Source organism: Sporosarcina sp. P37, from assembly GCF_002109365.1.
GTDB lineage: Bacteria > Bacillota > Bacilli > Bacillales_A > Planococcaceae > Sporosarcina.
This window is the reverse complement of the sequence record NZ_CP015349.1, coordinates 805,597-861,850: the sequence shown is the minus strand read 5'-3', so window position 1 is coordinate 861,850 and position 56,254 is coordinate 805,597. Positions and strand designations below refer to the sequence as shown.

At 46.3% G+C, this 56,254-nt stretch carries 53 protein-coding genes, 22 tRNA genes, 3 rRNA genes and 1 riboswitch (1 of these 79 cut by a window edge); of the genes, 61 read left to right on the top strand and 17 right to left on the bottom strand.

Annotated features, from left to right (window positions below; all coding sequences use genetic code 11):
• The 19 genes from sufD to SporoP37_RS04510 all read left to right on the top strand — a co-directional run.
• Positions 1-201 carry the final stretch of a Fe-S cluster assembly protein SufD gene (gene sufD, locus SporoP37_RS04595; protein WP_085430353.1) on the top strand. 1,107 nt of this gene lie to the left of the window's left edge, so the window shows 201 of its 1,308 coding nt (coding positions 1,108-1,308); its start codon lies off the left edge, out of view; the stop codon is at positions 199-201.
• The gene (locus tag SporoP37_RS04590) at positions 201-1,430 is read left to right on the top strand and encodes a cysteine desulfurase (protein ID WP_081242522.1); all 1,230 of its coding nucleotides are present in this window, start codon (positions 201-203) and stop codon (positions 1,428-1,430) included. Before sufD ends, SporoP37_RS04590 begins: the two co-directional genes overlap by 1 nt.
• Complete coding sequence (sufU, locus tag SporoP37_RS04585; RefSeq protein ID WP_081242521.1) at positions 1,420-1,857, top strand: Fe-S cluster assembly sulfur transfer protein SufU; 438 nt, start codon at positions 1,420-1,422, stop codon at positions 1,855-1,857. The genes SporoP37_RS04590 and sufU overlap by 11 nt, the downstream gene beginning before the upstream one ends.
• A gap of 42 nt (positions 1,858-1,899) precedes the next feature.
• Positions 1,900-3,297 (top strand): Fe-S cluster assembly protein SufB, encoded by a 1,398-nt coding sequence (gene sufB / locus SporoP37_RS04580; protein WP_081242520.1) that lies wholly within the window; start codon positions 1,900-1,902, stop codon positions 3,295-3,297.
• 186 nt (positions 3,298-3,483) lie between these two features.
• Positions 3,484-3,948: a MarR family winged helix-turn-helix transcriptional regulator gene (locus tag SporoP37_RS04575; RefSeq protein WP_081242519.1), complete on the top strand. Its 465-nt coding sequence runs from the start codon at positions 3,484-3,486 to the stop codon at positions 3,946-3,948.
• Positions 3,949-4,187: 239 nt separating this feature from the next.
• On the top strand, positions 4,188-5,165 hold the full coding sequence (locus SporoP37_RS04570) for an NAD(P)H-dependent flavin oxidoreductase (RefSeq protein ID WP_081242518.1): 978 nt from the start codon (positions 4,188-4,190) through the stop codon (positions 5,163-5,165).
• Positions 5,166-5,371: 206 nt separating this feature from the next.
• Entirely contained in the window at positions 5,372-5,608 is a 237-nt protein-coding gene (locus SporoP37_RS04565; protein WP_081242517.1) for a glutaredoxin family protein, read from the top strand.
• A 164-nt stretch (positions 5,609-5,772) separates the two neighbouring features.
• Entirely contained in the window at positions 5,773-6,126 is a 354-nt protein-coding gene (locus tag SporoP37_RS04560; RefSeq protein WP_081242516.1) for a rhodanese-like domain-containing protein, read from the top strand.
• 307 nt (positions 6,127-6,433) lie between these two features.
• A complete protein-coding gene (locus tag SporoP37_RS04555) occupies positions 6,434-7,294 on the top strand; it encodes a DUF72 domain-containing protein (RefSeq protein ID WP_081242515.1) in 861 nt (286 codons plus the stop codon).
• A complete protein-coding gene (locus tag SporoP37_RS04550) occupies positions 7,294-8,118 on the top strand; it encodes a sulfite exporter TauE/SafE family protein (RefSeq protein WP_081242514.1) in 825 nt (274 codons plus the stop codon). The genes SporoP37_RS04555 and SporoP37_RS04550 overlap by 1 nt, the downstream gene beginning before the upstream one ends.
• Positions 8,119-8,123: 5 nt before the next feature.
• Positions 8,124-9,503: a bifunctional metallophosphatase/5'-nucleotidase gene (locus SporoP37_RS04545; protein ID WP_232329837.1), complete on the top strand. Its 1,380-nt coding sequence runs from the start codon at positions 8,124-8,126 to the stop codon at positions 9,501-9,503.
• Positions 9,504-9,549: 46 nt separating this feature from the next.
• Positions 9,550-10,317: a sporulation protein YunB gene (gene yunB, locus SporoP37_RS04540; protein WP_081242512.1), complete on the top strand. Its 768-nt coding sequence runs from the start codon at positions 9,550-9,552 to the stop codon at positions 10,315-10,317.
• A 54-nt stretch (positions 10,318-10,371) separates the two neighbouring features.
• A riboswitch (Lysine riboswitch) is annotated at positions 10,372-10,547 on the top strand.
• A 200-nt stretch (positions 10,548-10,747) separates the two neighbouring features.
• A complete protein-coding gene (locus SporoP37_RS04535; RefSeq protein WP_081242511.1) occupies positions 10,748-12,316 on the top strand; it encodes a Na+/H+ antiporter NhaC family protein in 1,569 nt (522 codons plus the stop codon).
• Positions 12,317-12,481: 165 nt separating this feature from the next.
• Complete coding sequence (locus tag SporoP37_RS04530) at positions 12,482-13,999, top strand: sodium-dependent transporter (protein ID WP_081242510.1); 1,518 nt, start codon at positions 12,482-12,484, stop codon at positions 13,997-13,999.
• Positions 14,000-14,134: a MetS family NSS transporter small subunit gene (locus SporoP37_RS16865; protein WP_232329805.1), complete on the top strand. Its 135-nt coding sequence runs from the start codon at positions 14,000-14,002 to the stop codon at positions 14,132-14,134.
• A 181-nt stretch (positions 14,135-14,315) separates the two neighbouring features.
• Positions 14,316-15,281, top strand: coding sequence for a lipoyl synthase (gene lipA / locus SporoP37_RS04525; RefSeq protein WP_081242509.1), 966 nt, complete (start codon positions 14,316-14,318; stop codon positions 15,279-15,281).
• On the top strand, positions 15,282-15,653 hold the full coding sequence (locus SporoP37_RS04520; RefSeq protein ID WP_232329804.1) for a YutD family protein: 372 nt from the start codon (positions 15,282-15,284) through the stop codon (positions 15,651-15,653).
• Between the two features lie 103 nt (positions 15,654-15,756).
• Positions 15,757-16,203: a DUF86 domain-containing protein gene (locus SporoP37_RS04515; RefSeq protein WP_081242507.1), complete on the top strand. Its 447-nt coding sequence runs from the start codon at positions 15,757-15,759 to the stop codon at positions 16,201-16,203.
• A complete protein-coding gene (locus SporoP37_RS04510) occupies positions 16,203-16,967 on the top strand; it encodes a TIGR01457 family HAD-type hydrolase (protein ID WP_335697793.1) in 765 nt (254 codons plus the stop codon). The genes SporoP37_RS04515 and SporoP37_RS04510 overlap by 1 nt, the downstream gene beginning before the upstream one ends.
• 185 nt (positions 16,968-17,152) lie before the next feature.
• Here SporoP37_RS04510 and SporoP37_RS04505 read toward each other — a convergent pair whose 3' ends face one another.
• The gene (locus SporoP37_RS04505; protein WP_085430350.1) at positions 17,153-17,389 is read right to left on the bottom strand and encodes a YuzB family protein; all 237 of its coding nucleotides are present in this window, start codon (positions 17,387-17,389) and stop codon (positions 17,153-17,155) included.
• Between the two features lie 139 nt (positions 17,390-17,528).
• On the opposite strand from SporoP37_RS04505, the gene SporoP37_RS04500 reads away from it, so the two are divergent.
• Positions 17,529-18,596, top strand: a complete 1,068-nt coding sequence (locus SporoP37_RS04500; RefSeq protein ID WP_081242504.1) for an NAD(P)/FAD-dependent oxidoreductase — start codon at positions 17,529-17,531, stop codon at positions 18,594-18,596.
• Positions 18,597-18,847: 251 nt separating this feature from the next.
• Here the strand turns inward: SporoP37_RS04500 and SporoP37_RS04495 are convergent, their stop codons facing one another.
• A complete protein-coding gene (locus SporoP37_RS04495; RefSeq protein ID WP_081242503.1) occupies positions 18,848-19,174 on the bottom strand; it encodes a YuzD family protein in 327 nt (108 codons plus the stop codon).
• An 84-nt stretch (positions 19,175-19,258) separates the two neighbouring features.
• Between SporoP37_RS04495 and SporoP37_RS04490 the strand changes: the two genes are divergently transcribed.
• Positions 19,259-19,498 carry a NifU family protein gene (locus tag SporoP37_RS04490; RefSeq protein WP_029054424.1) on the top strand — a complete coding sequence of 80 codons (240 nt, stop codon included), beginning with the start codon at positions 19,259-19,261 and terminating at the stop codon, positions 19,496-19,498.
• Positions 19,499-19,555: 57 nt separating this feature from the next.
• On the opposite strand, the gene SporoP37_RS04485 is transcribed toward SporoP37_RS04490, so the two are convergent.
• On the bottom strand, positions 19,556-20,260 hold the full coding sequence (locus SporoP37_RS04485; protein ID WP_232329836.1) for a DUF2225 domain-containing protein: 705 nt from the start codon (positions 20,258-20,260) through the stop codon (positions 19,556-19,558).
• 125 nt (positions 20,261-20,385) lie between these two features.
• Here SporoP37_RS04485 and SporoP37_RS04480 point away from each other — a divergent pair, with 125 nt between their 5' ends.
• From SporoP37_RS04480 to SporoP37_RS04470, 3 genes are all read left to right on the top strand, one after another.
• Complete coding sequence (locus tag SporoP37_RS04480) at positions 20,386-20,748, top strand: HesB/IscA family protein (RefSeq protein ID WP_081242501.1); 363 nt, start codon at positions 20,386-20,388, stop codon at positions 20,746-20,748.
• 251 nt (positions 20,749-20,999) lie between these two features.
• Positions 21,000-22,214, top strand: coding sequence for an NAD(P)/FAD-dependent oxidoreductase (locus tag SporoP37_RS04475; RefSeq protein WP_081242500.1), 1,215 nt, complete (start codon positions 21,000-21,002; stop codon positions 22,212-22,214).
• A 221-nt stretch (positions 22,215-22,435) separates the two neighbouring features.
• The gene (locus tag SporoP37_RS04470) at positions 22,436-22,762 is read left to right on the top strand and encodes a YuiB family protein (protein ID WP_081242499.1); all 327 of its coding nucleotides are present in this window, start codon (positions 22,436-22,438) and stop codon (positions 22,760-22,762) included.
• A 465-nt stretch (positions 22,763-23,227) separates the two neighbouring features.
• Here the strand turns inward: SporoP37_RS04470 and SporoP37_RS16855 are convergent, their stop codons facing one another.
• Positions 23,228-23,488 (bottom strand): hypothetical protein, encoded by a 261-nt coding sequence (locus tag SporoP37_RS16855; RefSeq protein ID WP_232329803.1) that lies wholly within the window; start codon positions 23,486-23,488, stop codon positions 23,228-23,230.
• A gap of 1,235 nt (positions 23,489-24,723) precedes the next feature.
• Complete coding sequence (locus tag SporoP37_RS04465) at positions 24,724-25,200, bottom strand: divergent PAP2 family protein (RefSeq protein WP_081242498.1); 477 nt, start codon at positions 25,198-25,200, stop codon at positions 24,724-24,726.
• Positions 25,201-25,356: 156 nt separating this feature from the next.
• On the opposite strand from SporoP37_RS04465, the gene SporoP37_RS04460 reads away from it, so the two are divergent.
• Positions 25,357-26,871: a leucyl aminopeptidase gene (locus SporoP37_RS04460; RefSeq protein WP_085430348.1), complete on the top strand. Its 1,515-nt coding sequence runs from the start codon at positions 25,357-25,359 to the stop codon at positions 26,869-26,871.
• A 70-nt stretch (positions 26,872-26,941) separates the two neighbouring features.
• Positions 26,942-27,184, top strand: a complete 243-nt coding sequence (locus SporoP37_RS04455) for a hypothetical protein (RefSeq protein ID WP_081242496.1) — start codon at positions 26,942-26,944, stop codon at positions 27,182-27,184.
• A 19-nt stretch (positions 27,185-27,203) separates the two neighbouring features.
• Here the strand turns inward: SporoP37_RS04455 and mnhG are convergent, their stop codons facing one another.
• Genes mnhG through SporoP37_RS04420 form a run of 7 tightly spaced genes read right to left on the bottom strand, consistent with a single transcriptional unit; the run spans position 27,204 to position 32,970 of the window.
• Positions 27,204-27,584, bottom strand: a complete 381-nt coding sequence (gene mnhG, locus SporoP37_RS04450) for a monovalent cation/H(+) antiporter subunit G (RefSeq protein ID WP_085430347.1) — start codon at positions 27,582-27,584, stop codon at positions 27,204-27,206.
• Positions 27,568-27,849, bottom strand: coding sequence for a Na(+)/H(+) antiporter subunit F1 (locus SporoP37_RS04445; RefSeq protein ID WP_085430346.1), 282 nt, complete (start codon positions 27,847-27,849; stop codon positions 27,568-27,570). The genes mnhG and SporoP37_RS04445 overlap by 17 nt, the downstream gene beginning before the upstream one ends.
• Positions 27,846-28,328, bottom strand: coding sequence for a Na+/H+ antiporter subunit E (locus SporoP37_RS04440; protein WP_081242493.1), 483 nt, complete (start codon positions 28,326-28,328; stop codon positions 27,846-27,848). Before SporoP37_RS04440 ends, SporoP37_RS04445 begins: the two co-directional genes overlap by 4 nt.
• A 6-nt stretch (positions 28,329-28,334) precedes the next feature.
• Positions 28,335-29,819, bottom strand: coding sequence for a Na+/H+ antiporter subunit D (locus tag SporoP37_RS04435; RefSeq protein ID WP_085430345.1), 1,485 nt, complete (start codon positions 29,817-29,819; stop codon positions 28,335-28,337).
• On the bottom strand, positions 29,812-30,153 hold the full coding sequence (locus tag SporoP37_RS04430; protein WP_081242491.1) for a Na(+)/H(+) antiporter subunit C: 342 nt from the start codon (positions 30,151-30,153) through the stop codon (positions 29,812-29,814). The genes SporoP37_RS04435 and SporoP37_RS04430 overlap by 8 nt, the downstream gene beginning before the upstream one ends.
• Entirely contained in the window at positions 30,153-30,575 is a 423-nt protein-coding gene (locus SporoP37_RS04425; RefSeq protein ID WP_085430344.1) for a Na(+)/H(+) antiporter subunit B, read from the bottom strand. The genes SporoP37_RS04430 and SporoP37_RS04425 overlap by 1 nt, the downstream gene beginning before the upstream one ends.
• On the bottom strand, positions 30,562-32,970 hold the full coding sequence (locus SporoP37_RS04420) for a Na+/H+ antiporter subunit A (RefSeq protein ID WP_081242489.1): 2,409 nt from the start codon (positions 32,968-32,970) through the stop codon (positions 30,562-30,564). Before SporoP37_RS04420 ends, SporoP37_RS04425 begins: the two co-directional genes overlap by 14 nt.
• A 187-nt stretch (positions 32,971-33,157) precedes the next feature.
• Between SporoP37_RS04420 and SporoP37_RS04415 the strand changes: the two genes are divergently transcribed.
• Positions 33,158-33,730, top strand: coding sequence for a YufK family protein (locus SporoP37_RS04415; protein ID WP_085430343.1), 573 nt, complete (start codon positions 33,158-33,160; stop codon positions 33,728-33,730).
• A gap of 43 nt (positions 33,731-33,773) precedes the next feature.
• Here SporoP37_RS04415 and SporoP37_RS04410 read toward each other — a convergent pair whose 3' ends face one another.
• On the bottom strand, positions 33,774-35,627 hold the full coding sequence (locus tag SporoP37_RS04410) for a transglycosylase domain-containing protein (RefSeq protein WP_081242487.1): 1,854 nt from the start codon (positions 35,625-35,627) through the stop codon (positions 33,774-33,776).
• Between the two features lie 121 nt (positions 35,628-35,748).
• Positions 35,749-36,990, bottom strand: coding sequence for an MFS transporter (locus tag SporoP37_RS04405; RefSeq protein ID WP_081242486.1), 1,242 nt, complete (start codon positions 36,988-36,990; stop codon positions 35,749-35,751).
• A gap of 556 nt (positions 36,991-37,546) precedes the next feature.
• Here SporoP37_RS04405 and SporoP37_RS04400 point away from each other — a divergent pair.
• The 4 genes from SporoP37_RS04400 to yugI all read left to right on the top strand — a co-directional run bounded on the left by SporoP37_RS04400 (position 37,547) and on the right by yugI (position 39,261).
• Entirely contained in the window at positions 37,547-38,137 is a 591-nt protein-coding gene (locus SporoP37_RS04400) for a peptidylprolyl isomerase (RefSeq protein WP_081242485.1), read from the top strand.
• Positions 38,138-38,166: 29 nt separating this feature from the next.
• Positions 38,167-38,388 carry a hypothetical protein gene (locus SporoP37_RS04395; RefSeq protein ID WP_196796844.1) on the top strand — a complete coding sequence of 74 codons (222 nt, stop codon included), beginning with the start codon at positions 38,167-38,169 and terminating at the stop codon, positions 38,386-38,388.
• Between the two features lie 114 nt (positions 38,389-38,502).
• Positions 38,503-38,763 (top strand): DUF1871 family protein, encoded by a 261-nt coding sequence (locus SporoP37_RS04390; RefSeq protein WP_196796843.1) that lies wholly within the window; start codon positions 38,503-38,505, stop codon positions 38,761-38,763.
• 123 nt (positions 38,764-38,886) lie between these two features.
• Positions 38,887-39,261, top strand: coding sequence for a S1 domain-containing post-transcriptional regulator GSP13 (gene yugI, locus SporoP37_RS04385; protein WP_085430342.1), 375 nt, complete (start codon positions 38,887-38,889; stop codon positions 39,259-39,261).
• Between the two features lie 36 nt (positions 39,262-39,297).
• Here yugI and SporoP37_RS04380 read toward each other — a convergent pair whose 3' ends face one another.
• Entirely contained in the window at positions 39,298-40,599 is a 1,302-nt protein-coding gene (locus tag SporoP37_RS04380) for an AAA-type ATPase lid domain-containing protein (protein ID WP_085430341.1), read from the bottom strand.
• 177 nt (positions 40,600-40,776) lie between these two features.
• Between SporoP37_RS04380 and pruA the strand changes: the two genes are divergently transcribed.
• From pruA to SporoP37_RS04365, 3 genes are all read left to right on the top strand, one after another.
• Positions 40,777-42,321 carry an L-glutamate gamma-semialdehyde dehydrogenase gene (gene pruA, locus SporoP37_RS04375; protein ID WP_085430340.1) on the top strand — a complete coding sequence of 515 codons (1,545 nt, stop codon included), beginning with the start codon at positions 40,777-40,779 and terminating at the stop codon, positions 42,319-42,321.
• A gap of 33 nt (positions 42,322-42,354) precedes the next feature.
• Positions 42,355-43,548: an ornithine--oxo-acid transaminase gene (locus SporoP37_RS04370; protein WP_081242480.1), complete on the top strand. Its 1,194-nt coding sequence runs from the start codon at positions 42,355-42,357 to the stop codon at positions 43,546-43,548.
• 139 nt (positions 43,549-43,687) lie between these two features.
• Positions 43,688-44,932, top strand: coding sequence for a Glu/Leu/Phe/Val family dehydrogenase (locus SporoP37_RS04365; RefSeq protein ID WP_081242479.1), 1,245 nt, complete (start codon positions 43,688-43,690; stop codon positions 44,930-44,932).
• Positions 44,933-45,171: 239 nt separating this feature from the next.
• Here the strand turns inward: SporoP37_RS04365 and SporoP37_RS04360 are convergent, their stop codons facing one another.
• Positions 45,172-45,423, bottom strand: coding sequence for a DUF378 domain-containing protein (locus tag SporoP37_RS04360; RefSeq protein WP_081242478.1), 252 nt, complete (start codon positions 45,421-45,423; stop codon positions 45,172-45,174).
• A gap of 104 nt (positions 45,424-45,527) precedes the next feature.
• On the opposite strand from SporoP37_RS04360, the gene SporoP37_RS04355 reads away from it, so the two are divergent.
• Positions 45,528-46,691, top strand: coding sequence for an iron-containing alcohol dehydrogenase (locus SporoP37_RS04355; protein WP_085430339.1), 1,164 nt, complete (start codon positions 45,528-45,530; stop codon positions 46,689-46,691).
• An 86-nt stretch (positions 46,692-46,777) separates the two neighbouring features.
• On the opposite strand, the gene SporoP37_RS04350 is transcribed toward SporoP37_RS04355, so the two are convergent.
• The gene (locus SporoP37_RS04350; RefSeq protein WP_081242476.1) at positions 46,778-47,500 is read right to left on the bottom strand and encodes an MgtC/SapB family protein; all 723 of its coding nucleotides are present in this window, start codon (positions 47,498-47,500) and stop codon (positions 46,778-46,780) included.
• 124 nt (positions 47,501-47,624) lie between these two features.
• Here SporoP37_RS04350 and SporoP37_RS04345 point away from each other — a divergent pair, with 124 nt between their 5' ends.
• The 26 genes from SporoP37_RS04345 (at position 47,625) to SporoP37_RS04220 (ending at position 56,126) form a co-directional block, all read left to right on the top strand.
• Positions 47,625-48,527, top strand: coding sequence for a DMT family transporter (locus SporoP37_RS04345; protein WP_085430338.1), 903 nt, complete (start codon positions 47,625-47,627; stop codon positions 48,525-48,527).
• 395 nt (positions 48,528-48,922) lie between these two features.
• Positions 48,923-50,475 (top strand): 16S ribosomal RNA (locus tag SporoP37_RS04340).
• 124 nt (positions 50,476-50,599) lie between these two features.
• A tRNA-Ile gene (locus SporoP37_RS04335) sits at positions 50,600-50,676 on the top strand.
• A gap of 24 nt (positions 50,677-50,700) precedes the next feature.
• Positions 50,701-50,776 (top strand) — tRNA-Ala (locus SporoP37_RS04330).
• A gap of 139 nt (positions 50,777-50,915) precedes the next feature.
• Positions 50,916-53,844: ribosomal RNA gene (locus tag SporoP37_RS04325) — 23S ribosomal RNA — on the top strand.
• 142 nt (positions 53,845-53,986) lie between these two features.
• Positions 53,987-54,102: ribosomal RNA gene (gene rrf / locus SporoP37_RS04320) — 5S ribosomal RNA — on the top strand.
• The 16S, 23S and 5S rRNA genes sit together here with 22 tRNA genes alongside, the layout of an rRNA operon.
• A 137-nt stretch (positions 54,103-54,239) precedes the next feature.
• Positions 54,240-54,315: transfer RNA gene (locus SporoP37_RS04315), tRNA-Val, on the top strand.
• A 16-nt stretch (positions 54,316-54,331) separates the two neighbouring features.
• A tRNA-Thr gene (locus tag SporoP37_RS04310) sits at positions 54,332-54,407 on the top strand.
• 9 nt (positions 54,408-54,416) lie between these two features.
• Positions 54,417-54,492 (top strand) — tRNA-Lys (locus SporoP37_RS04305).
• A 21-nt stretch (positions 54,493-54,513) separates the two neighbouring features.
• Positions 54,514-54,595, top strand: a tRNA-Leu gene (locus SporoP37_RS04300).
• An 8-nt stretch (positions 54,596-54,603) separates the two neighbouring features.
• Positions 54,604-54,675 (top strand) — tRNA-Gly (locus SporoP37_RS04295).
• Positions 54,676-54,692: 17 nt separating this feature from the next.
• Positions 54,693-54,781, top strand: a tRNA-Leu gene (locus SporoP37_RS04290).
• Between the two features lie 9 nt (positions 54,782-54,790).
• Positions 54,791-54,867: transfer RNA gene (locus SporoP37_RS04285), tRNA-Arg, on the top strand.
• A 29-nt stretch (positions 54,868-54,896) separates the two neighbouring features.
• A tRNA-Pro gene (locus tag SporoP37_RS04280) sits at positions 54,897-54,973 on the top strand.
• 6 nt (positions 54,974-54,979) lie between these two features.
• A tRNA-Ala gene (locus tag SporoP37_RS04275) sits at positions 54,980-55,055 on the top strand.
• 26 nt (positions 55,056-55,081) lie between these two features.
• Positions 55,082-55,155 (top strand) — tRNA-Met (locus tag SporoP37_RS04270).
• Positions 55,156-55,160: 5 nt separating this feature from the next.
• A tRNA-Ile gene (locus tag SporoP37_RS04265) sits at positions 55,161-55,237 on the top strand.
• Between the two features lie 15 nt (positions 55,238-55,252).
• Positions 55,253-55,345: transfer RNA gene (locus SporoP37_RS04260), tRNA-Ser, on the top strand.
• An 86-nt stretch (positions 55,346-55,431) separates the two neighbouring features.
• Positions 55,432-55,506, top strand: a tRNA-Met gene (locus SporoP37_RS04255).
• A 1-nt stretch (position 55,507) separates the two neighbouring features.
• Positions 55,508-55,583: transfer RNA gene (locus SporoP37_RS04250), tRNA-Asp, on the top strand.
• Between the two features lie 47 nt (positions 55,584-55,630).
• Positions 55,631-55,706: transfer RNA gene (locus tag SporoP37_RS04245), tRNA-Phe, on the top strand.
• A 5-nt stretch (positions 55,707-55,711) separates the two neighbouring features.
• Positions 55,712-55,785: transfer RNA gene (locus SporoP37_RS04240), tRNA-Gly, on the top strand.
• Between the two features lie 4 nt (positions 55,786-55,789).
• Positions 55,790-55,866 (top strand) — tRNA-Ile (locus SporoP37_RS04235).
• A gap of 1 nt (position 55,867) precedes the next feature.
• Positions 55,868-55,942: transfer RNA gene (locus SporoP37_RS04230), tRNA-Asn, on the top strand.
• Between the two features lie 12 nt (positions 55,943-55,954).
• Positions 55,955-56,045: transfer RNA gene (locus SporoP37_RS04225), tRNA-Ser, on the top strand.
• A gap of 9 nt (positions 56,046-56,054) precedes the next feature.
• Positions 56,055-56,126: transfer RNA gene (locus tag SporoP37_RS04220), tRNA-Glu, on the top strand.
• The last annotated feature ends 128 nt before the right edge of the window (positions 56,127-56,254 follow it).

Genomic DNA, 56,254 nt, shown 5'->3' with positions numbered 1-56,254 from the left:
GATGATGTAACAGCAGGCCACGCAGCTTCAGTTGGACGTGTAGATCCAATGCAGATGTTCTATCTTATGAGCCGCGGGATTTCAAAAGAAGAAGCAGAACGCCTCATTATTCATGGATTTTTGGCTCCGGTAGTCAGCAAATTGCCGATTGAAGGAGTTAGAAAGCAATTGACGGAGGTTATTGAAAGGAAAGTGCGCTAATGCTCAGTAAAGACATCCGCAATCATTTCCCTATATTAGATCAGGAAGTTAACGGGCATCCGCTTGTATATTTGGACAGTGCGGCAACATCTCAAAAGCCTGTTCAAGTAATCGAAGCTCTCGACCGCTATTACCGTCAGGACAACTCCAACGTTCACCGCGGGGTGCACACACTTGGAAACCGGGCGACAGACGGCTATGAAGGAGCTCGTGAGAAAGTCCGTAAATTTATTAATGCCAAATCCACGCAAGAAGTAATTTTTATGCGCGGTACTACTACAGCAATCAACACAGTAGCAGACAGTTATGGCCGGGCGAACGTCTCGGAAGGCGATGAAATCGTCATTACGCATATGGAGCACCACTCCAATATCATTCCGTGGCAGCAGCTCGCTAAAGAAACCGGCGCTGTGCTGAAATATATCGATTTAGAAGAGGACGGCACATTATCGCTGGATAAAGTGCGCGAAACAATTACAGATAAAACGAAAATCGTTTCTATTATGTACGTTTCCAACGTTCTCGGCACGATGAACCCGATTAAAGAAATTACAGAAATTGCCCATCAGCATGGAGCAGTAATGTGTGTGGATGCAGCCCAGGCTGCACCGCACTTGAAAATAGATGTACAGAATCTGAATTGCGACTTCCTTGCATTTTCCGGACACAAAATGTGCGGACCTACCGGCATCGGTGTCCTCTATGGTAAGAAGGATTTGCTAAATAATATGGAGCCTGTGGAATTCGGCGGCGAAATGATTGACTTCGTCGGATTATACGAATCTACCTGGAAAGAACTGCCTTGGAAATTTGAAGGCGGCACACCTATTATTGCAGGAGCTATCGGACTTGGTGCAGCGATTGATTTTCTGGAAGAGATCGGTTTGGATGCCATCGAAAAACATGAGCATGAACTTGCTGGTTATGCGATGGATAAAATGTCTGAAATTGACGGCTTGACCATTTATGGTCCAAGAGATCCAGAAAAGCGCGCAGGATTGGTCACATTCAATTTGGATGATGTCCATCCTCACGATGTCGCAACTGTACTCGATATGAACGGTATAGCTGTTCGTGCAGGACACCATTGCGCACAGCCATTGATGAAATGGCTTCAATGTTCTTCTACTGCACGTGCCAGCTTCTACCTGTACAACACCACGGATGACGTAGACCGCCTCGTGGAAGGACTTCGCACAACAAAGGAGTATTTTAACGATGTCTACTAACAAACTCGATCAACTATATCGTTCCGTAATTATGGAGCATTATAAACATCCGAAAAACAAAGGCATTTTGGATGATGGGAATGTCACGATTGACATGAACAATCCAACTTGCGGTGACGTCATCCATTTAACGATGAATGTGGAAAATGATATCGTCAAAGACGCGAAGTTTGAAGGCGAAGGGTGTTCTATTTCAATGGCATCCGCTTCCATGATGACGCAAATGATCAAGAACAAGACAACAGAAGAAGCAGTAAAATTAGCTCATACCTTTTCAGATATGATGTTAGGCAAAGATTTGGACGAGTCGGTTGATCTCGATGACCTTGAAGCACTTTCGGGTGTCGCGCAATTCCCTGCCCGAATTAAATGTGCAACATTGAGCTGGAAGGCGATGGAAAAGGGAGTCTCTGGCGAGTCGCAGTGACCTTGGCCATAGTACGAGCAATTATGGGACGGAGGAATAATAATGGCGAAACAAATGCCCGAAATCGGTGATTATAAGTATGGTTTCCACGATAAAGACGTTTCTGTGTTCCGTTCAGAACGCGGTCTGACACGTGAAATAGTAGAAGAAATTTCTGCTATGAAAGAAGAGCCGCAATGGATGTTGGATTACCGTTTAAAATCTCTTGAGATTTTTTACAGCAAGCCAATGCCGCAGTGGGGCGGAGACTTGAATTCATTGAATTTCGATGAAATCACGTATTACGTTAAACCATCTGAAGCAACAGAAACTTCTTGGGATGAAGTACCTGAGGAAATCAAGCGTACGTTTGATAAATTGGGTATTCCGGAAGCAGAACAAAAATACTTGGCAGGTGTATCTGCACAGTATGAATCTGAAGTGGTTTACCACAACATGAAAGAAGAACTTACAGATCTCGGAATTGTCTTTAAAGACACAGATTCTGCACTTCTTGAAAACGAAGAACTATTCAAGAAGTACTGGGGTACAGTTATTCCGAATTCTGACAATAAATTCTCAGCGCTGAACTCTGCTGTCTGGTCAGGTGGTTCATTCATCTATGTACCGCCAGGCGTGAAAGTTGAGACTCCGCTGCAGGCATATTTCCGTATTAACTCGGAAAATATGGGACAGTTCGAGCGTACGCTGATCATCGTGGACGAAGGCGCAAGCGTTCACTACGTAGAAGGCTGTACAGCACCTGTCTACACAACGAACTCACTGCATAGTGCGGTTGTTGAGATTATCATCAAGAAAGACGCATATTGCCGTTACACGACAATCCAAAACTGGGCGAACAACGTCTATAACTTGGTAACAAAGCGTGCAGTATGTGAAGAAAATGCAACGATGGAATGGATTGACGGGAACATCGGTTCTAAATTGACGATGAAATACCCGGCAGTCATCTTAAAAGGTGAAGGCTCACGCGGTCTGACATTATCCATCGCACTTGCAGGTAAAGGACAGCATCAGGATGCCGGCGCGAAAATGATGCACTTGGCACCTAACACGTCTTCTACTATTGTTTCAAAATCTATCTCTCAACACGGCGGAAAAGTAACGTACCGCGGAATCGTCCACTTCGGACGTAAAGCGGATGGAGCTCGTGCCAACATTGAGTGTGATACATTGATTATGGACAAACTGTCCACTTCTGATACGATTCCGTACAATGAAATCTTGAATGACAACATTTCATTGGAACACGAAGCAAAAGTATCAAAAGTTTCCGAAGAGCAGCTCTTCTACTTGATGAGCCGCGGTATTCCTGAATTGGAAGCAACGGAAATGATCGTAATGGGCTTTATCGAGCCATTTACAAAAGAACTGCCGATGGAATATGCGGTAGAAATGAACCGACTGATCAAGTTTGAAATGGAAGGTTCAATCGGATAAATCAACAAATTTCTGGCTCATCTAAAGGATGAGCCAGTTTTTTTATTTGGTGAAAGAGTTATAAGCCGCACAGTAAAACGTTCATTTTCATTTGCCTATGTATATACATGGATAAATGAAAATGCTACGATATCAATAATGAATTAGCCGGAACTTTTTTAAAATGTAAAGCAGGGAGTGACAGGCATGGAGAAAAAACTGGATCAAGAACAGGCGAATTACGTGATTGAAGTGTGCGCTTGTGCGAATCTGCGGACGGTGTCAGGATCTCTGACGCAGCTTTACAATAAACTCCTGAAACCGACAGGGCTAAAAATCACACAGTATTATATGCTTGGGAATATTTACACGTTGCCGGACATTTCTATAAGTAAGCTGAGTGAAATCATGCTGCTTGACCAAACAACCGTGACCCGTAACCTGAACATTTTAAAGGACTCTGGGCTGGTAACTATTGAGCGTGCTGCGCAGGATTCTCGGACAAAAGTGGTTTCTGTGACGGCTGCCGGATATGAGAAATTGAACAATGCGACACCTATCTGGACAAAAGTACAGGAACAAATTGAAGGAGCTATGGGCAAAGAAGAGTATATGGACTTATTAAATAAACTGCATGATCTACAAAATGTCATCGATGATTTGGAAATCTGAAGCCAGAGGAATAAACTAGATTCCGCTGATTTATAATGGTTCACGCCAGAAGAAGTGAAAATAAGAAAGTCATATTACTAAATTGATTGACAAGTCAAAAAAAAGCGGTACAATACATGTATATACATGCATCGTATGCTTGCTTACATTTAATTTAATTGAAGAATGTACGGGATTTTTTACATTATTCTTTTAATCACTGAATTGAAAGCGCTTACGAATAAAGGGGAGTGTACAAGATGAATATAGCAGAATTGAAAAAGAGTATGAGTATTCCAGTGATTGCTTCGCCTATGTTTATTATCAGTAACCCAAAGACCGTGATCGAGCAGTGTAAAGCGGGGATTATCGGTTCCATGCCTTCTTTAAATGCAAGACCGATCGCTCAATTTGAAGAATGGCTCATTGAAATTACAGAAGAACTGGCAGATTATAATGCGAAGAATCCGCATAAGCCTGCTGCGCCGTTTGCGATTAACCAAATTGTTCACCGGTCAAATGAAAGACTGCAGGAAGATATGGAGCTTTGCGTGAAGTATAAAGTTCCCATCATAATTACATCACTCGGTGCAAGAGAAGATGTCTACGAGGCTGCACACAGCTATGGCGGAATCGTCTTGCACGATGTAATTAATAATACGTTTGCAAAGAAAGCCATTGAAAAAGGCGCAGACGGTTTAATTGCGGTAGCGGCAGGGGCTGGAGGGCATGCAGGGCCAAAGAGTCCATTTGCGCTCATTCAGGAAATCCGCGAATGGTTTGATGGGCCGCTGGTACTTGGCGGTTCTATCGCAACCGGGGGAAGCGTCTTAGCGGCAGAAGCGATGGGGGCAGATTTTGCTTACATTGGTTCACCATTTATTGCGACAGAAGAAGCAAGAGCCGTTAATGAATATAAGCAAGCGATCCTAGACGCAACTTCTGATGATATCGTCTACAGCAACTATTTCACTGGCGTACACGGAAATTATTTAGCTCCATCAATTCGTGCTTCCGGTTTGGATCCGGACAACTTGCCGGAAAGTGATCCTTCCCAAATGAATTTTGGCGGAGAGGGCAGCAAAAAAGCGTGGAAAGATATTTGGGGCTGCGGTCAGGGAATCGGCGTAATCAATAAAGTACAGCCGATCAAAGACTATGTCGGACAATTAACAGACCAATATAACCAAGCGAAAAATAAATTAATTGGTGATACAGTCAACACGGCAGGCAGATAATTCTTCAGTATCAACTGCCGGACCCGCGTTTCGTTTATACTACAATAAAAATCGGCGTGTGAATTTCAGACACTCCGATTTTTTTGTATGGATCAATAAAGTAGTTAGCCGAAGAGAAAAAGTCTCATAAGTGAAATCAATTCGTTGATTTTATACCTGTGGGGGTATATAATGAAGATACTAACTAGATAAAAGGAGTTTTTCAAATGACAGCAAAAGCAACAGTTTATGTTTCATCTACTTGTCCATACTGCACGATGATGACGAATTATCTTGAGGAAATTCATGTGCCTTATGAAACGATTAATATCACTACAGACTCGGCGGCAGGGCAGCGCCTGGTTGAAACGACTGGACAGATGGGTGTGCCTCAAACACTGTTAAACGGCAAATGGATACTCGGCTTTGATCCGGCAAGTGTTCAGGCCGCATTGGACGCATGAATAAAGTCAAACAGCTCTTATTCTGCAGATCGTGTACAGTTCAAACGGCGGAGGAAATGGAAAAGAAATTATTTCCCCGCTTCTGTATAGGCCATGCAGCGTTTGTGGTGATGGGAATCATCCTAGTCATCATGGAATGGACACACTAAAGGGAGGCCGCAACAATGGGTTGGATTTTCATTGCGCTGATCGTCATAGCAGTAGTCTGGCGAATGAAGCCGGCAAAAGGCGTGAACATCATCACAACAGAAGAATTAAAAGGAAGAATGAAAGACCGTAACGTTCAGTTTATAGATGTCCGTACGCCTGCAGAATATAAAGAGCGTCATATTCCGTTATTCAAAAACATCCCGCTGAATCTGTTGAAAAATCAGATGGCGTCATTACCGAAAGAGCAGGAAATCATTTTGATTTGTCAAAGCGGCATGCGCAGCATGAATGCCGCAGGGCAGTTGAAAAAAGCCGGGTATACGAATGTAACGAATGTGCGCGGCGGCATGAGCGCGTGGCGGGAGTAAGGATAGAAAAAGCGTCTTGGGTGCAATAACCCGGGACGCTTTTTCGCGTGTGTTTGATTTGGAAGAAATGTAATGCTTGGTCGCGGCGAGATATAATGCTATTGCGCGAAGAGAATGCGCGGTCCCGTCGCCAAATAGCGCAGCGGCACACCAAACACCCCCGCCCCACCCAGAAAATAAGCGCAAATAGCAGAAGTCTATGCAATGAAACTCCAAAAAGGAAAAAGTGAGCTGCAGCGTATGACTTTTCCGAAAACACATGAGATATGATACACTGAATGAAAGCTAAAAGGAGGGGGAACTTTCCGTGATACATGTTGGCCTGACAGGGTGGGGAGACCATCCAAGCCTGTATAATGAAAAAACAATAGCGAATAAAAAGCTCATTGATTACAGCAAACACTTTCCAATTGTCGAACTTGATTCGACGTTTTATGCTATACAATCCAAAAAAGTGATGGATAAATGGACGGAGGAAACTCCTGCTGATTTTCGGTTCATTGTGAAAGCCTATCAAGGTATTACCGGCCATCAGCGGGGGAAGCTGCCGTATGATTCTGAAGAGGAGATGTTCTCACAATTCAAGCTGTCATTGACGTCGTTTGTGGAAGCAGGGAAACTGGCGATGATCCTTGTGCAATTTCCGCCGTGGTTTGATTGCCGGAAAGAAAACGTCGACCGTATCCGCTATGTGCATGATCAGTTACAGCCGCTGCCGGTTGCGGTAGAGTTTCGCCACCAATCTTGGTACTCACCTGCCTACCGGGAGAAGACATTGGATTTCCTGAAGAGTTTAAACATCATCCATGTTGTCTGTGATGAGCCGCAGGTTGGGGACGGCAGTGTGCCGCTCGTGCCGGCTGCGACCGATCCGAAGGTGCTGCTGCGTCTTCATGGACGCAATGACAAAGGATGGGTCAATACAATGGGAGACAGTAAAGCGTGGCGTAAAGTGCGCTACCTTTATGATTATAATGAAAAAGAATTAGAGAGTATGCGCGATGTCGTCAAACACCTTGAAAAACAAACACAGGAAGTATTCGTTATATTTAATAACAACTCCGGTCAGCATGCTGCGAAGAACGCTAAGCAATTCGCGGATCTGGTCAACATAGAGTATGGTCAGCCACTCACCGAGCAGCTGGATTTATTTGAGGGGGATCAGTAATGGAATTTGCAGTGCTGGCCTTAATCGGTCTGGCTTCGGGTGTAATCGGCTCGATTGCCGGGCTCGGCGGCGGAACAATTCTGGTGCCCGTCACATTATTTGTCGGGCTGAATCTTGGCCTAATTCCTGATATCACGCCACAAAGTGTAGTCGGTTTATCGGTCATTATGATGATCGCGAACGGACTTGGCTCGACCATATCATACATGAAAGTCAGGACAATCGATTACCGCAGTGCCCTGCTGTTTTTTACAGCGAGTATACCCGGGATCATTATTGGCGCGTTCATCAATAAAAATGTTAGTTTGCAATCATTTAATCTATTTTTCGGCATATTATTAATTGTCTTGTCTACACTGTTATTAACGAGAAAATATTTGAAGCCGATTCGCTGGTTTGTGGAAAACGGAAGGAAAGTGACATTCACAGATCCGCAGGGTAAGGCGCATATCTACGGCTATCCGATCTGGTTTGCCATCCTCCTGTCATTATTTATTGGACTGACATCGGGGTTATTTGGAATCGGCGGCGGCACCATGATCGTTCCTGCGATGATTTTGCTGTTCCTTTTCCCTCCGCACGTAGCAGTGGCCACATCGATGCTGATGGTATTCCTGTCATCCATCGTAAATTCAATTTCGCATATTTCTCTCGGGCATGTGCCGTGGCTCTATACGATTCCGGTCGTGCCAGGCGCATATTTCGGCGGAATGCTCGGTGCGTATTTGAATGGCAAAATGAAATCAGATACGCTGGTTTTGGTCATTCGCATCATTTTACTCGTCTTTGGACTGCGTTCCATCTATGAGGGGATTTGGGGTTGACGTATATGGAAGAAACAGTAGCGACAATTCATATTTATCATACGAATGATGTGCATAGTCATTTTGAAAACTGGCCGCAGATTTCCCGCTTTCTGAAACAGCGCAAGCAGCAGGCGGAAGCAAAGGGAGAAGCGGTTTTCTTATTTGATATCGGTGATCATATCGACAGATCCCACCCATTTACTGAAGGCACGGAAGGCAAAGGAAATATTGAACTGCTCAATGAAGCAGAGTACGATACCGTGACAATCGGCAATAATGAAGGCATCACGATGTCGAAAGAATCATTGAATGCGTTGTATGAAGATGCTCAGTTTGACGTGGTACTTTGTAATTTAACAGACTTGGACGGTGCGTTACCTTACTGGGCGAAGACATCAAAGATTCTGGAGACGGCAGACGGCGTGCGGATCGGCATCACAGGTGCCACTGCGCCGTATTATGCGTTCTATGAGCAGCTGGGCTGGCGCGTTACGGAGCCGCATGCAGCGCTCAAAGAAGTGGCTAATAGTCTGCGGCCGCAATGCGATGTGCTGATTTGCCTGTCGCATTTAGGCATCAATGAAGATCGTCTGCTTGCGGCGGAACGTCCAGAATTCGATGTCATTTTAGGCGGCCATACTCACCATTTACTCCAGAATGGGGAATGGCACAACGACACGTTGATTGCAGCAGCCGAAAAGTTCGGTCATTATGTCGGCCACATCCAGGTGGACGTCGACCGCATGACGAATCAAGTACTTCATATGACTGCAGAAGTGTTCCCGACACAGTTAATGAAGCGGACAGAAGAAGATGTCGCAGAAGTGAACGGCTATCTGAATGAAGGAGAAGAAGCTTTGGAAGTGCCTGTTTTTTATAATCCGTCCGCCCTGCCGCAGCGGCTGACAGGAAACAGTCCCTTGTCTTCGCTGTTTGGCCGTGCATTGCTGACTTATTTGGATGCAGATTGTGCGCTGTTTAACGCCGGCATTTTTCTCGGCAGTCTGGATGAAGGCTGGGTGACGAAAGGTGACCTCCACTCGCTGCTGCCGCATCCGATCAATCCATGCCTAGTTCGTTTAGACGGAGAGGACTTGCTGACAATCTACGAGCAGTCACTGGATCCCAAATGGACAGAACTGCCGATCAGAGGTCTGGGTTTCCGCGGCACATTGATGGGCAGCATGATTCATGAGCATTTATTCCTTAACAGCGACGGACAATTATTCGCAGGAAACCGATTGGTGGAACCCGGCAGCACCTATACTCTTGCAACACTCGATATGTTTACGTTCGGCTATTTTTTTCCGCTGCTGAAAGAAGCTCCGAAAGAATATATCATGCCGGAAATGCTTCGTGATGTGCTCGGCTGGTACGGAAGAAAATATTTTAATGAAGGCTAGTATGTACGCCTCCTGCTTCGCATAATGTGTAGCAGGAGGCGTATTTATGCGGTTTTATACGAATCAAAAACGGCCGAAGAGACATCACTACGGCAAAAATATCCTGCGCTTTGTCATTCCGTCTATTTTCGTGGCAGTCGCTATGTTTTTCTACACTGTCAATAAACAATTGACCCCGATCTATACACAATATGCCGAAGTCCAAACTCAAAAAATAGCGAGTCACGTCATAAGCCAGGCTATCCAAAACCGTACCACCAGTGTCTATGATGTCAATGAAATCATTGAGAATGTGCCGGATGACACGAAAGATACGGTGACAACGAAATTTAACGCGGAAATCATCAGCCAGGTGATGTCCGAAATCCATCAGCTCGTAGAAGATCATCTGGAACGTGCAGAAGGCGGAGATCTGGATATGCTGCCGCCGCTTGGTGATCTTGAATACAATCCCGATCGCATGGAGAAAGAGCAAGGGATCGTCTTCTTCGTACCGCTCGGTCAGGCGACCAATATCCCGCTGATCGGTAACCTCGGTCCGAAAATCCCCATCCGTTTTCATGTTGTTGGGGATGTCCATGCCACTGTTGATACGAATATACGGGAATTTGGAATCAATAATGCGTATGTGGAAGTGAATCTCAAATTGCAGGTCAATGTACAAATTATTGTGCCATTAGCGACCAGCAAAAGTGTTGTAGAGCAGGAAATTCCCATTGCCATGGGCTTAATCAGAGGGAAAGTTCCGCAAATTTATTCAAAGGGTGAACAGACACCCGCACAGATAGAAGTGCCTCTGGAAGATACGGAGTAAAAGGTATTGTGAACAATGTCGATTATTGCTACACTGATACAAGAAGAATATCGAGACTTACGTAGAGGCTGCATTGCTTATAAGTACCTGGTGAGAGAGTGACGTCGAAGACCGCCAGCAAAAGGAGGCAGTGCCGAAGTTTGAGAAGAGTCCGCTTCTCAAGTTGGGGTCATTTCAAAGAGGAATGACACTGTCATACAGCGACAAATGTATGGAGAGCTACAGTAGCCAGATGACCTGCACTTGATGTACATGACTCAATGACCAGCAGAGATATTGTCCGGCCGACTCCCACACGTTCGTAACGACCTGTTGGAGTCGGCTTTTTGCTGGCAATATCAGCAATCCGTTGTTGGTGCTGTCTTTCCGCCCTTCAGAAGACCTTCTGCATTTCGATATCATCTATCAACCAGAAAGAGGAGGAATTACAATGATCGGAACGTGGGTCTCTATTTTGCCTCCTATTATCGCCATCGTGATGGTGTTGGTGACGAGGAGAGTATTATTATCATTAGGAGCAGGCATTCTTACAGCTGCTTTACTTATTGCGGAATTTGCTCCGCTGGAGACGCTGAAAGGTATTTGGACAGCTGTGACTATTTCATTTTGGGACGGCGGTTTGAATACATATAATATATTCATTATGTTATTTTTATTATTGCTTGGTGTCATTACCGCATTTGTCAGCCTGTCAGGAGGCAGTGCGGCGTTTGCACGCTGGGCGGTAACACGCATCCGTACGAAACGCGGTGCAAAGCTGCTGACTATGATTCTAGGAATTGCTATTTTCGTTGATGATTATTTCAACGCATTGGCAGTTGGACAGATTGCCAGACCGATTACCGATCAGCACAGGATTTCACGTGCGAAACTGGCATATTTCATTGACTCTACGTCTGCCCCTATTTGTGTTGTCTCACCGATTTCCAGCTGGGGTGCATTCCTGATTGGACAGCTTGCACTGATTTTGGGCACGACGGCAGCGGTCAGTTATTCACCGCTGACAGCATTCATCATGATGGCGCCCATGAATTTCTACGTCATTGCTACGTTATCCATGGTCTTTTTCTTTGCCTGGACAAACAATGATTTCTTTGAAATGAAAAAGCACGAAGATCGCGCGAACAATGAAGGTTTATTGTATGATCCAAAAAAAGAAATTCCCGGCGAACTGAAAGAGGAATTTCCTGAGCATACACACGGTAAAGTCCGTGATCTCGTCGCGCCGATTGTGACGCTGATTGCTGTAACTCTCGGCATGATGATTTACACAGGTTATAAAGAGGCGGGGATCTTCGATATTTGGGCAATTTTCGAGAATACAGATGTACCGTTTTCTCTGGTAACCGGGGGCATTACTGCCACATTGCTTGCGATGCTGCTGTATGCACTGCAAATGAAAGAGAATGAAACGGCAAGCGTTTCCTGGATGGGGCGTGCGTTCATTAGTGGAATCAGAGCAATGATGCCGGCTATTTTAATCTTAATCCTTGCATGGGGATTAACAGAATTGATAGCAACACTTGATACAGGCCTCTTCTTATCTACTATGGTAGAGAAGCTGAATATCCCGGTTGCCTTCCTGCCTGTTTTGATTTTCATATTAGCAGGACTGATGGCATTCTCGACAGGTACGTCATGGGGGTCGTTCGGTATTCTCATGCCGATTGCAGGAACAATTATGGTCAATGCGGCACCGGAATTATTGCTCCCGGCATTGTCTGCTGTACTGGCAGGCGCGGTATTTGGGGACCATTGTTCACCGATCTCAGATACAACGATCCTTTCATCTACGGGAGCGGGCTGTAATCATATCGATCACGTGGCGACACAGTTGCCTTATGCGCTTGTGGCAGCCAGTGTGGCGGTCGCCGGATACTTCACTCTTGGTGTGACTGGTTCCGTATGGATTGGACTTGCGGCGGTTATTATTATTCTGATAGCTTTATTTGTGTACTGGAACGCAAAAGGGAAACAGCGGGCAGCGCAAACTGCATAAAGATTATGATTTAGACTAAGAGTGATAAAACCTTCATTCTTAGTCTAAATTTGTTTTGACATCTTGAATTGTCCTGTTTATACTAAATATACAGAACTAGAGTTGTCAGAATACATTGAATGGTAATAAGTTTTGTAAAATAACAAAAAGAGAGGTGATCGTTGTATGGAGAATCGTTCACAGTGGGGAACGAGAGCCGGTTTTATATTGGCTGCGGTCGGTTCGGCAATCGGACTCGGAAACATTTGGCGCTTTCCTTACGTCGCGTATGAAAATGGCGGAGGCGCATTTTTTATCCCGTATTTATTTGCACTTTTAACAGCCGGTATTCCGATTTTGATTATGGAATTCACAATTGGTCATAAGTATCGGGGATCAGCACCGCTTTCATTTTTCCGGCTGAATGGTAAGAAGACAGAATTTCTTGGCTGGTGGGGAATTTTCGTATCCTTTGTAATTTCCACTTACTATGCGGTCATTATTGCATGGGCCATGAAATACACGGTCTATTCATTCGGTTTATCATGGGGGAAAGATCCTGAAGCATTCTTCTTTGGAGATGTTCTGAAACTAGCAGATAATCCTGGAGAAGTCGGCGGATTAGTCGGTGGCGTAGTATTGCCGCTCTTGCTGGTATGGGTTATTTGTTACATTATCTTGCTTGGCGGTGTCAAAAAAGGAATCGAGCTGGCGAATCGGATATTTATTCCTGTTCTCTTCTTACTGTTCTTATTCGTCGTCATTCGTGCGATTACACTTGACGGTGCTATGGTAGGATTAGATGCATTCTTTAAACCGGATGTCGACAAACTATTGAATCCGCGTGTGTGGGTTGCCGCTTACGGCCATATTTTCTTCAGTTTGTCCATCGCATTTGCGATCATGATTACGTATTCAAGTTATTTGCCGAAGAAATCGGATATTACAAATAACGCATTCATTACAGGTTTCGCAAACTCCTCCGTGGAATTACTTGCGGGTATCGGGGTTTTCGCAGTGCTTGGATTCATGGCAACAAATCAAGGCGTGGCTGTAGCAGATGTAGCCACGGCCGGTGTAGGGCTCGCCTTCGTTGTGTTCCCGGAAATCATCAATCAGATGCCGGGATTAAACGGCCTGTTCGGCGCATTCTTCTTCCTGTCCTTAACCCTTGCAGGTATCACTTCACTCATTTCGATTTGTGAAACGTATATTGCAGGTATGTCTGATAAATTCAATATGTCAAGACGGCGTTCAGTAACAATCGGTGTCGGACTTTCTACAGCGATCTCGATGCTGTACGCAACGAAAGGCGGACTCTACTTCCTGGATGTCGCAGATTACTTCATCAACCAATTCGGTATTGCTGTCATCGGTCTGGTCGAAGTGATCTTACTGGCTTGGGTATTCAGAAAGCTTGGCGTGTTTGAGAAACATGCCAATGCAGTTTCAGATATTCAGCTCGGCTGGTGGTGGAAGCTTTCATTAATCTTCATCACACCGTTAGTATTGGGAACTATGCTGTTCTTCCTGATCCAAGACAATATGGCAGAAAACTATGAAGGGTATCCGACGTCGTTCTTATGGACGATCGGCTGGCCGGTAGCGATTGGCGCATTTGTAATGTCAATTGTGTTCACTTCACTGAAATGGAAAAACAACACTAGAATCACTACCGATTATGATGAAAAAGGGGGGCTGTAAATGGATACAGGAATGAGCGGTTCTGCAATCCTCATGATGCTGGTCGGCGTGATGATCATCTGGGGCGGTCTATTTATCAGCATCTTTTATGCTACAATACTGGGTAAATTCAAAAAGAAATTCAACATTGAATAATGATATGTACACCTGCAGCCGGGCTTTAGCTGCAGGTGTTTTTATATGAAAAGCGGGAAAGTTTCGGCAGTAGATCTTCCGTACCCGATATATTCACACCGTCGTCTGAAGCCGGCACTATCTGTAATTGAACGTTTTCTGAATTTATGTTACATTGACATGAGAAGAATTTATTAACAGAATGGAGTCGGTACCATTGTCATGCAAACCTGAGACTGGAAGAAAAACAGAGCATATAAAGAAGCCGGATTGGCTTAAGATTAAGCTGAACACCAACGAGAACTATACAGGTCTAAAAAAGTTAATGCGTGAGAAAAACTTAAATACGGTTTGTGAAGAAGCGCGCTGCCCGAACATTCACGAGTGCTGGGGAGAGCGGCGTACTGCTACCTTTATGATCTTGGGTGCTGTATGTACAAGAGCTTGCCGTTTCTGCGCAGTAAAGACAGGTCTGCCGAATGAACTCGATACAGCTGAACCGGAACGCGTAGCGGAATCTGTCGAATTAATGAATTTAAAGCATGCCGTCGTAACTGCCGTAGCGCGTGACGATCTAAAAGACGGAGGATCTGCTATTTTTGCAGAAACAATCCGTGCCATCCGCCGGAAAAATCCATTCACAAGTATTGAAGTACTGCCGTCTGATATGGGCGGCGACCGGGAGAACCTGCAGCGTCTGATGGACGCAAAACCGGATATCCTGAACCATAATATTGAAACTGTACGCCGTTTGACACCTAGAATTCGTGCGCGTGCAACGTATGACCGTTCACTTGAACTGCTGGCACGTGCCAAAGAAATGTATCCAGAGATCCCGACGAAGTCTTCTCTGATGGTCGGACTTGGGGAAACAGTGGAAGAAATCATTGAAACCATGGACGATCTTCGCGCGCATAATGTCGATATCATGACGATCGGCCAGTACTTGCAGCCGACAAAAAAGCACGCAAAAGTGGTAAAATATTATTCGCCTGATGAGTTTGGAGAATTGCGTAAAATTGCAATGTCTAAAGGGTTCTCTCATTGTGAGGCAGGGCCGCTTGTACGCTCAAGCTACCACGCAGACGAGCAAGTTAATGCTTCGGCGAAAGAGAAACAGCGCCAAGGTGAAGAGCTGCTGAAACTTGAAGAGCAAGCGAGCAGGTAAATGGAAGTGAAGCAGAAGATGGTTATTTTAGAGAATACGCAGTACGAGATCGCGAAAGAGTTTCGTGAAGGTTTCGATGAAGAAGCTTTGAATGAACGGTTTAGCGAAGTGCTGCTGAAGTATGATTATATTTTAGGCGACTGGGGATACGGGCAGTTACGATTAAAAGGTTTTTTTGAAGATCGTAATTCCAAATCTACTTATGAAACGAAAATCAGCACAGTTCAGGATTATATTTATGAATATTGCAATTTCGGCTGTGCGTATTTCATTCTGAAGAAGATCGGAAAAGTAAAACCTGTATCCGCTGAAACGGAAACAGCAGAAGAAGTACAATCTGAATCCGCGACTGCTTCTATTACAAATCAATAAAAATAAAAGCACCGGGCAGACTAAAATTAGCCCTGTGCTTTTATTTGTTTCGTTGAAAATATGGTAAGATAGAGACAGGAAGTAAACGAGGAGGAAGAACATTATGTATTTTGTGGACCAAAATAAAATCAGTAAGACTTTAGCGTATATGGAGCAATTGATAAGCATCTTTGAAAAGGAATCAAGCTGGCAGCAAAACGAAGTAAACAAACTGGCTGTGGAGCGAATTGCACATGGCTTGATTGAAGGCATTATTGATGTAGGAAACTCGATGATTGACGGGTTTATTATGCGTGATCCGGGGAGTTATGATGATATTATCGATATACTCGAAGATGAAAAAGTCATTCAATCTGAACAGTCAGTACCGCTGAAAGCGTTTATTTCATTGCGCCCGATGATTGTTCGCCAATTTATGGAAGTCGATACAGAGGCTGTTGAAACATCTATTCGTGAAACTCTGAATGAGCTCAAGCTATTCCCGGGCCAAGTCCGTGATTATTTGACGAATGAATTAGGACCGGTTTCAGCGTTTCTGCCAACTGAATGATGAGACAGTATCAAGCGTATTGTTTTGATTTGGACGGCACAATGTATCGCGGAAGTGAACCGATTCAGGAAGCAGTGGATTTTGTGACAGATCTTCAGGCGAAAGGTGCTGATACATATTTCATTACGAACAACGCCGCGCTGACACGGGGAGCCCAGCAAAAGAAATTAGCGAGGTTCGGTGTCCGGACGGAAGTGGATCGTATTATGAATTCAGCGACAGCACTTGCCCGTTATTGTAAGCAGCATTATGCAGGCGCCCGCGTCATGATGATTGGAGAAGCGGGACTGAAAGAAGCGTTGGAAGAAGAACAGATTGAACTCACGGACGCCAATCCGGATATCGTGCTGATGGGGCTTGACCGCCAGATTACTTACGGAAAAATTGCTGAAGCCTGCCTTGCGATACGCAATGGAGCGCATTTTTTAGGCACCAATCAAGACATTAAATTTCCGACTGAAAAAGGACTGGTTCCCGGCAACGGATCTTTTCTGAAGCTGATGGAAGCGGCAACTGAAACATCGCCGCTCGTCGTAGGTAAACCTGAGCCGTATATGCTTGAATTCATTCAGCAGCAGGGGAACTATGAAAAAGAAGAGATGATATTAATCGGAGATAATTATGATACAGATATTATGGCGGGCATACGCTATGGCATCGATACGGCGTACGTTGCCACCGGCGTCACACCAATGGAAGAAGTGCTGCAAAAAGCAAAGCGTCCGACATATATTTTATCCGGTCTTGCCGATTGGCCGAAATAAACAAAAGCTGCACAAGAAGCGCAACAACTTCCTGTGCAGCTTTTTCGCTAAATGACTGTCAGAAAAGGGAGCAGGAAAGCTAATTCCGCACATTGCTCAATCACTGCGAACACGTAAAACCGCATAAAAAAGGATGTACCTTGAAGTTTGGCAACTTCCGGGACATCCGTTGTTTTTTTATGCTATTAAAAAAGTGGATTCTCTTCAATGAACTGATAAATTCGTGCTGTCAATTCATCCGCGGTCTCCGCTTCGACTAATTCACCGTTCACAATTGCATATAACGTATCACTGCATTTTGTACAATAACTTAAACAGCCGTATTCCAGCACATCGATGTTTGGATCCCGCTCCAATGTCTCGAATACGGGGTAAGAACCATTCGCCAAATTGCTGATACAAAACTCCACGATGGGATTCATCTTTCTCACCTCGCCTATTAGAAATGGTACTCTTTTTTTACGTAAGCGTCAACGAACTAGGTATATTGTGAAAGTCATCACAAACTGTTATAATAACAAATGAGATGCAACATGAAAATAGACATAGAAGGAGAACTATATGAGAAAATTACTTTTACTGGGTGCCGGCTATGGTAATATGCGAATTCTGCTGCGTTTGCTGAATAAAGAATTGCCGAGCGATATAGAAATTACTCTTGTAGACCGTACCCTGTTTCATAGTTTGAAAACGGAATTTTATGCACTGGCGGCAGGAACAGTTCCTGATTCTGATGTCCGGGTAGCCATTCCAGTTCATGACCAGCTGAAAGTGATAGAAGGTGAGATTCAGGAAATCAAGCCGGAGGAAAATGAAGTATTGCTGGCAGATGGCCGTGCCATTCCGTATGATGAGCTCGTAATTGGCCTGGGGAGCGAAGATAACTTCCATAACGTGCCGGGTGCTGCAGAACACACACTGAGCATTCAGACGATTGGGAAGTCCCGCAAAACCTATCAGACATTACTTGGGCTTGGCGACGGTGCGACGGTAGGTATTGTCGGTGCAGGACTGAGCGGAATCGAGTTGGCAAGTGAATTACGTGAGAGCCGGCCTGATTTGAAAATTAAACTATTTGACAGAAGTCCGCGTATTTTGCGTGACTTCCCTGAACGATTAAGTAACTTCGTAAAGGGTTGGTTTGATCAGAACGACGTGGAAGTGGTCGCAAACTCAAATATCACCAAAGTGGGCGAATCAGTTCTATATAATCATGAAGAAACGATCGACATCGACGCTGTCGTTTGGACAGCTGGTATTAAGCCCGGCAAAGTCATTGAAGACCTCACTGTTCAAAAAGACCGTTCGGGCCGTATCGTGCTCAACCAGTACCATCAGGTTCCAAGCTACACGAACATCTACGTAGTGGGAGATGTCGCTGCGCTTCCGCATGCGCCGAGTGCCCAGCTGGCAGAAGTTCAGGGAGAGCAGATTGTACAAGTGCTGCGTCTGGTCTGGAAGGACGAGCCGTTAATGCCGGAAATGCCAGAGCTGAAGTTAAAAGGCTTCATGGGTTCACTTGGAAAGAAACAAGGATTTGCGTACTTGGCGGATCGTACCGTTACAGGAAGAATCGCACGTCTGATGAAATCCGGATTGCTGTGGATGTACAAATGGCATAACGGTTAAAATGCAACATACAGAATGGGTTTTCAGGAAAGTCGCCGCCATGCGAATTTCTTTGAAAGCTCTTTTTGTTTTGCTGCCGGGTGCGACAGTAGTTTTAAATTGAGAATTTATAGAGGGCAAAATCGTCAGCCCGGCTTGTGGGAAGATACATAAAAAGAAGCGGCCGTTCATCACAGAACGGCACGCTTCTCGTGCAAAGCAGACGGAAGAACCAACATGCTTGTTCTCAATTAATTCGTCTGATTATCAATTTATTGGGATTGATATCCATGTGTTTCCAGTGCAGTGAAAACCGGTTTTAGCTGAATGTGGCCTTCACCGATCATTTCGCCGCCAATCATAACTAGAGGATAAAAGTACTCGTCATCGCGAATTTTCTCCGCAATTTCCTGCTGTCTGGGTTCAGTAATGTCTGAGTTGATATCAATATACGTAATCGTAAATGGCTGTTCAGGGTACTTTCTTGATATTGCCGCCTCGAGCCACTCATACGTATCTTTGGAAGAAGGAGCATTTACGCAGCTTGCACAGATCACTTCTGCTCCGTAAACTTCAATGGTTACTGGTGATTGGGTCATAAAAAGTCAAACCTCCGATTCATTATTGGATTTTTTCTGCTGGGCAGTTTATAATAAGTATAAGGAAAGGAGAGAGTGATTACAATGACAACAGATACTAAATTATATGAGCCGGTAAAAGAAGTGCTAGATAAATTGCGCCCATTCCTCTTGCGAGACGGAGGGGACTGCGAACTGGTGGATATCGACGAAGGAATTGTGAAGTTGCGTCTCTTAGGCGCATGCGGAACGTGCCCAAGCTCAACGATTACATTAAAAGCCGGTATTGAACGTGCATTGCTTGAAGAAGTGCCAGGCGTTGTAGAAGTCGAACAGGTCTTTTAATTTTTATTTAACAAGAAAGCCGTGTAAGGAAGTTTCATCTTCTTTGCACGGCTTTGATTATTTAACTGCCTTTATGGCGGTTTCTTCATCCCGGATTTCTTGCCAGCGATCTTTGGCCATTTGAATAACTGTGGGCTCAGTGGATCTTTTTTGTGTTTCGATGACTCTGGAAAAGTTCCGGATTGCTTCCGCACGGTCATTGATGCGCCACGACAACTCGGCAATTATATATTGAACGCGGGTTTCGGACATCTGAGTGCCGACATAATCACCTTCAGAAAAAGCTTGAATGTACAAATTTCGTGAAATTTCCAGATACCGCATCTCTTTTGCACGGTTTTCATCTTCCCGGTAAATCCATGCGATACGGAGCATCATACCTGCCATCGTCAAGTGTTTTTCTTTCTTGAAATTGGCGCTTAAATACGCGAGCTTATAGGCTTCAATTGCCTGTTCTTTCGTGCGGATCCCTCCAAATGAACGGCTGCGCCACTTGGCAGTAATATTTTGGGCGATCATTTCTTTCGTGCCTGGTGCGAAATAAGGTGCAAAATCATCAGTGAAGGCAAAACCGCAATTCGGACATACGGCAACATTATAAAAAATAGGGTTAATTTCCTTGTTTATATAAATGGGTCTAAAATCGCTGTCGTGATCAATAACTCTTACTTGACGTGAACGGATTTTGGTAGTAGAAAAATGCTCTTTACAAAGTAAACAAAGCATTTTCTTATCGTAAAATGGGCTGATTTCCACAGTCATCATTCCTTTCTGTTCTGAGTCTTATTATACAGCAAAAAAGACCTATTAGGGGGACTATTTGTTTGCAATACGGTGAAAAAGATTGATATGATAAAACAAATCGTGGAAAGTGAGTGTGAATATAGATGAATCCAGTAGAAATTACAGAAGCAGCGGCATTTCACGTAAAAAAAATGATGACTCATAATGAAGAAGAAGGTTCATTTCTGCGCGTATCCGTCAATGGCGGAGGATGCAGCGGATTAACATATGGTCTAGGCTTTGCACAGGAAAAAGAAGATGATGATATTTCTTATACTGCGCATGGTATTCCTGTACTGGTCAAAGATGAAGATGCAGCCATTTTGGAAGGCACAAAAGTGGATTACAAGGAGTCTTTGATGGGCGGAGGCTTCACCATTGACAATCCGAATGCCATTGCGAACTGCGGATGCGGGACTTCATTCAGAACTGCTAAAAAAGCAGGGGCACCAGCAGATTGTGAATAAACAGACTGCCACACTTTGAGAATGAAGCGGGATCAGTTTTGTCTTTTTACACCGGAGGCATATTACGGTTCATAATTGATTATTTGCACAATAATAATTCGGTTGAAAAATATGCCCAAAAGGTCTACTATAAGAATGAAAGCTAGTTTATATTAATATTAAACTAAATGTCCGGCACTGCGTAAAACCAATGAAAGATTGTTTTTACACGTACTCGGCATTTAATAAACTCAAAGGTGGTTTCGATTTACGTGAAAAGACCGACAATCTTAGTATTGGGAGCAGGTTACGGTGGCTTGATGACCGTTGTCAATTTACAAAAGTCATTAGGTGCAGATGAGGCGGACATCGTTCTCATCAATAAAAATGAGTATCATTATGAATCTACATGGCTGCACGAAGCGGCTGCAGGCACATTGACGCCAGAGCAGGTGCGCTATGATATCTCAAGTGTCATCAATAGTAATAAAGTAAAGTTCATCCAGGCAGAAGTTACTGGAATCGATGTGGCGACAAAGAGCGTAAAGACAAATCTTGGATCGCATACATACGATTATCTAGTAATCGGACTTGGTTTTGAAGGTGAAACATTCGGCATTCCAGGGTTGGACAAGTATGCACTTTCCATTGCAAACGTCAATGCTGCACGTCAAATCCGTGATCATATGGAATATCAATTTGCTACTTGGTCTACTGAAGAAGTCAAAGACGACAGCCGGTTGACAATTATCGTCGGCGGAGCAGGCTTCACAGGAATCGAGTATTTAGGTGAGCTTGGAGACCGTGTGCCAGAGCTATGTAAAGAATATGACGTACCTGCTAAAAAGGTGCGCATATTATGTGTAGAAGCCGCACCGATGGTTTTGCCGGGCTTTGATCCTGAACTAGTGGATTATGCAGTCCGCCAATTGGGCGCGAAAGGTGTAGAATTCTCTATCGGTACGCCGGTTGTAGAAGCAACTCCTGAGGGCGTCAAGATCAAAAAAGGTGAAGATGAATTTGAATTCATTAAAGCTGGTACAGTTGTATGGGCAGCGGGTGTCCGCGGAAACCGTTTAATCGAAGAATCAGGCATTGAAAACATGCGTGCACGAGTAAAAGTTGAAAAGGATATGCGTGCGCCAGGATTCGATGATGTATTCGTAGTCGGAGACTGTGCATTGATGATCAACGAAGCAATCAACCGGCCATATCCTCCAACTGCACAGATTGCTATGCAGCAAGGGGATATGATCGCAAATAACATCATCGCACTGATGAAGGGCAAGCCGACAGCGGAATTTGTACCGGATCTAAAAGGAAGTGTTTGCTCACTTGGCGATTCTGACGCTATCGGTGTCGTATTCGATAAAAAAGTGACAGGCGCAAAAGCGTCATTTATGAAAAAAATGATTGATAACCGCGCATTATTTATGATTGGCGGCCTAGGCTTAACGATCAAAAAAGGTAAATTCAACATTTTATAATGTCTTTGAAAAACGCTCGCTTCGGCGGGTGTTTTTTTATGCCTTCTACAATAATAGAAGTAAGTCAACTTTGGGAGCCTGCCTGGCGGGTAAATTCGGCTGTCAGATTTTAAGAATTCATGACAACTGCACAGAACGTCTGCGGTTCTCTGTCTTGTTCTATTGAAAGCTGTCGGGTCATCCTGTAAAATGTTGAAGTGATGAACTGGAGGTTAGCAGGCATGCAAACTATATCTGTAGCACAAGTTTTGCTATCGATCTTAATATTTATCGTTATGTTTTTCGGTATCGGCTTTTTAGTGAATATGCTGCTGCGCATGACGTGGCTTATGGCAATTGTGTATCCGATAATCGTAGTTTTCATTATTGATGATGTTCCGATGTATCAGTACATTACAAAGCCTGGATTTGCTTTCAGTGAGCTCGGGGCGAACATTATGTCGCTTCATGCAGTGGATATCGTAATCTTGGCGAGTGGCCTTGTCGGCGCAATTATCGCAGGCTTTGTCATGAAGGCGCTGCGCAGGATGGGGTATCAGATGTTTTGATGCGTTTTGTTATGTTTGGACATGAAAAAAACGGGGCTGTACAGGAAGTCGTAGCTTACGACGTCTTGTTACAGCTCCGTTTTTTTGTGCTGGGTCGTAGCTCGACTGGGTGTTGGGGTTTGTAATTAGTGAGTGTCAGCGTTTAGGACCCGCGCAGGCACGTGGGGGATTGCCTTACGTCATGAGCCAGCTGGCGATAGTGCGCCGCCAGTTGTCTCATGACTTCGGCTGACCCCGCAGTTGTGCCTGCGCTGCTGAGTGGAAGCAATCTAGGTTGTAGTTTAAAAGAGAAGAAGTTCAGTGACTGCTTGGTGACTGGTGTATGCATTGGCAAAGGACGTGTCATCTTCTGCTTACCCCTTACTGAACGGAGGCGCCTCCCAAGCGGTCGGCGAAGTGATGAGACAGCCAGGTGTACTTCCTGTCTGGCTCATTGCGTAGCCATCCGCCAGCGCCGCAGTGGGTTCAATACCGTTCTGTCTCTGTTTTGGGATCGTAGCTCGACTGTGTATCGGGGATTGAAGTAGCAAGCGTCAGCCCTTTGGACCCGCGCAGGCACGTGGGGGATTGCCTTACGTCATGAGCCAGCTGGCGATAGTGCGGCGCCAGTTGTCTCATGACTTCGGCTGACCCCGCAGTTGTGCCTGCGCTGCTGAGTGGAAGCAATCTAGGTTGTAGTTTAAAAGAGAAGAAGTTCAGTGACTGCTTGGTGACTGGTGTATGCATTGGCAAAAGACGTGTCATCTTCTGCTTACCCCTTACTGAACGGAGGCGCCTCCCAAGCGGTCGGCGAAGTGATGAGACAGCCAGGTGTACTTCCTGTCTGGCTCATTGCGTAGCCATCCGCCAGCGCCGCAGTGGGTTCAATGACGTTCTGTCTCTGTTTTGAGATCGTAGCTCGACTCGTTGTCGGGGATTGAAGTTAGCGAGTGTCCGCTGTTTGGACCCGCACAGGCACGTGGGGGATTGCCTTTCGTCATGAGCCAGCTGGCGAAGTACGCGCCAGTTGTCTCATGACTTCGGCCGACCCCGCAGTTGTGCCTGCGCTGCTGAGTGGGAGCAAGTCAGGTTACATTTTTAAAAGGGAAGAGGTGCAGTGACTGGTAGACGACTAGCGTATGCTTTGGCAAATGACGTGTCATGTTCTGCTTCCCCTAACTAAACGGAGGCGCCTTACAAGCGGTTGGCGAAGTGATGAGACAGCCAGGCGGTCTTCCTGTCTGGCTCATTGCGTAGCCATCCGCCAGCGCCGCAGTGGGTTCAATGCCGTTCTGTCTCTGTTTTGGGATCGTAGCTCGACTTTTTGTCGGGGATTGGAGTTAGCGAGTGTCTACTCTTTGGACCCGCGCAGGCACGTGGGGGATTGCCTTACGTCATGAGCCAGCTGGCGAAAGTGCGCGCCAGTTGTCTCATGACTTCGGCCGACCCCGCAGTTGTGCCTGCGCTGCTGAGTGGAAGTTATTCATGTACTCTTATAAAAGAGGAGGAGTGCAGTGACCCGTTGCCGACTGGCGTATGCTTTAGAAAATGACGTGTCATGTTCTGCTTCCCCCTAACTAAACGGAGGCGCCTTACAAGCGGTCGGCGAAGTGATGAGACAGCCAGGCGGTCTTCCTGTCTGGCTCATTGCGTAGCCATCCGCCAGCGCCGCAGTGAGTTCGATGCCGTCTTGCTTCTCTTACAACAATGACGGCAACTGGTGTATTACGTTTTCGATGCAAAAAGCAGAAAAACATCCGCACAGCACTTGCCCGTCACATTTCAAAAATCAGTAGCCTAAACGACATTCGCTCACTAAACGGAAGCCATCCGCCAGCGCCGCAGCGGGTTCAATGCCGTTTAGCTTCTATCATTACAATGACGTCGGCCTGTGTTATCATGACCCGAAATAAAAGCAGAACAACGCTTACGCAGCAGCAGCCAGTTACTTTTCTGAAACCAGAAACCGACGTGCTTTCCACTCACAAAATCACGGTATACGTAAAGATCGAGATAAGAATTCCTGTCAGGGCGCCGAAGAATACTTCGTTTGGTTTGTGGCCGAGCAAGGTTTTGAGTTCCTGAATTTTGGTTTCGTTGTCCTTCTTCGGCCAGCCTTTGATATCGTCGACGAACACTTGAAAATCAGACCGCATCTGGTTGATGATGACGGCCTGCTGTCCCGCCTGGTAGCGGATGCCGGTCGCGTCGAACATGACGATGACTGCGAAGATGGCAGAAACCGCAAACAAAGGGGAATCCAGACCGGCTTCAAACGCAATTGCAGTCGTCAGTGCGGTGACGGCTGCTGAGTGGGAGCTGGGCATGCCGCCAGTAGAAGTCATTAGACCGAAATCCAGTTTACGTGTCAATAAAAAATGAATCGGTATTTTTACGAATTGGGCAAATAGAATGGCGAACAGCGCTGCGAGGAGCGGTATGTTTTCAAAAATTGCCAAGTGATTCCACTCCGTTTCTGTCTTAGTTTAGCAATCAGTATACCATAATGATCAGCGAATCGTTGAGAAAACCAAACAATCCTTGTGGTTGGAAGTGCTAATCTGACTAGTCTATACTAGTAGGGGGAAACCGTAAAGAAAAGGGAGGATCAACAGATGATAAACGTAGAAACTGCATCCGCAATTGATCAAAAAGAAGTAGATGCACTTATTATCGGAGTGCCCGATCACCCGGAAAATGTAGAGGGCTTTGATCAGTTTGCCGAAGCATTCCATCCATCTCTTCCGGACTGGATTAAATCGCATGACGTTCAGCAGAAATTTAAAGCGATTACAAAAATGCCGGCATTATCGAAACAATCCTACAAGAGGGTCTACTTTGTAGGTGCAGGAAAGCAAAAGGAGCTTGCTGAGCAGCCGCTGCGCGAACTGTTTGCAGCAGTAGGCAAACAGCTGCACAAAGACCGTGTGCGCACTGTGAGCGTCTGGACAGCACCGTTCTGCAATGACGAAATCAGTTGCGATGACGTCGCATACTTGGCGTCGGAAGGCATTGGCATGGGTTCTTACGTCTATGAAGGGTTCCAGACATCCTCCAACGAAGCAGATGTGCCGCTCACTTCAGTTACTTTCATTACGGCGTCAGATGAGGAAAGTGTCAAAGCGGCAGGCGAAGTCGGTATGATTTATGCGCATGCAGTCAATGAAGCGCGGACACTTGTCAATGTGCCGCCGAATTTATTGACACCGGCTAAAATGGCAGATTATGCACGTGAATTGGCAGACAGCTATGATCTGGAAATCGATATTCTTGGCAAAGCGGAGATGGAAGAGCTAGGCATGGGCGCAATTCTTGCAGTAAACCAAGGTTCTGTGGAAGAGCCTCGGCTGATCGTGCTGAAATATCAGGCTACGGAACAGTGGGAAGATGTCATTGGGTTAGTCGGCAAGGGAATTACGTACGATACGGGCGGCTACTCACTGAAGCCCCGTGAAGGCATGGTCGGCATGAAAGGTGATATGGGTGGCGCTGCAGCCGTTCTGGGCGCTATGTGCATCATAGGAGAGTCCAGACCGAAAAAGAATGTCATTGCGGTCATCGCCTCTACTGATAACATGATTTCTGGAAATGCATTCAAGCCGGATGATGTCATCACCTCGCTCAGCGGCAAGACGATTGAAGTGCTGAATACAGATGCGGAAGGCCGTTTAGTGCTGGCTGATGCGGTGACATATGCGAAGCAGGCAGGTGCAGAGTATTTGATCGATGTAGCGACATTGACAGGCGGTGTCATTGTGGCGCTTGGCAATGACAAAACTGGCACACTGACAAATAATGATGAGTTCTATAAGCAATTCCAAGAGGCAGCGGAGGAAACAGGGGAGTTCATCTGGCGGCTGCCGTTAACGGAAAATGACCGTAAGCGGATTCGTAAAAGTGATGTGGCGGACTTGAACAACTCACCTGGGCGCGATGGCCATATGATTTTCGGCGGCGGCTTCGTTGGAGAATTTGTCGGCGATACACCTTGGATTCATTTAGACATTGCGGGCACTTCTGATGCGGCGAGTTCGCATGTGCTTGGTCCTAAGGGCGCGACAGGCGTGATGGTGCGTACATTGGCGACGTTTGTAGAGCGTCTGGCTGCTGAAACAGAAGAACAGGAATAATCACAGTTGGGCTCTTTCCCCAATCCACTTTTATCAGCGGGCATAGGATAAAGGGAAAGGGGGAGCTTGAATGACAAGAAACAGTTATAGAGGCGGTTACGGAGGCGGCCACAGAGGCGGTCACGGCGGTGGCTACGGGGGAGGTTTTGGATTCGGAGCGCCATTCCTTGGCGGATTAGTCGGAGGATTCCTCGGTAACGCGTTTTCGCCGGGCTACGGCTACGGTTACGGTGGCGGCTTTGGAGGATATTATCCGCCTTATTATAACTATCCGTATTACCCGCCTTACTATCCTTATTATCCATACTATTAAAAAAACCACGCAGAGAGGATCAATCCTCCTGCGTGGTTTTCTCTATTTCTTCGCGCTTCTTTTTTATCGCTTTCTTTAAATCATCCCCGACTGTTAACTTTGTCGGTTGAACTCCTGACATATAAGCAGCACGTGTCATCAAGTGACCGCCGATTGGAGAAGTGATGAATAAGAAGACGATACCGAGCAGCAGCTGAATACTGAAATGGCCTTCATTCCACCAAAAGTTGAAGAATACCCCGAGCAATAAACTCATGACACCGAGCGTGGCGCTTTTCGATGCAGCGTGCGCACGTGTATACACATCCGGCAGCCGTAAAATCCCTATGACGGTGACAATCGTAAACATGATTCCCACAGTAACTAGCAATATGATAATACTATCAGCGATCAGATCCACGTTCGATAATCTCTCCTCTCTCAATGAATTTAGAGAAGGACACCGTACCGATGAACGACATAATCGCAATCAGCAGAATTGCATCGATGAAGAAGGGTGTATCAAACAGGATGGACAGCAGTGCGATAGCGGAAATCAGCATGACACCAACCGCATCCAGTGCAACGAGCCGATCCGGAACAGAAGGCCCTTTCCATACACGATACAGCAATCCGAGCATAGACAAGATGACCAGCACGAGACAGACAGAATAAAACAGGTTCATCCCCGGCTCACCTCCATAATGGCTTTCTCGAATGTGTTTTTAATTGAGTCAATTGCTTCATCCACGTCATCTACATCAATGGCATGGATGTACAGTGTGCGCTGATCATCGGAAACATGAACAACGACCGTGCCGGGTGTTAATGTAATTAAACTTGATAACAGCGTAATTTCCCAATCTTGCTCAAGTTCAGTCGGCAACGCGAAGAACATTGGCTGCATCGTCGATAGGTCTGGTTTGATAACCAGCATCAGCACAGAAATATTCGACATGATCAGCTCCCGCAAAAAGATTGCGGTCAGTTTCAATGCAGACCAGATCCGCCAGACGTAAAGGCGGCTCCTGAAATAGCGGCGCGTCATGATAATCATCAACAACCCAATAATATACCCAATAATGAACGTAGAAGGTGTCAATGAACTTGTCATGAACATCCAAACGACTGCAATGAAGAAATTTAAAAGTATCTGAAAAGCCATTGACCTCTACTCCTTTAACACCGCATTTATATAGATTGACGGATCCGCCAGCACATCAGCAGCATCCTTCATATATGGCATGAGCCATTCCGCACCGACACCGTACGCCGCTGTGATGAGTACAAGCATGACTGCCGGCAGCATCATCTGACGGTATACGCGCTGATCCCGGGCTGGCAATACATGCTGCTGCGGGCCCCAAAAGGCATAAATGAAAATCCGTATAACAGACAGCAGCACAATCAGGCTCGAAGCCAAGACGATCACACTGCTGAACGCATGATCTGCTTCAAATGCGCCTTTTGCGATGAGCACCTTTCCGATAAATCCGCTTAACGGAGGAATGCCGGCAAGACCGAAAGCCGCAATTAAATACGTCCAGCCCAGCGTGCCGTGCGTCTTGATGAGACCGCCCATTTCACGCAAGTTCGATGTGCCGGTCACATAAATAATAATCCCGATCAACACGAACAGCGCACCTTTAATTAACATATCGTGAATCAAATAGTAGACGGCACCTTCCAGTCCTGCCGTGTTCATTTGAGCCACGCCAAACAGAATGACGCCTACTGCGATGATGATGTTGTAAATAATAATTTGTTTCAAATCGAAGTATGCAAGGGCACCGATACAGCCTGCAATGATTGTCAATATCGACAGAACGAGCAGGAATTGATGGGTGAACCCAATGTCATGAACGAAAAATAAAGTATAGGTCCGCGTGATCGCATAGACACCGACTTTTGTCAGCAGGGCACCAAATAATGCCAAGACAGGAATCGGCGGTGCAGCGTACGATCCGGGGAGCCAGAAATACAAAGGAAAGATTGCCCCTTTAATACCAAATACGATCAAAAACAAAATGGCGATGACGGAAATGATTCCCGGCTGATTGATTTCAGCAATCTTCACCGAAATGTCCGCCATGTTTAATGTTCCGACCACGGAATACAAATAAGCTACCGCGATGACGAAAATCGCAGATGAAATTACATTCACCAATATGTACTTGATGGATTCGCGCAGCTGTCTTTTTTCGCCGCCCAGTACGATAAGCAGGTACGACGCGATCAGCAGCACTTCGAAGAATACGAACATATTGAAAATATCCCCGGTCGTGAAAGCCCCGTTAATACCTGTAATCATGAACAGGATGGCAGGGTAGTAGAAAAAACGCTCTCTTTCTATGCCGATTGATGAAAAGCTGTACAAAACAACAAAGAACGTGATCAAAATCGTTGTTGTGACGAGCAGTGCGGAAAACATATCCGACACCATGGATATACCGAATGGTGCGGGCCAGCTTCCGAGCGTCACGGTTTGGATTCCTTCGGTCTTTATTGTCGCGACAAGCCAACAAGAAGCAACTAGACTGAGAGCCAATCCGATTAGTGTCAAAACTCTTTGGATGACCACATGCTCTTTGAAGAACATTAAAATCATCGCGAAAAAGAAAGGAATAATGATCGGAAATAAAAGAAGATTAATCATGTTCATCATTCCCTCTCAATTCATTCATATTATCTGTCTGGTGTACGGCGTACATACGATACGCCATGACGAGTATGACCGCTGTCACACCAAAACTGATGACAATCGCCGTTAAGATCAGCGCCTGAGGCAGTGGATCTGCGAAATCCGTTATACCGTCAATCAATACTGGAGGTGCTGAACCTCCAAGACCTCCCATTGTCAAAATGAGCAAATGGGCACCATGACTGAGCAGACCGGTACCTAAAATGACTTTCAATAAACTTCTTGAAAGGATCAAGTACACGGCCGCCGTAAACAGCACACCAATGAGAATGGATAAAATAAATTCCATCAGTCATCGCCTCCAATCGACTGGATTATCGTGATGGCGGAGCCGACCACTACCAAGTACACGCCGCTGTCAAAAAACATAGCGGTATGAAGGGAAGTCTTGCCAAATAACGGCAAATTGAAATCATCATATGCATGCGTAAAGAACGGCACATTGAAGAAAATTGATGCACCCGCCGTACTTAGAGCCAGCACAAGGCCGATTGCCGTAACGATCGTAAAGTTGAAAGGAAGAATTTGCTGGATCGTTTTCAAATCAAACGCGAGCAGCAGCAATACGATAGCACCTGTCGTCAGCAAGCCGCCGACAAATCCTCCCCCTGGTGCATAATGACCCACGAAAAAGATATGAACCGAGAACAGAAAGATGATGAAAAACACTACTTTTGTTGCGGTTTGTAAAATGACATCATTTGTTTTCATCAGTCGGCTCCTTTCTCGATACGCGCAGGCGAATCATGCCCAGTACCGCAATCCCTGCAATAGCGAGAACTGCAATTTCAAACAGCGTATCAAATCCACGGTAATCCACGAGAATGACGTTGACGATATTTCCGCCGCCGGCTTCTGTTGCGACCGTGTCTTTGTAGTACTGCGAAATCGAAGGGATTAATTTTTGTGAGTGGCTGGATAAGGCAACTAATGTCACCATCACACCCACGCTTAATGAAACAATCAGGTTGACGACTTTATGGCTTGCCGTCTCGCCGTGTGTTTGAAGTGCGGGCAAATGTTTAAATGCCAGCAAGAATAATGCAACAGACACGGTCTCAATCACAAGCTGTGTCAATGCCAGGTCAGGCGCTTTAAAGATCACAAAGAATAATGCGACGGAATAACCGACGCCGCCGAGCGCAATGATGGCGGCAAGACGTGACTTCGCAAATACGACGAAGCCGACTGATAGCAGCAGCACCAGTCCATTCAGCACGCCATACAACGTAATCGCTGCAAAACTGTTCATATCAACGATGAACGCATCTTTGATGAACAGCACCGCGATGATCGAAACAGACAGGAAAGCAAACATATATAATAAATACGTTCGGATTTTACCTGTCATATACAGACGGGAAACGCGGTTCATTCCTCTTTCACTTCCGCGCATTAACGCGTCATACCCTGCATTCAGCGACAGCCTGTCCGGCTGGATACGATAGAACGGCTGCCATTTTGGAATAGTCAGATATAACAGTGTGCCGAATACGATGACACCTACCGTAAGCCATAAGCCAACTGAACCAAAACCATGCCATGCCTTCACGTGAATATCGACAGCAGACGGGCTGGCGTACAATGTAGGCTGAACCGCCATGACGGCCGGTTTAATAATCCATTTGCCGACCAGATTCGGTATGAAGAAAATAATGATAACCAGGCTTGCCAGGATCATCGGAGCTGCCAGCATACCAATCGGTGCTTCGTGAGGCTGCTTCGGCAATTGCTCGAATTTCTTCTGTCCGATAAATGTTTTCAAAACAAAATACAGACTGTACGTAAACGTGAAGACGCTTGCAATCCAAGCGACAATCGGGAAAAGGATTCCCCAAGTATCAAAGTTGTACAGTTCAAAGTGTTGAAGTGCTGCCATAGATTCCAAAAACATTTCTTTACTGAGGAATCCGTTGAATGGAGGCAGGCCGGCCATTGACAATGAACCGATCAATGCAACCGTAAAACTTATCGGCATAATACTCATCAGCCCGCCAAGCTTCCGGATATCTCGGGTACCGGTTTCATGGTCGATGATACCTGCAATCATGAAGAGACCGCCCTTAAATGTCGCATGGTTAATCAAATGGAAAATCGCTGCATATGTCGCAAAACTGAATATGGCTGCAGTCGTATGATAAGAAATAGCGCCTGCACCAAGGAGCGACATAATCAGCCCCAATTGACTGACTGTTGAAAATGCTAAAATCGCTTTCAAATCGGTTTGCTTTACTGCAAAGAATGATCCCCAGAACAGCGTCAGCAACCCGATTCCTGTGACGAGCCAGATCCAGACGGACGATGACCCGAAAATTGGCGTGAAACGTGCAACCAAATAGATACCCGCCTTAACCATCGTGGCGGAGTGTAAATACGCACTGACCGGTGTGGGCGCTTCCATGGCATCCGGAAGCCAAATATAGAACGGGAACTGTGCTGACTTGGTGAACGCGCCTAACAAGATTAATACTAACGCCAGCATAAAGTAGGGCTGATTTGCAAGTTCAGGAGCCTGGGCGATTAATTCCCGGATAGAGAATGTTCCCCCCATAATATTAAGTAAAATAAAGCCCCCGAGCATCATCAATCCGCCGAACACGGTAATCATCATCGACTTCAGCGCACCAAAGCGTGATTTGTCTTTTGTATACCAGAAGCCGATCAATAAGAAGGATGAAATAGATGTTAACTCCCAGAACAAATAGAGTGTCATCGTATTGTCCGACTGAACAACCCCAAGCATAGCGGTCATGAAAATCAGCAGGTAAACATAAAAGCTTCCAAGATTCTCTTTTTTACTGTCCATGTAAAACACAGAATACAATACGACCAGTGAGCCGATTCCGGTAATCAATAGTGTAAACAATAAACTGAGACCATCTATGTATGATGTAAATACAATACCAAGCGAAGGAATCCATTGCAGTTCAGAAATAGCATGACCGCCATCCATCACCAATGGCAAGAAGCCGGCGTAATAGCCAAACAGCACCAGCGGGACGAGTAAAACGAACCAACCCGTATGTATTCCTTTGATTCTTTTATATGCCAAAGGAACAAATAACGCGAAGATTACAGGTAAAAAAATCAATAACACGAATTCCAAGAGAATCCTCCTTCCGTACATGTTCTTTCATCGTAAAAGTAAATGGTGCATGTTATATGCGTGGGCGTATTTGTTAGTATAGCGTAAAACATTTCAAATTGCATAGCCGACAGTTGACCAATTATTGCTTTATTCGACTTCCTTCTTATATTATTAGGAGGGTGAAAAAATATTTTTGAGGTGCAGTATGAACAATCCATATTTATTCAGTTACTTGCCATTCGTCAGCGTTGTCCTGTTCAGTCTGACGTTCGGTGTGTACAGTGTCGGTGAGACTTTGATTTTCTTTAAAGAAATCGGTCTGTACCAGGGAATGCGCGAGTTTTTATCCGATCTGCAATTACGGATTTTCTTATTAACAATGTATACACTGTTATTCTTTATGGTCATCGCGGCTTTAAAATTGATTGCTGTTACGATTCACGAGACGGCGTTACTGTTTTTCCTGAAAGAAGAGGCGGATGCTTCTTACAGCGCATCGAAGTCGGGTGCCTTAATTTACTTCATCGGGGCATTGGTTTCATTAGCCGGTATTCAATCATGGAAAGCGCTGGTGCTGATCTTCAGCGTCACCACATTTATCTACTTCGTCTACGTCATATATACATTAAGTCCGTTCATGCCGCTGACACATACTGTCGGATTAATTTTCTTCCAAATCATTATCTGGAGTGTTTTGCTCGCGGGGCTTATTTATATCGTGTTCCGTCTGTATAATGGAGTGCTTGCGAGCATTCCGCTGGCCAATCCGACTACGTAATATGAAAAGCCGTGCTGATCCGGTTAACGGACCTGCAAGGCTTTTATGGTCTCATCGTGGAAGAAAAGGCGCGAAGATGAATTTTCTGGTCACGCAGACGCGGAATCGGTTTCGGCCGGTCATAGCCAATCCATACCGCAGAAGTATAGCGGTCGTTCATGCCGACTGCCCACAAGTCTTTGAATGAATCTGTCGTGCCGGTTTTTGCTCCAGTATAACCAGTAGTATGTGCAATTCCTTCACCAGTGCCGTTGAGCACGACTTCCTGCATAAGTGACCGGATACTGCTGACGGTGGAAGGGGACCAGACCGCCTTTGTCGTATCCTTCCATTTATAAAGCACTTCCCCTGTAGAGTCTTTCACTGAACGGATAGCGCGGGGAGGTATGTACATTCCGTCAATAAAGCCGGTAGCCGCACCCGCCAGTTCAAGCGGTGTAACGCCTTTTGAAAAACCGCCAAGAGCGGCAGGATAAGTGCGGTCCGCTTCGACAAAGTGCCGGAAGTGGAAGGGTTCCAGATGAGCAAATGCCGTATCGATGCCTACACGCTGCAATAGGCGGACAGCCGTTGTGTTATAACTGTTGCGAAAGGCTTCCCGCACAGAAGTGGTGCCAAATTGATAATTGCCAAAGTTCGTTGGGCAATAGCCGCCTATGCAAATGTTGCTGCTGTTGACCGGTGTGTCGGCGTGATAAGGGCCACTTTCAAAGAACGGGGCGTAGACAAGGAACGGCTTAATCGCGGACCCGGGTTGCCGCACTGCCTGATAGGCGCGGTTGAAATCGGTTTTCTTATAGCCAGAACCGGCATACAGACTGATGATTTCCCGCATTTCATTATCGATGACAGCCGCTCCGGCCTGCACGCCGCCGGTTCCAATCAGTGCATTCAGCCGATTTTCATCATGCTGCTGCTTCGAGGGATCCAGTGCGGTTTCAATCGTCACGCCTTTGCTGATGACATCGCGCGTGCGTCTATTAATTTCATTCTGCCAGCGCTGCCGCTCTTCAGGTGTCCGGGCTTTTTGCATAGAGGCATCCAGTCCCTCCGTCTGCGCAATGAGTTCTTTCAATTCTTCCAATACGTATGAGCTGTACATCGGATAAAATTGTTCTTTTTTCTTGACGTGTAAAGTAATCGGCAGCTGACGGTATTCTTCAAATTGCTCAGGCGTGATCACCTGCTGGTCCGTCAGCACCCGAAGGAGCCGTACTTGGCGTTCTTTCGTTTTATCGAAATGCTTGATTGGATTATAGAGCGACGGATTATTCGGAATCGCCGCCAAAAATGCAATTTCTGCCTCATTCAGCTTTTCTAACGGGCGGCTGAAATAATAGGTTGCCGCTCCGCCAATTCCGTATACTTGATTGCCGAAATACATTTCATTCAAATACATTTCCAAAATCTCGTCCTTCGTCGACTGTTTTTCCAGTTCTGCAGCGAGAAACAGTTCTTTGAATTTACGTTCATATGTTTTTTCGGTCGATAAATAACGCAGACGCACGACTTGCTGAGTGATGGTAGAAGCGCCTTGCCTTTTATCATCCGCGGCTGCGTTGACTGTAAACGCACGAATAATGGCGGCGATATCATAACCGCGGTGTTCATAAAACGTCCGGTCTTCACTTTTTAAAAATAGTTGACGAGTGAAGAACGTCATATCTTGCAAGTCAATCGGCCGCCGCCATTCAACATATTCTTCCGCAAAAAGCTTACCGTTGCGGTCTTTCATCTGTATAGGCGACCGCATGACGGGGACGTCCAGTTTCACTGCATCGCGGATAGACGCCTGCAGTGTTTCTGTCTGTACAGTCTCGGCCTGAATCTGATTTTGAATAAATACTAACAGTGGAACGCAAGCAAGTGTAATCACCAAGCCGACTATTTGTTTCAACTAAGCAGCCTCCCATCCATCGCACGTTAATGATACTTTAGAAAAATATAACATATATCGGCAGCCATCGTTTGGATCATTGCATGAAAAAGCCCCGCAAACTTTGTTTACGGGGTCAATCTTATATGTGCTGATCTGCTTCAACTTGCCGGTCTTCCAGAAAATGCTCGAAGTCCTGTGTGGGCCGGCGTATCGCCAGCGTTAACAATAAATAACCGATCATAAACAGTACACCGGTCACGATGAACACCGAAGGAATACCGATATACCCGCTGACAATCCCGCCGAAAATCGGTCCTACAATATTCCCAAGAAACCGGAAGCTGGTGTTATAACCCATCACTTCTCCCTGCACTTCAAGAGGTGCCTCCCGGCGGACAAGTGCTGTAGTAATCGGAATCATGCCGCCTGTCGAGATACCGAACAGGAACCGCAGCAGAACCAATTGCCATAAAGAAGATACAAATGCCTGCGGGATAATAAAGACAAATGACATGATAAGTAAAATACCAAGTACTTTTTCGTAGCCAATATCATCACCGATTTTCCCCCAGTATCTGGCGAATAATAAGTTTCCAAGACCGGTTGCGCTGAACGTTAATCCTGCCAGGAACGCCACATTGGTCATCGCATGTGTCAAATCCGCTACATAGAGCGACAGAAGCGGCTGAATACTGAAGTTCCCGACTTGTATCAATGTTGTAATGATCATGACGTTAAACATCAGACGGTGCTTGAATAATCCGCCTATTATTACCTTCCTGGAATACTTTACGACTTTGCGTGCTTTCACACGTGTTTCCTCTTTTATCCCAATCAATACAATGAGTGCCGCGATCACAACAGACACGGAGGTAATGATAAATGTATATTCAAAACCGAAGCTGTCTGCCATCAGTCCGCCCAGCACCGGCCCGAACAGCATACCTGCGACACCGCCCATCTGCAGCGTGCCAAGCATCTTACCAGCCTCATCCCGGGGTGTCTGCGATGAAATAAAAGCAAGTGAAGTCGGCAGAAAACCGGATACAAGGCCATTCAACAGCCGTAAAACAAAAAAGACTTCCACTGAATCGACGAATCCCATCAAGAATACAGAAGTCGCAATCCCGAAGCCGTTAATTAATAAAATGGGCTTAAATCCATAACGGTCCGCAAAACGCCCCCAAATAGGTGACATAATCAGCGCGGTAATAAATGTGGCCCCGAAAATCAGACCCGCCCATTTCTGGACATATGCCTCTGAATAATCTCCGAACGTATCAATATATAACGAAAGGAAAGGCATAATCATTGTCATCGTCCCTGCAACCAGGAAGTTGGTCACCCAGATGATAATAAAATTTTTCTTATGCCGACTCAAAATCGGCCACCTTCCTTCTGTAGAACAGTAATTGGTTATTAGTATAAAACAATTCGCCGGGCGAAGGAAACATAGTGCCTACACCTGCAGTCAGAGTCAATTGATGTACACAGGATGAAATTACTTGTAATGCCAGAACTCATTGAAGTTATTGACGCTTATTTACTCTTGAAGTGTATGAGTGCGATCAAGATCTAGAAACGCTGGGGGGCGGGGGAGCGCGCAATGACGCAATGAGCGGTTACAGCTCGTCATAGAGCGCTTCAGCGCAGAGTGTGAGCGGTTACGGATCGCGATAGGGCGGCTGGCGATGAACATTGAGCGGTTACACATGAACTATGAGCGCTTATACGAATTAATGAGCGAACCCGCCCTGCTTCCACTAATGATCAACGCTTTTTCCCCTCAGCGCCGCGCTTTATCCCTTCCTAAAACATATTGTCAACTAACTGTCACAGTTACAATTATCGAATTTTCCAGCCATATATGATAGACTGTTTCCATATACAAAACATGCACCAAAACGAACAGGCACGCAAATCAGAGGAGGAATATCATGTATCCACAATTATCGACTGAAGTAGCAGAGAACGAAGCACTTGTTGTGATGAACACGACAATGGGGCCGATCAAAATAAAGCTCTTTAAAGAGCATGCGCCGAAGACGGTTGAAAATTTCCTGACACACGCTGAAAACGACTATTATAACGGAATTATTTTCCACCGTGTTATTCCTGAATTCATGATTCAAGGCGGAGACCCGACTGGAACAGGTATGGGCGGAGAGAGTATCTACGGAAATACATTCCAGGATGAATTCACAATGAACTTGTTCAACTTGCGCGGCGCACTGTCCATGGCAAATGCAGGCCCGAACACAAATGGAAGCCAGTTCTTTATTGTACAGGCATCTTCACTTGGAGGCGCTACTGCAGCCCAATTGAAAAAAGGCGGCTGGCCGGATGAGATTGCTGATGCATATGAAGAAAACGGCGGAACACCTCACTTAGATCAGAAGCACACAGTCTTTGGACAGGTAGTGGAAGGCATGGACGTTGTCGACAGCATCGCCAATACAAAATGCGGCCGCGACAACAAGCCGAAAGAAGATATCAAAATCGAATCAATTGAAATTATTCAAAAGTAATCGTATTTGATTCATAGGAGGAAACTATCATGGACTTCGTTCTATTGATGCCGTTTCTTTATTTTCCTGAAGATAAGTCAGAATACATTCCAGCAGCTATCTCTTTCGTCATCTTTATGACACTGATGCTGATCGTATTTCGTTGGATCATTAAGAAGTCCAAGCGGCAGGAAGAAGAAACGAAAGAGCTGGAACAGCGTATTTTGCGTGAACGTCGGCAGAACGCCAATCAAGAACATCCCGTCGATTGACCGGGATGTTCTTTTTTATTGGCCCGGCTGACACGTAACGCGAATAACAGTTTTCTTTTTTCTTATGGATGGCTGTGCTATGATAAAAAGAAAACACAAATAAGGTGACGAATCGTGCAAACCATAGAAATGAACAGAAAAGCTGTTTTACTGCTGAAGCAATGGAATCCGTTCGGGGCAGGGGAAGACGCATATGACACAGAAATAGCAGAAGTAGTGGCGGCACTTGACCGGATTGACCACCCGGCAGACTTAGCCAAATGCATTCGTAATGTCTATGAGCATACCTATGAAATTTGGATACCTTTAGAGAAATGCATGGATATTTCCTATAAGCTAATGGCAGTTAAATATGAAGCCAAACATATTGTATAACTCAGAATGTACACCGCTATTCATTTGAATGGTGGTTTTTTGTTCAAATTCCTGAAATATGGTATACTATGAAGCGGCCAGAATGGCAGAATAGATACTACTTTAGATTGGGAGCTGTTATGCATGTCTCACAAATTTGCAGTAGGAGATGAGCTGACCGGGAAAGTAACCGGAATACAGCCGTACGGTGCGTTTGTATCACTGGATGCTTCAACGCAAGGGTTAGTGCACATCTCTGAAATCACGTATGGATTCGTAAAAGATATTCATGATTTTTTGGAAGTAGGGCAGGAAGTCCGCGTCAAAGTATTGGATGTAGACGATGAAGCAAGTAAAATCAGTTTATCGATTCGTGCGTTGCAAGAACCGCCCAGTTCCTATTTGAATCATAACCGTTCCCGTCAGTCACTGCAGGAGCGCGTGGATCAGCAGGACAAAGATGGTTTTAACTCATTAAAGGATAAGTTACAGGACTGGATCGAGCAAGCCGGACATTAAAAACACACGGAAGCATTTTGCCGCTTTCGTGTGTTTTTATTCTCTCAGCTTTTTTAGACGGTATTGTAAGTTTTGCCTGCTCATCCCAAGAGAACTTGCGGTTTTGGTGATATTATCATTATGCAGTTTCATCGCTTTTTGAAGATAATACCGTTCCGCCTCCCGCAAATATTGATCGAGCGGCGGAAGCGCAGCATTGCTGTTTACAATGAAATCGCCCGGCTGCAGCGCTTCATTTGACGCAGCCTCCGCCTTCTGCCTGAATTGGGCAGGCAGCATCCCGATTGTCAATGTCTCTTCTGTTGTCCGGATAGACGACACTTCGTCAAGCAGCAATGCAAGCTCCCGCAGATTTCCGGGCCAGCTGTATGAACAAAACAGCTCCTTCACTTCTTCATCAATTTGCATAAGCCCCGCTCCGAGTGATTCCTTCTTGCGGCTCAGATAGGCATCCGCAAATGGAATAATATCTTCAGTCCGCTTGCGCAGCGGGGGGATCCGTATCGTGAACGATGCAAAAAAATAATATAATTCCTTCAGTAATGCGCCCGAAGAAATGAGCTCCACCGGATCGTCTCCAATACTGGCAATAAACTGGTGAGAGGAAGTTTGCTGCAAGACATATAACAATGCTCTTTGCAGCGGAATCGGCAATCCGTCGATCCGTTCACAGAATAATGTCATCGGAGGCTCATCCTGCAAGGTTTGTTCAAGTTGCTGCAGATTGTCTGTATCTGCATGAAGGCAATGAAAAGTGCGGAAAACCTGTTCCTCGGCGGACGCATCATAATGTATTGCTTCAGCGAGCTGGTCTTTGCCGACTCCTGTTTCACCGATTAAGAGCACAGGCAATTTGGCTGAAGCTGCTTTTTCTGCAGTGGAAATTACTGATTTCATAGCAGCAGAATGTGCAATCAGCTGATTGAATGTCACGGGTGCCTGCGTTTTGCGCAGCGGCTGCAGCACGAATTTTTCTAGTGCTGTAATATCCTGTGCAAACTCGATCGCTCCGACTAGCTGCTGTTTGTGATAAACAGGATACGTGTCATTCGTCGTTGTAATTTCCGTCTTTTTTGTGTTCCAATACGTTTGCTTTACGCGAAGCTGGGGTTCACCGCTTTGCAGCACTTTTAGCAGCGTACTTTCATTTTTATCAAAATTGAACAACTCAACAAACGAATGATCTTTTATATCCTCAAGATTTAGCCCTTCAATTTCTTTCATTTTACGATTATAAATGATCGTCCGCCCTGAATCATCGACGGCGTGTATCCCGATATTTGCATGATCGACGGCAAACTGATTGCATATGTGCAGTAATCTATCTTGGGCATTCATGTTGTACACCTTCCTAACGTATTCCTAATAGCGTACCCGTTACTAAATTAGCAGAATATGAAAAAAATTCTTCAAATCACTTGCAAAGCGCCATGTTTTCTTGCATCATTATAAATGTAAACGCTATCAAACGCAAATATATTTTGCGCCCTAATTAAAAGGAGGATTTGATTCCAAATGATTCCATACAAACATGAACCTTTTACAGATTTTACGGTTGAAGAAAATCGCAAAGCATACGAGCAGGGATTTAAGACGGTGGAAGGCTACTTGGGTGAAGACTACCCGTTAATTATCGGTGGAGAACGCATCATGACCGATCAGAAGCTTGCGTCCAGCAACCCTTCAAATAAAAAAGAAATTATCGGGAATGTTTCGCAGGCGAGCCGCGGCTTAGCTGAGCAAGCGATGACTGTTGCGAATGAAACATTTGAGACGTGGAGAAAAGTAAAGCCTGAATTCCGTGCGGATGTGCTGTTTAAAGCCGCAGCAATCGTCAGACGCCGTAAATTTGAGTTTTCCGCGTTGCTTACGAAAGAAGCCGGCAAGCCGTGGAATGAAGCGGATGCTGACGTGGCGGAAGGAATCGATTTCTTGGAATATTACGGCAGACAGATGCTTACATTGAAAGATGGCATGAAAGTCGAGAGCAGACCGGGTGAATACAACCGATTCGATTATATTCCGCTTGGTGTAGGGGTAGTCATCTCACCATGGAACTTTGCATTTGCGATCATGGCGGGCACAACAGTTGGAGCACTTGTTACAGGTAACACGGTACTACTGAAACCGGCGTCCACCGCTACAGTGGTTGCGTATAAATTTATTGAAGTGCTGGAAGAGGCCGGCTTACCGGCAGGTGTTGTCAACTATATCCCAGGATCAGGTTCCGAAATCGGAGACTATCTGGTCGATCATAAAGATACCCGCTTTATATCATTTACAGGATCCCGTGAGGTAGGTACGCGCATTTTTGAACGTGCGGCGAAAGTTCATGACGGGCAAATTTGGCTGAAACGTGTAATTGCGGAAATGGGCGGAAAAGATACGATTGTCGTCGATAACGAAGCAGATCTGGAACTGGCTGCCCAATCTATCGTAAAATCGGCATTTGGTTTCAGCGGTCAGAAATGTTCAGCATGTTCCCGCGCAATTATTCACGAAGAGGTCTACGATGAAGTGGTAAAACGCGTAGAAGAATTAACGAAGGCGTTCCACTGGGGAGATCCCGCCGATAGCAAAAATCTTGCCGGACCGGTTATCGATCAGGCGGCATACGATAAAATTATGGACTATATTGAGATAGGCAAGAAAGAAGGCCGTTTGATTGCCGGCGGAACCGGTGACGATTCCAAAGGTTATTTTGTAGCACCGACTGTATTTGCAGATGTGGATCCGGCAGCGCGCATTTCTCAGGAAGAAATATTCGGGCCGGTTGTGGCGCTTTCAAAAGCTTCCTCGTTTACCGAAGCGATTGAATTTGCCAATGACACGGACTATGGCTTGACGGGCGCGGTCATTACGAACAACCGCCGCCACATTGAACAGGCACGCGAGGACTTCCACGTTGGGAATTTGTATTTCAACAGGGGATGTACAGGGGCAATCGTAGGCTATCAGCCATTTGGCGGTTTCAATATGTCAGGTACAGATTCCAAAGCTGGCGGTCCGGATTACTTGCAGCTGCATATGCAGGGGAAAACAACTTCAGAAATGCTGTGAACCGGTCTAGAGAATGTGGAGGAGTGAATGAATATGACAAAAACGACTGCGATTATTGATCAAACAGAAAAATACGGCGCGAATAACTATCATCCGCTTCCAATTGTAATTTCAGAAGCGGAAGGTGTGTGGGTAAAAGATCCGGAAGGCACGAAATATATGGATATGCTGGCGGCGTATTCCGCTGTGAATCAGGGCCACCGTCATCCGGCGATTATTCAGGCGTTAAAAGATCAGGCGGACAGAGTTACGCTGACTTCGCGCGCGTTCCATAATGATCAGCTGGGCCCATGGTACGAAAAGATGGCAAAGCTCTCGGGAAAAAACATGGTGCTGCCTATGAATACCGGAGCGGAAGCCGTGGAGACTGCGTTAAAAGCAGCCAGACGCTGGGCGTATGACGTAAAAGGCGTAGCGGGCAATCATGCGGAGATTATTGCATGCGTCGGAAACTTCCACGGCCGTACGCTTGGCGCAATTTCATTATCATCCGATCCGGAATATAAAAAAGGGTTCGGTCCATTGCTTCCGGGAATTAAATTGGTTGAATACGGCGATATTGAAGCGTTGAAAGCGGCTATTACTGCCAATACTGCGGCGTTTCTGATTGAACCGATCCAAGGTGAGGCGGGGATTGTCATTCCGCCCGAAGGCTTTATGAAAGAAGCTTCCGAGCTTTGTAAAAAAGAAAACATTCTATTCATTGCAGATGAAATCCAGGCAGGTCTGTGCCGTACGGGAAAAATGTTTGCATGTGACTATGATGATGTTACGCCTGATATGTATATTTTAGGTAAAGCACTTGGCGGCGGCGTATTTCCTATTTCCTGTGTACTGGCAAATGATGACATACTGGGCGTATTCAACCCAGGTTCACATGGTTCAACATTCGGCGGGAATCCAATGGCGTGCGCAGTATCCATCGCAGCAATTGATGTATTGGAGCAGGAAGAACTGGCGAAAAAGTCGGAAGAACTGGGAAATTACTTCATGTCTGAACTGCAGAAACTATCCCATCCTGCCATTAAAGAAGTGCGGGGCCGGGGGCTGTTCATTGGTATGGAGCTGTCAGAAGGCGCACGTCCTTATTGTGAGCAGCTGAAAGAACTCGGTTTGCTGTGCAAAGAAACGCATGACACAGTGATTCGATTTGCCCCGCCGCTGATCATTACAAAAGAGGAGTTAGACTGGGCGCTAGAAAAGATTCGCACAGTATTTGCCGCATAAAACAGGTTCTCATGCCCGATCTTTTTTGCGCGAAAGATAAATTCAGAAAAGGTTTGGAATTGATGGGTGGATGTTTCGGTCAGCCCGTGTTATAATGTGTGCGTGAAAGACAATACCAAACAAAGAGGCGAACCATACAATGACAGAAAACCTGAATCTATTTACGTCTACGCAAGTTGTTATCAAAGAAGCACTTGAAAAGCTAGGCTATGATGAAGGAATGTATGAACTACTGAAAGAACCACTTCGTATGGTGGAAGTACGTATTCCTGTCCGAATGGATGACGGGAAAGTAAAAGTATTTACCGGATACCGCGGACAGCACAATGATGCAGTCGGCCCTACAAAAGGCGGCGTCCGTTATCACCCCGGCGTTAACGCTGATGAAGTGAAGGCGCTTTCTATGTGGATGACACTGAAAGCAGGAATTGTGGACTTGCCATACGGCGGCGGTAAAGGCGGCATCATCTGTGATCCGCGTGAAATGTCCATGGGCGAATTAGAACGTTTAAGCCGCGGCTACGTGCGTGCGTTAAGTCAAGTCATGGGACCGGCAAAAGACATTCCGGCACCTGACGTGTTCACGAACTCCCAGATCATGGCATGGATGATGGATGAATACAGTAAAATCGATGAATTTAACTCTCCAGGTTTCATTACGGGGAAACCGGTTGTGCTCGGCGGTTCTCACGGACGTGACCGTGCGACAGCTGAAGGGGTAACGATTATTATCAATGAAGCGGCAAAGCGCCGTAATATTGATATGAAAGGCGCTCGTGTAATCGTACAAGGATTCGGTAACGCAGGCAGTTTCCTTTCTAAGTTCTTACATGATGCAGGAGCAAAAGTTATCGGTATTTCCGATGCATACGGCGCGCTTCATGATCCGGATGGCTTAGACATTGACTATCTGCTTGATCGTCGTGACAGCTTCGGGACCGTCACTACTTTATTCGACAATACGCTGACAAACGCGGAATTGCTCGAAATGGAATGTGATATTCTGGTGCCGGCTGCAATCGAAAATCAGATCACTGAAAAGAATGCGCATAACATTAAAGCAAACATTGTAGTAGAAGCGGCGAATGGCCCGACTACTTCTGAAGCGACAAAAATCCTGACAGATCGCGGTATTTTGCTTGTGCCTGACGTGCTGGCAAGTGCAGGCGGCGTAACAGTATCGTATTTTGAATGGGTACAAAATAATATGGGGTACTACTGGTCTGAAGAAGAAGTACGTGAGAAAATGACGGAAAAGATGGTTACGGCATTTGAAAACGTATATAATGTGGCAACTACGCGCAATATTGACATGCGTCTGGCTGCATATATGATCGGTGTACGCAAAACAGCGGAAGCAAGCCGTTTCCGTGGCTGGGTTTAATACTAATTAAAAGAGCTTTCCCGGAAGTCATTATGAAACGACTTCCGGTGAGGGCTCTTTTTTATTTCAATATGTATTGGGGGATCGCATGCAAACGGTGTTTTCCCGAAATGTACCCTGCTGGAGCCGCAATGCCTCCATAGATGCCGGTCTGCATTCATTCACAACGAAGCATTCTGAAGTACACAAAACTAAAAAAGGATACCCCTGGAAGCAGCATGACTTCCGGGACATCCGATTTACACATGTTCTATTGATGAAGAAGGGGCTTTCTCGAGTTCTGGATCATCTTCCCTGCGCCAATACGTAAAGAGAACCTGCAGTGCGATGACTCCTGACAGTCCGATCACAATATAGAGAAAACGGGCCAGCGGCTGATAAGCTCCTTCTGTCAGCTGTGCAATGACGTCGAAGCGAAAAATACCGACAACTCCCCAATTTAAAGCGCCGATCAGCGCAATAGCCAGTGTAACTTTTTGCAGTGTTTCCATATTATCTCCTCCTGTAAAAAGTATATCCTCTTTTCAGAACACTATACTTGCATCATAAATACATCTTTTTCATAATAGGGAATAGGAAGAAGGAGGCGTACGAATTGGATAATTTTATTTTTAATAATCCGACTAAATTATTATTCGGTGAAGGCCAGCTGCAGCGTTTGCCTAAAGAACTCGCACAGTATGGCAGAAAAGTGCTGCTTGTATACGGCGGAGGAAGCATTAAGCGTAACGGATTATACGATGAATTATTGCAGCTTCTGAATGAAAATGATTTTGAAGTGGTGGAAATGGCCGGTGTCGAGCCGAATCCCCGGTTGACGACAGCTAAAAGAGGTGCTGATCTGTGTAAAGAACACCAAATCGACGTCATTATTGCAGCGGGCGGCGGTTCTGTTATCGACTGCACGAAATTGATTGCGTCTGCTGCGAAATATGATGGTGATCCTTGGGACTTTGTCATAGGCAAAGCAAGACCTACTGAAGCATTGCCGTTTGGCACGGTTCTTACATTAACCGCGACCAGTTCAGAAATGAATGCAGGTTCTGTTATCACTAATGAAGAAACACAGGAGAAATATGGATGGGGAGGACCGCTGAACTATCCGAAATTCTCGATACTGGATCCTGCATACACGTTGACTGTACCCTTGGACCAAACGGTTAACGGTATCGTGGATACGATGTCGCATATTTTTGAACAATATTTCCACACAGCAGAAAATACTGTATTCCAGGATGAAATCTGTGAAGCGGCTCTCCGTTCAGTGATGAAGATTGGGGAACAATTAGTGGAAGACCCTCAAAATATAGAGCTTCGCGAAGCCATGATGTTTGCGGGGGTATGGGGTTTGAATGGTTTCTTATCGATGGGAACGAGAGGAGACTGGGGCACGCATGATATTGAACACGCTGTATCGGCTGTCTACGATATTCCTCACGCAGGGGGTTTGGCAATTTTATTCCCGCATTGGATGAAGCAGACGTTCCCGAAAAATCCGAAGCGTTATGTGCAATTAGCAGTTAATGTGTTCGGTGTGGAGCCTGCCGGTAAGACCGATAAAGAGATTGCGATGGAAGGAATCGATCGTCTGAGTGCCTATTGGAAGAAAATCGGCGCACCCGTATCACTTGCTGACTATGACATCGATGACTCGAAATTGGAGCTGATTGCGGAGAAAGCTGCAGTTAACGGTCCGCTTGGCGGTTTTGCACAATTATCTCAAGAAGAAGTTCTTACTCTATTGAAGAGCAGTTTATAAGTATGATAGAAAAAGACTGAAGACAGACCCGTACATACGGTTCAATCTTCAGTCACAGTGGCCAGGTCAATGCGACTTGGCTTTTTCTATGGGTAAATTACGAGTTCTACAGACTCTACGTAAGGCAAAGTCGTCAATTCCACATATAGGGAAGTGGTGGACTTCTTTGGCTGTGCTATTAATTTGAAATTCAGCTCATGCCGATATTGATGCTGATCAGTTTGGAATTGTCGGATACGCATATGATCGATTTCCATTTTCTCTTCCCGTAAATAAAGTACGAGATCGTCAATTTTGGATTTTTGAGTAATGATGATGGTGCAATTCGCTTCTTTTGCCCGTAATCGTTTTGGACCAAACCTGCTCAGGAATGGTGAAAGCAGCTCAATAACAATCATTACACTGATTACTGTAAAGGTTGCTTCGATATAAAAACCTGCGCCCACCGCGATTCCAATTCCCGCAGCCCCCCAGATCATTGCGGCAGTAGTAAGTCCGGTGATGTTGTCGTTATCTCTGCGGAGGATGGCGCCGGCTCCAAGGAAACCGATTCCACTGACGATTTGTGCAGACAGACGTAAAGGGTCCATCGTAATATTAATATCATCACGTGCGGGGACCAGGTAGGCAGCTTCGATTGAAATAATCGTCAGCAGGCAGCTGAATGTGGCGATGACGGCACTGGTTTTTAATCCAATCGGCTTTTTTTTGATTTCTCTTTCCACACCCATTATGATGCTAAGGGTGAGAGCGACGCCTATTTTAAGAAGTGTTTCCTGATTAAAAGACTCGTTTAGCAGTGTGAGCATGAATTAACCTCCTTTACTGACAGATTACGAAGACAGCCTCTATACTGTATCCGAGGGGGAGATATCCGTAAACATCCCTTTATTCTATTGTAATGGGAGAAGAGACAGAAAGAGAAGTGATATTTTGAATAAACCCGCCATCCATCCGTATATCCCAATCGCAATCGGTGTACTCACAATCGGCTTTTCTGCTATTTTTGTGAAACTGGCGACAGCAGATGCAGGAGTCATCGCCTTTTATCGTATGTTTTTATCTGCAGTTATTATGCTTCCGCTGTTTTTACTTTCCTATCGCAACGAAGTGAAAACACTGAATAGAAGAGACTGGATTTTCACTGTAAGTGCAGGAGTGTTTTTAGCTATTCATTTTATACTTTGGTTTGAATCCCTTAACTACACTTCTGTTGCCAGTTCAACCGTACTAGTTACGCTGCAGCCGATATTCGCACTGGCTGGCACTGCATTATTCTTTAAAGAGATCATCACAGGCAAAATGCTGACAGCTGTATTGATTGCATTGTCCGGCAGTTGTATTATCAGCTGGGGCGACTTTCAAGTAAGCGGTGCTGCTTTGTTTGGAGATATCCTTGCTTTACTTGGCTGCGCGTTCGTTACAGCCTACTTATTGATAGGACAGAATGTACGCAAGAGAGTATCACTCGTTACCTACACATTTCTTGTCTATTCGGTAAGTTCTATTGCTTTGTTCTTTTATGTGGTGAGTATTCAACAGCCGTTTTTTGGTTACCCTGCTTCGGATTGGGGCTGGTTTCTGGCGCTGGCCATCCTGCCAAACCTGCTGGGTCACACATTATTTAACTGGGCGGTGAAGTGGGTAAGCACGAATGTCGTATCGATTGCGACTTTATTTGAACCGATATTCGCCTCCATAGCAGCGTACTTTATCTTGCACGAAAAAATAACAACACTTCAAACAATAGGCGCAATCGTTGTATTGACGGGGGTTCTGCTGTTTATCGCTGATGTAAAAAGATTAAAAGAAAAACTTTTTTTAAAAAAGGCTTGATTTCTATAACGGATCTATTGTATATTAGTTCTTGTCGCTTCGGACATAAACAAAACAACCAAAAAACTTTTTTTAAAAAGTTGTTGACTTATTGAAATGCCGAGTGTAATATAGAGAAGTCGCTTTTACACAGACGACAAACACGAACCTTGAAAACTGAACAGCAAAACGTTAACGAAATACAGTTTATGCATCTAGCGATGACATAAACAACATGAGTATCTTAATTGATGCCAGCAAATGAAACTCGAGCTAATCGAATTTTCATTCTATCGGGTGTCGAGTCGTAGTGGAGTGCTAGGAAGTGATCGAGCGAAGAAGGGAGCGTACTAACGTACGTGACCGACTGAGCGAGTGAAACTGACGACGCAATCCGCTGCGAATCGGCGACCGGTCTTATGGAGAGTTTGATCCTGGCTCAGGACGAACGCTGGCGGCATGCCTAATACATGCAAGTCGAGCGAACTGTTGGAAGCTTGCTTCCAACAGTTAGCGGCGGACGGGTGAGTAACACGTGGGCAACCTGCCCTTCAGATGGGGATAACTCCGGGAAACCGGGGCTAATACCGAATGATCCATTTCTTCGCATGAAGAGATGTTGAAAGACGGCGTTTCGCTGTCACTGAAGGATGGGCCCGCGGCGCATTAGCTAGTTGGTGGGGTAACGGCCTACCAAGGCAACGATGCGTAGCCGACCTGAGAGGGTGATCGGCCACACTGGGACTGAGACACGGCCCAGACTCCTACGGGAGGCAGCAGTAGGGAATCTTCCACAATGGACGAAAGTCTGATGGAGCAATGCCGCGTGAGTGAAGAAGGTTTTCGGATCGTAAAGCTCTGTTGTAAGGGAAGAACAAGTACAGGAGTAACTGCCTGTACCTTGACGGTACCTTACCAGAAAGCCACGGCTAACTACGTGCCAGCAGCCGCGGTAATACGTAGGTGGCAAGCGTTGTCCGGAATTATTGGGCGTAAAGCGCGCGCAGGCGGTCCTTTAAGTCTGATGTGAAAGCCCACGGCTCAACCGTGGAGGGTCATTGGAAACTGGAGGACTTGAGTACAGAAGAGGAAAGCGGAATTCCACGTGTAGCGGTGAAATGCGTAGAGATGTGGAGGAACACCAGTGGCGAAGGCGGCTTTCTGGTCTGTAACTGACGCTGAGGCGCGAAAGCGTGGGGAGCAAACAGGATTAGATACCCTGGTAGTCCACGCCGTAAACGATGAGTGCTAAGTGTTAGGGGGTTTCCGCCCCTTAGTGCTGCAGCTAACGCATTAAGCACTCCGCCTGGGGAGTACGGCCGCAAGGCTGAAACTCAAAGGAATTGACGGGGACCCGCACAAGCGGTGGAGCATGTGGTTTAATTCGAAGCAACGCGAAGAACCTTACCAGGTCTTGACATCCCACTGACCGGCATGGAGACATGCCTTTCCCTTCGGGGACAGTGGTGACAGGTGGTGCATGGTTGTCGTCAGCTCGTGTCGTGAGATGTTGGGTTAAGTCCCGCAACGAGCGCAACCCTTAATCTTAGTTGCCATCATTCAGTTGGGCACTCTAAGGTGACTGCCGGTGACAAACCGGAGGAAGGTGGGGATGACGTCAAATCATCATGCCCCTTATGACCTGGGCTACACACGTGCTACAATGGACGATACAGAGGGCTGCAAACCCGCGAGGGGGAGCCAATCCCACAAAATCGTTCCCAGTTCGGATTGCAGGCTGCAACTCGCCTGCATGAAGCCGGAATCGCTAGTAATCGTGGATCAGCATGCCACGGTGAATACGTTCCCGGGTCTTGTACACACCGCCCGTCACACCACGAGAGTTTGTAACACCCGAAGTCGGTGGGGTAACCCTTACGGGAGCCAGCCGCCGAAGGTGGGACAGATGATTGGGGTGAAGTCGTAACAAGGTAGCCGTATCGGAAGGTGCGGCTGGATCACCTCCTTTCTAAGGATTATGTTCTCTTGTCTGAAACATGACAGAAACATTCGGAAGATGAATCTTCGATTCATCACGTTAACGTTTTGCGTTCAGTTTTGAAGGTTCTTGTGAACTTCATACATAGAAAGAGGGGCCTATAGCTCAGCTGGTTAGAGCGCACGCCTGATAAGCGTGAGGTCGGTGGTTCGAGTCCACTTAGGCCCACCATAACTCTTCTCTCTTTTTATTCCCGGGGCCTTAGCTCAGCTGGGAGAGCGCCTGCCTTGCACGCAGGAGGTCAACGGTTCGATCCCGTTAGGCTCCACCATTTATTTGTTCATTGAAAACTGGATAAAACGACATTGAAAGTAATCAAGTAATCAACCGAATTGCATAGTCATATGCAGTTCAAGCAATCTTTTTAACCTTCTGATTCCTATCGCTAGGATGACGTTGGACCTTTTATAGGTTAAGTTAGAAAGGGCGCACGGCGGATGCCTTGGCACTAGGAGCCGATGAAGGACGGCACTAACACCGATATGCTTCGGGGAGCTGTAAGTAAGCTTTGATCCGAAGATTTCCGAATGGGGAAACCCACTGTCCGTAATGGGACAGTACGTGTATGTGAATACATAGCATACTCGTGGCACACCCGGAGAACTGAAACATCTAAGTACCCGGAGGAAGAGAAAGAAACATCGATTCCCTTAGTAGCGGCGAGCGAAACGGGAAGAGCCCAAACCAAGAAGCTTGCTTCTTGGGGTTGTAGGACACTCTATACGGAGTTACAAAGGAATGCATTAGACGAAGCGACCTGGAAAGGTCCGCCGCAGCGGGTAAAAGCCCCGTAGTCGAAAGTGCATTCCCTCCAGAGTGGATCCTGAGTACGGCGGAACACGTGAAATTCCGTCGGAATCCGGGAGGACCATCTCCCAAGGCTAAATACTCCCTAGTGACCGATAGTGAACCAGTACCGTGAGGGAAAGGTGAAAAGCACCCCGGAAGGGGAGTGAAATAGAACCTGAAACCGTGCGCTTACAAATTGTCAGAGCCCGTTAATGGGTGATGGCGTGCCTTTTGTAGAATGAACCGGCGAGTTACGATTCCATGCAAGGTTAAGCTGAGAAAGCGGAGCCGCAGCGAAAGCGAGTCTGAATAGGGCGAATGAGTATGGGGTCGTAGACCCGAAACCAGGTGATCTACCCATGTCCAGGGTGAAGGTCAGGTAACACTGACTGGAGGCCCGAACCCACGTATGTTGAAAAATGCGGGGATGAGGTGTGGGTAGCGGTGAAATTCCAATCGAACCTGGAGATAGCTGGTTCTCTCCGAAATAGCTTTAGGGCTAGCCTCAAACGAAAGAATCTCGGAGGTAGAGCACTGTTTGGACGAGGGGCCCATCCCGGGTTACCGAATTCAGACAAACTCCGAATGCCGATGATTTATGTTTGGGAGTCAGACAGTGGGTGATAAGATCCATTGTCGAGAGGGAAACAGCCCAGACCACCAGCTAAGGTCCCCAAGTATCTGTTAAGTGGAAAAGGATGTGGCGTTGCCCAGACAACCAGGATGTTGGCTTAGAAGCAGCCATCATTTAAAGAGTGCGTAATAGCTCACTGGTCGAGTGGCGCTGCGCCGAAAATGTACCGGGGCTAAACAGATCACCGAAGCTGTGGATTGACCGAATGGTCAATGGTAGGAGAGCGTTCCAAGGGCGTTGAAGCTGGACCGGAAGGACTGGTGGAGCGCTTGGAAGTGAGAATGCCGGTATGAGTAGCGAAAGAAGGGTGAGAATCCCTTCCACCGAATGCCCAAGGTTTCCTGAGGAAGGCTCGTCCGCTCAGGGTTAGTCAGGACCTAAGTCGAGGCCGATAGGCGTAGACGATGGACAACAGGTTGATATTCCTGTACCACCTCCCCGCCGTTTGAGTAATGGGGGGACGCAGTAGGATAGGGTGAGCACACAGTTGGTTGTGTGTCTAAGCAGTGAGGTGGAGAACGAGGCAAATCCCGTTCTCATATAACACTAGGCTGTGATGGCAAGGAGATTTATCTCCGGAGTCCCTGATTTCACACTGCCAAGAAAAGCCTCTAGCGAGGCGGGAGGTGCCTGTACCGCAAACCGACACAGGTAGGCGAGGAGAGAATCCTAAGGTGATCGAGAGAACTCTCGTTAAGGAACTCGGCAAAATGACCCCGTAACTTCGGGAGAAGGGGTGCTCTGGTAGGGTGAATAGCCCGAGAGAGCCGCAGTGAATAGGCCCAGGCGACTGTTTAGCAAAAACACAGGTCTCTGCAAAATCGTAAGATGACGTATAGGGGCTGACGCCTGCCCGGTGTTGGAAGGTTAAGAGGAGGGGTTAGCGCAAGCGAAGCTCTGAATTGAAGCCCCAGTAAACGGCGGCCGTAACTATAACGGTCCTAAGGTAGCGAAATTCCTTGTCGGGTAAGTTCCGACCCGCACGAAAGGCGTAACGATCTGGGCACTGTCTCAACGAGAGACTCGGTGAAATTATAATATGCGTGAAGATGCGCATTACCCGCGACAGGACGGAAAGACCCCGTGGAGCTTTACTGTAGCCTGATATTGAATTCCGGTGCAGCCTGTACAGGATAGGTAGGAGCCTTGGATTCCGGAGCGCCAGCTTCGGAGGAGGCATTGGTGGGATACTACCCTGGCTGTATTGGACTTCTAACCCTTGCCCGTGATCCGGGCAGGAGACAGTGTCAGGTGGGCAGTTTGACTGGGGCGGTCGCCTCCTAAAGAGTAACGGAGGCGCTCAAAGGTTCCCTCAGAATGGTTGGACATCATTCGCAGAGTGCAAAGGCATAAGGGAGCTTGACTGCGAGACCTACAAGTCGAGCAGGGTCGAAAGACGGACTTAGTGATCCGGTGGTTCCGCATGGAAGGGCCATCGCTCAACGGATAAAAGCTACCCCGGGGATAACAGGCTTATCTCCCCCAAGAGTCCACATCGACGGGGAGGTTTGGCACCTCGATGTCGGCTCGTCGCATCCTGGGGCTGTAGTCGGTCCCAAGGGTTGGGCTGTTCGCCCATTAAAGCGGCACGCGAGCTGGGTTCAGAACGTCGTGAGACAGTTCGGTCCCTATCCGTCGCGGGCGCAGGAAATTTGAGGAGAGCTGTCCTTAGTACGAGAGGACCGGGATGGACATACCGCTGGTGTACCAGTTGTCTTGCCAAAGGCATCGCTGGGTAGCTATGTATGGACGGGATAAATGCTGAAAGCATCTAAGCATGAAGCCCCCTTCAAGATGAGATTTCCCATTACGCAAGTAAGTAAGATCCCTCAAAGATGATGAGGTGGATAGGTCTGGGGTGGAAGTACGGCGACGTATGCAGCTGACAGATACTAATCGATCGAGGACTTAACCTATTATAAAAAGAAGTTACTTGAATGACCCAATGTCTTTTATTCAGTTTTGAGTGAATAAAAATTCACTTAAATTACTAAAATAACACTTGCTTTATTTTTAAACAGTGTTACAATAGTAAATGTCCGCTAAGAGGACAAACAGTCTGGTAATGATGGCGAAGAGGTCACACCCGTTCCCATACCGAACACGGAAGTTAAGCTCTTCAGCGCCGATGGTAGTTGGGGGTTTCCCCCTGTGAGAGTAGGACATTGCCAGGCAATTCTTTTCTTAAGATTTCAATTGGATATGCCATACATAGTCAAAAGATCATGAAGAAAAAGAAGCTGCGCACATAAACATATCATAAGCGAATACAGCTGACGCAGTAATGCGAAGTTTGTCGCAATTTTACCCAGGAGGATTAGCTCAGCTGGGAGAGCACCTGCCTTACAAGCAGGGGGTCGGCGGTTCGAGCCCGTCATCCTCCACCATATACATTCTACACTTGCCGGTGTAGCTCAACTGGTAGAGCAACTGACTTGTAATCAGTAGGTTGAGGGTTCAAGTCCTTTCGCCGGCACCATTTTAGTACGAGCCGTTAGCTCAGTTGGTAGAGCATCTGACTTTTAATCAGAGGGTCACAGGTTCGAATCCTGTACGGCTCACCATTATTTTTGCCGTAACATATCGCGGGTGTGGTGGAACTGGCAGACACGCTAGACTTAGGATCTAGTGCCTTCGGGCGTGGGGGTTCGACTCCCTTCACCCGCATCTTTTATGCGGAAGTAGTTCAGTGGTAGAATACGACCTTGCCAAGGTCGGGGTCGCGGGTTCGAATCCCGTCTTCCGCTTTTAATTTACCACTCCTGCCGGGGTGGCGGAACTGGCAGACGCACAGGACTTAAAATCCTGCGGTAGGTGACTACCGTACCGGTTCGATTCCGGTTCTCGGCACCAATTATATATGCGCCCGTAGCTCAATTGGATAGAGCGTCTGACTACGGATCAGAAGGTTGTGGGTTCGACTCCTGCCGGGCGCGCCATAATTTAAACAACATTATTCATATACTGTCGGGAAGTAGCTCAGCTTGGTAGAGCACTTGGTTTGGGACCAAGGGGTCGCAGGTTCGAATCCTGTCTTCCCGACCACTTATTGGGGCCTTAGCTCAGCTGGGAGAGCGCCTGCCTTGCACGCAGGAGGTCAACGGTTCGATCCCGTTAGGCTCCACCAATATTAATTTAAGACTGACTAATTATGGCGGTGTAGCTCAGCTGGCTAGAGCATACGGTTCATACCCGTAAGGTCGTGGGTTCGACTCCCTCCGCCGCTATCTAAGGACCTTTAGCTCAGTTGGTTAGAGCAGACGGCTCATAACCGTCCGGTCGCAGGTTCGAGTCCTGCAAGGTCCACCAGTTTACTTATACCACGGAGGAATACCCAAGCCTGGCTGAAGGGATCGGTCTTGAAAACCGACAGGGGTGTTAAAGCCCGCGGGGGTTCGAATCCCTCTTCCTCCGCCATATTTACTTAAACTTTAGCTTTACTTTAGTAAGTTATTATGTTAAGATAATAAAGTCGTTAAGTAAGCAAGAGACATTTATATTATCGCGGGGTGGAGCAGTGGTAGCTCGTTGGGCTCATAACCCAAAGGTCGCAGGTTCAAATCCTGCCCCCGCAACCAAGGTCCCGTGGTGTAGCGGTTAACATGCCTGCCTGTCACGCAGGAGATCGCGGGTTCGATTCCCGTCGGGACCGCCATTTATTACATACGCTTTTACAAGCGTCATTGTCAAAATACCATTAGTGGCTCAGTAGCTCAGTCGGTAGAGCAAAGGACTGAAAATCCTTGTGTCGGCGGTTCGATTCCGTCCTGAGCCACCATAAATGCGGGTGTAGTTTAGTGGTAAAACCTCAGCCTTCCAAGCTGATGATGAGGGTTCGATTCCCTTCACCCGCTCCATTAGGGGCCTATAGCTCAGCTGGTTAGAGCGCACGCCTGATAAGCGTGAGGTCGGTGGTTCGAGTCCACTTAGGCCCACCATTCCGCAGTAGCTCAGTGGTAGAGCAATCGGCTGTTAACCGATCGGTCGTAAGTTCGAATCTTACCTGCGGAGCCAATTTTTATTAATGGGGAAGTACTCAAGTGGCTCAAGAGGCGCCCCTGCTAAGGGTGTAGGTCGCGAAAGCGGCGCGAGGGTTCGAATCCCTCCTTCTCCGCCATAATATTCAGGCCCCTTGGTCAAGCGGTTAAGACACCGCCCTTTCACGGCGGTATCACGGGTTCGAATCCCGTAGGGGTCATATTGAAAAAGGTATTGCACATCTGTGCAATACCTTTTTTGTTTCGTCAATTTTACTGCATCAAGCAGTAAGGAAAGTGGATTCTTAACGGTGCCTTTCCAGAATGCAAACTATGCTTTGCGCATGCT

What these genes read in the sequence shown, in the direction of transcription:
- SporoP37_RS04380 (WP_085430341.1), bottom strand. Translation starts at nt 40,599, where the DNA reads ATGAATGCCCAAGATAGATTACTGCACATATGCAATCAGTTTGCCGTC.
- SporoP37_RS04365 (WP_081242479.1), top strand. Translation starts at nt 43,688, where the DNA reads ATGACAGAAAACCTGAATCTATTTACGTCTACGCAAGTTGTTATCAAA.
- sufU (WP_081242521.1), top strand. Translation starts at nt 1,420, where the DNA reads ATGTCTACTAACAAACTCGATCAACTATATCGTTCCGTAATTATGGAG.
- SporoP37_RS04530 (WP_081242510.1), top strand. Translation starts at nt 12,482, where the DNA reads ATGGAGAATCGTTCACAGTGGGGAACGAGAGCCGGTTTTATATTGGCT.
- SporoP37_RS04515 (WP_081242507.1), top strand. Translation starts at nt 15,757, where the DNA reads ATGTATTTTGTGGACCAAAATAAAATCAGTAAGACTTTAGCGTATATG.
- SporoP37_RS04455 (WP_081242496.1), top strand. Translation starts at nt 26,942, where the DNA reads ATGACAAGAAACAGTTATAGAGGCGGTTACGGAGGCGGCCACAGAGGC.
- SporoP37_RS04445 (WP_085430346.1), bottom strand. Translation starts at nt 27,849, where the DNA reads ATGAACCTGTTTTATTCTGTCTGTCTCGTGCTGGTCATCTTGTCTATG.
- SporoP37_RS04590 (WP_081242522.1), top strand. Translation starts at nt 201, where the DNA reads ATGCTCAGTAAAGACATCCGCAATCATTTCCCTATATTAGATCAGGAA.
- SporoP37_RS04545 (WP_232329837.1), top strand. Translation starts at nt 8,124, where the DNA reads ATGGAAGAAACAGTAGCGACAATTCATATTTATCATACGAATGATGTG.
- SporoP37_RS04550 (WP_081242514.1), top strand. Translation starts at nt 7,294, where the DNA reads ATGGAATTTGCAGTGCTGGCCTTAATCGGTCTGGCTTCGGGTGTAATC.
- SporoP37_RS04570 (WP_081242518.1), top strand. Translation starts at nt 4,188, where the DNA reads ATGAATATAGCAGAATTGAAAAAGAGTATGAGTATTCCAGTGATTGCT.
- SporoP37_RS04535 (WP_081242511.1), top strand. Translation starts at nt 10,748, where the DNA reads ATGATCGGAACGTGGGTCTCTATTTTGCCTCCTATTATCGCCATCGTG.
- SporoP37_RS04400 (WP_081242485.1), top strand. Translation starts at nt 37,547, where the DNA reads ATGTATCCACAATTATCGACTGAAGTAGCAGAGAACGAAGCACTTGTT.
- SporoP37_RS04505 (WP_085430350.1), bottom strand. Translation starts at nt 17,389, where the DNA reads ATGAATCCCATCGTGGAGTTTTGTATCAGCAATTTGGCGAATGGTTCT.
- SporoP37_RS04485 (WP_232329836.1), bottom strand. Translation starts at nt 20,260, where the DNA reads ATGACTGTGGAAATCAGCCCATTTTACGATAAGAAAATGCTTTGTTTA.
- SporoP37_RS04460 (WP_085430348.1), top strand. Translation starts at nt 25,357, where the DNA reads ATGATAAACGTAGAAACTGCATCCGCAATTGATCAAAAAGAAGTAGAT.
- SporoP37_RS04395 (WP_196796844.1), top strand. Translation starts at nt 38,167, where the DNA reads ATGGACTTCGTTCTATTGATGCCGTTTCTTTATTTTCCTGAAGATAAG.
- sufB (WP_081242520.1), top strand. Translation starts at nt 1,900, where the DNA reads ATGGCGAAACAAATGCCCGAAATCGGTGATTATAAGTATGGTTTCCAC.
- SporoP37_RS04510 (WP_335697793.1), top strand. Translation starts at nt 16,203, where the DNA reads ATGAGACAGTATCAAGCGTATTGTTTTGATTTGGACGGCACAATGTAT.
- SporoP37_RS04520 (WP_232329804.1), top strand. Translation starts at nt 15,282, where the DNA reads ATGGAAGTGAAGCAGAAGATGGTTATTTTAGAGAATACGCAGTACGAG.
- SporoP37_RS04565 (WP_081242517.1), top strand. Translation starts at nt 5,372, where the DNA reads ATGACAGCAAAAGCAACAGTTTATGTTTCATCTACTTGTCCATACTGC.
- SporoP37_RS04360 (WP_081242478.1), bottom strand. Translation starts at nt 45,423, where the DNA reads ATGGAAACACTGCAAAAAGTTACACTGGCTATTGCGCTGATCGGCGCT.
- SporoP37_RS04430 (WP_081242491.1), bottom strand. Translation starts at nt 30,153, where the DNA reads ATGGAATTTATTTTATCCATTCTCATTGGTGTGCTGTTTACGGCGGCC.
- SporoP37_RS04440 (WP_081242493.1), bottom strand. Translation starts at nt 28,328, where the DNA reads ATGGCTTTTCAGATACTTTTAAATTTCTTCATTGCAGTCGTTTGGATG.
- SporoP37_RS04495 (WP_081242503.1), bottom strand. Translation starts at nt 19,174, where the DNA reads ATGACCCAATCACCAGTAACCATTGAAGTTTACGGAGCAGAAGTGATC.
- SporoP37_RS04425 (WP_085430344.1), bottom strand. Translation starts at nt 30,575, where the DNA reads ATGAAAACAAATGATGTCATTTTACAAACCGCAACAAAAGTAGTGTTT.
- SporoP37_RS04560 (WP_081242516.1), top strand. Translation starts at nt 5,773, where the DNA reads ATGGGTTGGATTTTCATTGCGCTGATCGTCATAGCAGTAGTCTGGCGA.
- lipA (WP_081242509.1), top strand. Translation starts at nt 14,316, where the DNA reads ATGGAGTCGGTACCATTGTCATGCAAACCTGAGACTGGAAGAAAAACA.
- yunB (WP_081242512.1), top strand. Translation starts at nt 9,550, where the DNA reads ATGCGGTTTTATACGAATCAAAAACGGCCGAAGAGACATCACTACGGC.
- SporoP37_RS16865 (WP_232329805.1), top strand. Translation starts at nt 14,000, where the DNA reads ATGGATACAGGAATGAGCGGTTCTGCAATCCTCATGATGCTGGTCGGC.
- SporoP37_RS04490 (WP_029054424.1), top strand. Translation starts at nt 19,259, where the DNA reads ATGACAACAGATACTAAATTATATGAGCCGGTAAAAGAAGTGCTAGAT.
- pruA (WP_085430340.1), top strand. Translation starts at nt 40,777, where the DNA reads ATGATTCCATACAAACATGAACCTTTTACAGATTTTACGGTTGAAGAA.
- SporoP37_RS16855 (WP_232329803.1), bottom strand. Translation starts at nt 23,488, where the DNA reads ATGCATACACCAGTCACCAAGCAGTCACTGAACTTCTTCTCTTTTAAA.
- SporoP37_RS04470 (WP_081242499.1), top strand. Translation starts at nt 22,436, where the DNA reads ATGCAAACTATATCTGTAGCACAAGTTTTGCTATCGATCTTAATATTT.
- SporoP37_RS04575 (WP_081242519.1), top strand. Translation starts at nt 3,484, where the DNA reads ATGGAGAAAAAACTGGATCAAGAACAGGCGAATTACGTGATTGAAGTG.
- SporoP37_RS04370 (WP_081242480.1), top strand. Translation starts at nt 42,355, where the DNA reads ATGACAAAAACGACTGCGATTATTGATCAAACAGAAAAATACGGCGCG.
- yugI (WP_085430342.1), top strand. Translation starts at nt 38,887, where the DNA reads ATGTCTCACAAATTTGCAGTAGGAGATGAGCTGACCGGGAAAGTAACC.
- SporoP37_RS04435 (WP_085430345.1), bottom strand. Translation starts at nt 29,819, where the DNA reads ATGATTAATCTTCTTTTATTTCCGATCATTATTCCTTTCTTTTTCGCG.
- SporoP37_RS04500 (WP_081242504.1), top strand. Translation starts at nt 17,529, where the DNA reads ATGAGAAAATTACTTTTACTGGGTGCCGGCTATGGTAATATGCGAATT.
- SporoP37_RS04350 (WP_081242476.1), bottom strand. Translation starts at nt 47,500, where the DNA reads ATGCTCACACTGCTAAACGAGTCTTTTAATCAGGAAACACTTCTTAAA.
- SporoP37_RS04480 (WP_081242501.1), top strand. Translation starts at nt 20,386, where the DNA reads ATGAATCCAGTAGAAATTACAGAAGCAGCGGCATTTCACGTAAAAAAA.
- SporoP37_RS04415 (WP_085430343.1), top strand. Translation starts at nt 33,158, where the DNA reads ATGAACAATCCATATTTATTCAGTTACTTGCCATTCGTCAGCGTTGTC.